Annotated in this window: 47 protein-coding genes and 2 riboswitches (2 of these 49 cut by a window edge); of the genes, 14 read left to right on the forward strand and 33 right to left on the reverse strand. The window is 55.7% G+C overall.

The window, feature by feature from the left end:
• Positions 1 to 61 carry the start of a hypothetical protein gene (locus PCH01S_RS24485; protein ID WP_042234099.1) on the reverse strand. It extends 137 nt beyond the left edge of the window, so the window shows 61 of its 198 coding nt (coding positions 1-61); its start codon is at positions 59 to 61; its stop codon lies off the left edge, out of view.
• Positions 62 to 251: 190 nt separating this feature from the next.
• On the opposite strand from PCH01S_RS24485, the gene ku reads away from it, so the two are divergent.
• The gene (gene ku, locus PCH01S_RS24490; protein ID WP_042234102.1) at positions 252 to 1,118 is read left to right on the forward strand and encodes a non-homologous end joining protein Ku; all 867 of its coding nucleotides are present in this window, start codon (positions 252 to 254) and stop codon (positions 1,116 to 1,118) included.
• A gap of 93 nt (positions 1,119 to 1,211) precedes the next feature.
• On the opposite strand, the gene PCH01S_RS24495 is transcribed toward ku, so the two are convergent.
• A complete protein-coding gene (locus tag PCH01S_RS24495; protein WP_042234104.1) occupies positions 1,212 to 2,159 on the reverse strand; it encodes an ATP-dependent DNA ligase in 948 nt (315 codons plus the stop codon).
• A 157-nt stretch (positions 2,160 to 2,316) separates the two neighbouring features.
• Between PCH01S_RS24495 and ligD the strand changes: the two genes are divergently transcribed.
• Together ligD and PCH01S_RS24505 are read left to right on the forward strand one after the other, a co-directional pair.
• Positions 2,317 to 3,210, forward strand: a complete 894-nt coding sequence (gene ligD / locus PCH01S_RS24500) for a non-homologous end-joining DNA ligase (protein ID WP_042234106.1) — start codon at positions 2,317 to 2,319, stop codon at positions 3,208 to 3,210.
• Between the two features lie 186 nt (positions 3,211 to 3,396).
• Positions 3,397 to 3,813: a hypothetical protein gene (locus PCH01S_RS24505; protein WP_255246867.1), complete on the forward strand. Its 417-nt coding sequence runs from the start codon at positions 3,397 to 3,399 to the stop codon at positions 3,811 to 3,813.
• Positions 3,814 to 3,891: 78 nt separating this feature from the next.
• On the opposite strand, the gene cls is transcribed toward PCH01S_RS24505, so the two are convergent.
• A complete protein-coding gene (gene cls / locus PCH01S_RS24510) occupies positions 3,892 to 5,322 on the reverse strand; it encodes a cardiolipin synthase (protein ID WP_042234107.1) in 1,431 nt (476 codons plus the stop codon).
• Between the two features lie 203 nt (positions 5,323 to 5,525).
• On the opposite strand from cls, the gene PCH01S_RS24515 reads away from it, so the two are divergent.
• Positions 5,526 to 6,272 carry an HAD family hydrolase gene (locus PCH01S_RS24515; protein WP_042234109.1) on the forward strand — a complete coding sequence of 249 codons (747 nt, stop codon included), beginning with the start codon at positions 5,526 to 5,528 and terminating at the stop codon, positions 6,270 to 6,272.
• 259 nt (positions 6,273 to 6,531) lie between these two features.
• On the opposite strand, the gene PCH01S_RS24520 is transcribed toward PCH01S_RS24515, so the two are convergent.
• The 3 genes from PCH01S_RS24520 to PCH01S_RS24530 all read right to left on the reverse strand — a co-directional run bounded on the left by PCH01S_RS24520 (position 6,532) and on the right by PCH01S_RS24530 (position 13,661).
• Complete coding sequence (locus tag PCH01S_RS24520) at positions 6,532 to 8,016, reverse strand: glutamate synthase subunit beta (RefSeq protein ID WP_042234111.1); 1,485 nt, start codon at positions 8,014 to 8,016, stop codon at positions 6,532 to 6,534.
• A 43-nt stretch (positions 8,017 to 8,059) separates the two neighbouring features.
• Positions 8,060 to 12,649, reverse strand: a complete 4,590-nt coding sequence (gltB, locus tag PCH01S_RS24525; protein WP_042234113.1) for a glutamate synthase large subunit — start codon at positions 12,647 to 12,649, stop codon at positions 8,060 to 8,062.
• Positions 12,650 to 13,031: 382 nt separating this feature from the next.
• Positions 13,032 to 13,661, reverse strand: a complete 630-nt coding sequence (locus PCH01S_RS24530) for a YdcF family protein (RefSeq protein ID WP_042234115.1) — start codon at positions 13,659 to 13,661, stop codon at positions 13,032 to 13,034.
• A 246-nt stretch (positions 13,662 to 13,907) separates the two neighbouring features.
• Here PCH01S_RS24530 and PCH01S_RS24535 point away from each other — a divergent pair, with 246 nt between their 5' ends.
• From PCH01S_RS24535 to PCH01S_RS24560, 6 genes are all read left to right on the forward strand, one after another.
• Positions 13,908 to 14,486 (forward strand): thymidine kinase, encoded by a 579-nt coding sequence (locus PCH01S_RS24535; protein ID WP_042234117.1) that lies wholly within the window; start codon positions 13,908 to 13,910, stop codon positions 14,484 to 14,486.
• Positions 14,487 to 14,592: 106 nt separating this feature from the next.
• Positions 14,593 to 15,699, forward strand: a complete 1,107-nt coding sequence (locus PCH01S_RS24540; protein WP_042234119.1) for an MGDG synthase family glycosyltransferase — start codon at positions 14,593 to 14,595, stop codon at positions 15,697 to 15,699.
• Between the two features lie 250 nt (positions 15,700 to 15,949).
• Positions 15,950 to 16,933, forward strand: a complete 984-nt coding sequence (locus PCH01S_RS24545; protein WP_042234121.1) for a M23 family metallopeptidase — start codon at positions 15,950 to 15,952, stop codon at positions 16,931 to 16,933.
• Between the two features lies 1 nt (position 16,934).
• The gene (locus tag PCH01S_RS24550) at positions 16,935 to 17,375 is read left to right on the forward strand and encodes a bactofilin family protein (protein ID WP_042234124.1); all 441 of its coding nucleotides are present in this window, start codon (positions 16,935 to 16,937) and stop codon (positions 17,373 to 17,375) included.
• A gap of 84 nt (positions 17,376 to 17,459) precedes the next feature.
• Positions 17,460 to 18,338, forward strand: coding sequence for a DUF2935 domain-containing protein (locus PCH01S_RS24555; RefSeq protein WP_042234126.1), 879 nt, complete (start codon positions 17,460 to 17,462; stop codon positions 18,336 to 18,338).
• An 84-nt stretch (positions 18,339 to 18,422) separates the two neighbouring features.
• Complete coding sequence (locus tag PCH01S_RS24560; RefSeq protein WP_042234218.1) at positions 18,423 to 19,772, forward strand: hydroxysqualene dehydroxylase; 1,350 nt, start codon at positions 18,423 to 18,425, stop codon at positions 19,770 to 19,772.
• A gap of 166 nt (positions 19,773 to 19,938) precedes the next feature.
• Here the strand turns inward: PCH01S_RS24560 and PCH01S_RS24565 are convergent, their stop codons facing one another.
• The 9 genes from PCH01S_RS24565 to PCH01S_RS24600 form a co-directional block, all read right to left on the reverse strand.
• A complete protein-coding gene (locus tag PCH01S_RS24565) occupies positions 19,939 to 20,988 on the reverse strand; it encodes an ABC transporter substrate-binding protein (RefSeq protein WP_042234128.1) in 1,050 nt (349 codons plus the stop codon).
• A 36-nt stretch (positions 20,989 to 21,024) separates the two neighbouring features.
• Positions 21,025 to 21,789, reverse strand: coding sequence for an ABC transporter permease (locus PCH01S_RS24570; RefSeq protein WP_042234130.1), 765 nt, complete (start codon positions 21,787 to 21,789; stop codon positions 21,025 to 21,027).
• Positions 21,722 to 22,561 carry an ABC transporter ATP-binding protein gene (locus PCH01S_RS24575; RefSeq protein ID WP_009674680.1) on the reverse strand — a complete coding sequence of 280 codons (840 nt, stop codon included), beginning with the start codon at positions 22,559 to 22,561 and terminating at the stop codon, positions 21,722 to 21,724. The genes PCH01S_RS24570 and PCH01S_RS24575 overlap by 68 nt, the downstream gene beginning before the upstream one ends.
• A gap of 364 nt (positions 22,562 to 22,925) precedes the next feature.
• Positions 22,926 to 25,280, reverse strand: a complete 2,355-nt coding sequence (locus PCH01S_RS24580) for a histidine kinase (protein WP_042234132.1) — start codon at positions 25,278 to 25,280, stop codon at positions 22,926 to 22,928.
• 328 nt (positions 25,281 to 25,608) lie between these two features.
• The gene (gene kdpC, locus PCH01S_RS24585; protein WP_042234134.1) at positions 25,609 to 26,226 is read right to left on the reverse strand and encodes a potassium-transporting ATPase subunit KdpC; all 618 of its coding nucleotides are present in this window, start codon (positions 26,224 to 26,226) and stop codon (positions 25,609 to 25,611) included.
• 135 nt (positions 26,227 to 26,361) lie between these two features.
• Positions 26,362 to 28,407: a potassium-transporting ATPase subunit KdpB gene (kdpB, locus tag PCH01S_RS24590; protein ID WP_042234136.1), complete on the reverse strand. Its 2,046-nt coding sequence runs from the start codon at positions 28,405 to 28,407 to the stop codon at positions 26,362 to 26,364.
• Between the two features lie 20 nt (positions 28,408 to 28,427).
• Positions 28,428 to 30,107, reverse strand: coding sequence for a potassium-transporting ATPase subunit KdpA (gene kdpA / locus PCH01S_RS24595; protein ID WP_042234139.1), 1,680 nt, complete (start codon positions 30,105 to 30,107; stop codon positions 28,428 to 28,430).
• A gap of 60 nt (positions 30,108 to 30,167) precedes the next feature.
• On the reverse strand, positions 30,168 to 30,245 hold the full coding sequence (gene kdpF / locus PCH01S_RS31775) for a K(+)-transporting ATPase subunit F (protein WP_103997486.1): 78 nt from the start codon (positions 30,243 to 30,245) through the stop codon (positions 30,168 to 30,170).
• Positions 30,246 to 30,432: 187 nt separating this feature from the next.
• On the reverse strand, positions 30,433 to 30,873 hold the full coding sequence (locus PCH01S_RS24600) for a hypothetical protein (RefSeq protein WP_042234141.1): 441 nt from the start codon (positions 30,871 to 30,873) through the stop codon (positions 30,433 to 30,435).
• A 117-nt stretch (positions 30,874 to 30,990) separates the two neighbouring features.
• Positions 30,991 to 31,171: riboswitch (cyclic di-AMP (ydaO/yuaA leader) on the reverse strand.
• Positions 31,172 to 31,279: 108 nt separating this feature from the next.
• Positions 31,280 to 31,473: riboswitch (cyclic di-AMP (ydaO/yuaA leader) on the reverse strand.
• Positions 31,474 to 31,735: 262 nt separating this feature from the next.
• Between PCH01S_RS24600 and PCH01S_RS24605 the strand changes: the two genes are divergently transcribed.
• Positions 31,736 to 33,826, forward strand: coding sequence for a carbon starvation CstA family protein (locus PCH01S_RS24605; protein ID WP_042234143.1), 2,091 nt, complete (start codon positions 31,736 to 31,738; stop codon positions 33,824 to 33,826).
• On the forward strand, positions 33,819 to 34,022 hold the full coding sequence (locus PCH01S_RS24610; protein ID WP_042234145.1) for a YbdD/YjiX family protein: 204 nt from the start codon (positions 33,819 to 33,821) through the stop codon (positions 34,020 to 34,022). The genes PCH01S_RS24605 and PCH01S_RS24610 overlap by 8 nt, the downstream gene beginning before the upstream one ends.
• A 106-nt stretch (positions 34,023 to 34,128) precedes the next feature.
• Here PCH01S_RS24610 and PCH01S_RS24615 read toward each other — a convergent pair whose 3' ends face one another.
• The 17 genes from PCH01S_RS24615 to PCH01S_RS24700 all read right to left on the reverse strand — a co-directional run bounded on the left by PCH01S_RS24615 (position 34,129) and on the right by PCH01S_RS24700 (position 54,230).
• A complete protein-coding gene (locus tag PCH01S_RS24615) occupies positions 34,129 to 34,956 on the reverse strand; it encodes a YitT family protein (RefSeq protein WP_231392149.1) in 828 nt (275 codons plus the stop codon).
• 412 nt (positions 34,957 to 35,368) lie between these two features.
• A complete protein-coding gene (locus PCH01S_RS24620; RefSeq protein WP_042234147.1) occupies positions 35,369 to 35,758 on the reverse strand; it encodes an MmcQ/YjbR family DNA-binding protein in 390 nt (129 codons plus the stop codon).
• 220 nt (positions 35,759 to 35,978) lie between these two features.
• Positions 35,979 to 37,697, reverse strand: coding sequence for a phosphoenolpyruvate--protein phosphotransferase (ptsP, locus tag PCH01S_RS24625; protein WP_042234149.1), 1,719 nt, complete (start codon positions 37,695 to 37,697; stop codon positions 35,979 to 35,981).
• Positions 37,690 to 37,962, reverse strand: coding sequence for a phosphocarrier protein HPr (locus PCH01S_RS24630; RefSeq protein WP_009674656.1), 273 nt, complete (start codon positions 37,960 to 37,962; stop codon positions 37,690 to 37,692). The genes ptsP and PCH01S_RS24630 overlap by 8 nt, the downstream gene beginning before the upstream one ends.
• A 96-nt stretch (positions 37,963 to 38,058) precedes the next feature.
• Positions 38,059 to 40,119: a glucose-specific PTS transporter subunit IIBC gene (gene ptsG / locus PCH01S_RS24635; protein WP_042234151.1), complete on the reverse strand. Its 2,061-nt coding sequence runs from the start codon at positions 40,117 to 40,119 to the stop codon at positions 38,059 to 38,061.
• Between the two features lie 621 nt (positions 40,120 to 40,740).
• Positions 40,741 to 41,142, reverse strand: coding sequence for a 4Fe-4S dicluster domain-containing protein (locus PCH01S_RS24640; RefSeq protein WP_042234153.1), 402 nt, complete (start codon positions 41,140 to 41,142; stop codon positions 40,741 to 40,743).
• Positions 41,139 to 42,836: an FAD-dependent oxidoreductase gene (locus PCH01S_RS24645; RefSeq protein WP_042234155.1), complete on the reverse strand. Its 1,698-nt coding sequence runs from the start codon at positions 42,834 to 42,836 to the stop codon at positions 41,139 to 41,141. Before PCH01S_RS24645 ends, PCH01S_RS24640 begins: the two co-directional genes overlap by 4 nt.
• Positions 42,837 to 42,912: 76 nt before the next feature.
• Positions 42,913 to 43,929: an ABC transporter substrate-binding protein gene (locus PCH01S_RS24650; protein ID WP_042234220.1), complete on the reverse strand. Its 1,017-nt coding sequence runs from the start codon at positions 43,927 to 43,929 to the stop codon at positions 42,913 to 42,915.
• An 81-nt stretch (positions 43,930 to 44,010) separates the two neighbouring features.
• The gene (locus PCH01S_RS24655) at positions 44,011 to 44,862 is read right to left on the reverse strand and encodes an ABC transporter permease (RefSeq protein WP_042234157.1); all 852 of its coding nucleotides are present in this window, start codon (positions 44,860 to 44,862) and stop codon (positions 44,011 to 44,013) included.
• A gap of 15 nt (positions 44,863 to 44,877) precedes the next feature.
• Complete coding sequence (locus PCH01S_RS24660) at positions 44,878 to 45,750, reverse strand: ABC transporter permease (RefSeq protein ID WP_042234158.1); 873 nt, start codon at positions 45,748 to 45,750, stop codon at positions 44,878 to 44,880.
• Between the two features lie 16 nt (positions 45,751 to 45,766).
• Complete coding sequence (locus tag PCH01S_RS24665; RefSeq protein ID WP_042234161.1) at positions 45,767 to 46,543, reverse strand: ABC transporter ATP-binding protein; 777 nt, start codon at positions 46,541 to 46,543, stop codon at positions 45,767 to 45,769.
• 306 nt (positions 46,544 to 46,849) lie between these two features.
• Positions 46,850 to 47,731: a glucose PTS transporter transcription antiterminator GlcT gene (gene glcT, locus PCH01S_RS24670; protein WP_174446849.1), complete on the reverse strand. Its 882-nt coding sequence runs from the start codon at positions 47,729 to 47,731 to the stop codon at positions 46,850 to 46,852.
• A gap of 107 nt (positions 47,732 to 47,838) precedes the next feature.
• Positions 47,839 to 49,485: a polysaccharide deacetylase family protein gene (locus PCH01S_RS30675; RefSeq protein ID WP_241688791.1), complete on the reverse strand. Its 1,647-nt coding sequence runs from the start codon at positions 49,483 to 49,485 to the stop codon at positions 47,839 to 47,841.
• Positions 49,478 to 50,692 carry an MFS transporter gene (locus tag PCH01S_RS24685; RefSeq protein ID WP_042234165.1) on the reverse strand — a complete coding sequence of 405 codons (1,215 nt, stop codon included), beginning with the start codon at positions 50,690 to 50,692 and terminating at the stop codon, positions 49,478 to 49,480. The genes PCH01S_RS30675 and PCH01S_RS24685 overlap by 8 nt, the downstream gene beginning before the upstream one ends.
• A gap of 5 nt (positions 50,693 to 50,697) precedes the next feature.
• Positions 50,698 to 51,846 (reverse strand): MGDG synthase family glycosyltransferase, encoded by a 1,149-nt coding sequence (locus PCH01S_RS24690; protein WP_053228782.1) that lies wholly within the window; start codon positions 51,844 to 51,846, stop codon positions 50,698 to 50,700.
• 64 nt (positions 51,847 to 51,910) lie between these two features.
• Positions 51,911 to 53,080 carry an MGDG synthase family glycosyltransferase gene (locus tag PCH01S_RS24695; RefSeq protein WP_042234166.1) on the reverse strand — a complete coding sequence of 390 codons (1,170 nt, stop codon included), beginning with the start codon at positions 53,078 to 53,080 and terminating at the stop codon, positions 51,911 to 51,913.
• 292 nt (positions 53,081 to 53,372) lie between these two features.
• Entirely contained in the window at positions 53,373 to 54,230 is an 858-nt protein-coding gene (locus PCH01S_RS24700) for a glycosyltransferase family 2 protein (protein WP_042234168.1), read from the reverse strand.
• Between the two features lie 338 nt (positions 54,231 to 54,568).
• On the opposite strand from PCH01S_RS24700, the gene PCH01S_RS24705 reads away from it, so the two are divergent.
• Positions 54,569 to 55,267 (forward strand): response regulator transcription factor, encoded by a 699-nt coding sequence (locus PCH01S_RS24705; protein ID WP_042234170.1) that lies wholly within the window; start codon positions 54,569 to 54,571, stop codon positions 55,265 to 55,267.
• 112 nt (positions 55,268 to 55,379) lie between these two features.
• Here PCH01S_RS24705 and PCH01S_RS24710 read toward each other — a convergent pair whose 3' ends face one another.
• Positions 55,380 to 57,230: an ATP-binding protein gene (locus PCH01S_RS24710; protein ID WP_042234172.1), complete on the reverse strand. Its 1,851-nt coding sequence runs from the start codon at positions 57,228 to 57,230 to the stop codon at positions 55,380 to 55,382.
• A 235-nt stretch (positions 57,231 to 57,465) separates the two neighbouring features.
• Between PCH01S_RS24710 and PCH01S_RS24715 the strand changes: the two genes are divergently transcribed.
• Positions 57,466 to 57,671, forward strand: partial view of a hypothetical protein gene (locus PCH01S_RS24715; protein ID WP_042234174.1) — the 5' portion only. It continues 34 nt past the right edge of the window; 206 of the gene's 240 nt are visible here — the first part of the coding sequence; it begins with the start codon at positions 57,466 to 57,468; its stop codon lies off the right edge, out of view.

The following is a 57,671-nucleotide window of genomic DNA, read 5'->3' on the forward strand; positions in this document are numbered from 1 at the left end:
AGTCGTCCCGGCCTTGATGGGTCCCGTCTTTGAGTTCTTTGTGCTGCTTGTCGTCTCCCATTTCATTCACCTCCACTCCCCGAGTAAACCTGGCTCCGGTTAGCGTGGCACAAATCCGCCAAAAGCATTCATATCAGGCGAATTTTTTGGACATACTGTAGCTAAAAAGAAGTTTGGTCACAGAGCGGCCGGTCCCGTGGGGATTCAATAAAATAAGCCCGTTACGCGGGCTACCTAGGAGGTTTTCCCTCATGCATACGGTCTGGAAAGGCGCCATCAGCTTCGGTCTGGTGCACGTTCCCGTCAAAATGTTCTCGGCTACGGAAGAGAAAGACATCTCCATGCGTTACATTCACAAACGCTGCACCACCCCGCTTTCTTACGTAAGAAAATGCACCACCTGCGACACGGAAGTGGAGTGGGGAGAAATTACGAAGGGCTATGAATACGAGCCCGGCCGCTTCGTTCTTTTCGAGAAAGAAGAACTGGAGAAAATCTCCGGCGAAGCGACTAAAGAGATTAAAATCTTGGATTTTGTCAACTTGACCGACATCGATCCCATTTATTTTCAGAAGACGTACTACCTATCCCCCGGAGATACGGGTGCCAACGCCTATAACCTGCTGCTCGAATCCATCAAGCAGACCGGCAAAATCGGGATCGCCACCATTTCCATCCGTTCCAAAAGCAGTCTGGCAGCCGTCCGGGTTATCGATAACTGCATCGCTTTGGAGACGATTTTCTATCCGGACGAGATTCGCGCGATCAGTCAGGTTCCCAATCTCCCGGAAGCCTCGAACGTCAATGACAAAGAGCTGACGATGGCCAAAATGCTGATCGAACAGTTGTCTACCCCATTCGAACCGGAGAAATACCAGGACGAGTACCGCACAGCGCTTATGGAAGCGATCCAGCAGAAAGTGGCCGGCGAAGAGGTCCAGGTCGCTCCGGAGCAGAAACGCACCAACGTGATCGACCTGATGTCCGCACTGCAAGCGAGCCTCGAAGCCGTCAAGCCCGTCGCTGCGGACAAGTCGGACGCCAAAGCCAAAGCGAAGCCCAAAGCCGCGGCCAAACCGCGCAAGCCAAAGGAAACGGCCAAGGAAACGGTATCCTGAGTAGGCCTTCCTCAAGAACGACAGCAGAAACGAGCCGCCGTCATCGGAGGCTCGTTTTTTTTGGGCTGTTTTCAGAGGGGGAGGGGACTGTCTTCACTTTTCCCGCAAAAAGGTACATTCCTCAGGCGCGACGGATAGAAAAGCTTGGATACTCGGCTGCCTCAGGGTCAAATACCGGGTCCATTCCATGAACCGGATCTTCACGGTAAGCCGCGGCTGCAGCCAGGCAGCCTCCCTGCTCCGCTCCGGTTCGTTGACAAACGGCTTCTCCGGCACGATAAGAGGCCTTGTTAAAGCCGTCAGGTCGATCCAATCCTGGCGGCTCAGCTTGCCCGTCCCCGCGTGTCCGATGTACACAAGCCGCCCCTCTTCGTTGTACAACCCGAGCAGAATCGCGTTCACAACTCCCGAGCGGTAAGTCACGCCCCCGACCACCGCGTTCACATCCTGGTAGTTTTTATGCTTGCGCCAGCGTTGATCTTTGCCTTTGAGCGCGTAGGTGCTCCCCAAGTCTTTGTACACGACTCCTTCCAGACCGTGCGCCTGGGCAATGCCGAACAGTTCTTCCGTCTGCGTAAAGCTTTGGACGATTTGGACCCGGTCATCCGGGATGACCAGTTCTTCAAGAAGCGCCTGTCTTTCCGACAGCGGCTTGTCGATGACCCATTCGTCATTGCAATACAAAATGTCAAACAGCATGTAGACGACCGGAACTTTCCGCACCGAGCCCGCCAAGGATTTCCCGCTGCGTAGGCCGTCCCTTTTCATGACTTGATGAAAGGAAGGTTTCCCGTTTTCCAGCGCGATGATTTCCCCGTCCAGGATGACGTTCCTCGCTTGGCAATAATCCGTGACGGCCTGATATTCCGGGTATTGGAGCGTTCTTTCGTTGAGCTTCCGGTTAAACAACTGCACGTCCGTTCCGTCATAGTAAGTGAGCACGCGGACCCCGTCCCATTTGAACTGGGCAATCCATTCCTCGCCCGAAGGCGCCCGATCCGTGGAAACCGGCTCGAACGGAACAACCGGTGGTAGATTCATGTAAGGTGCCTCGCTTCCGGTACTTTTTACCTTCCATTATTGCCAAAAGCTCCACGCGGAATCCCGCTTAGGGTCTTGTTCCGCCGTAAAGAATAGTCCGCCTCTTTTTCGTCCACAATGGGGATAAATGCTTGTACGTCCGGAAGGAGTGCGCAGGATGCCCACAGGGTACAAAAAAACGCAAGGCACGATCATGGTCGAAGGGCAGGAGCTGACCATTACCAACCCCGGGAAGCCTCTCTGGCCTGAGGCGGGAATTACGAAGCTTGATTTCCTCCAAAAGCTGATTGAGCTGTCCCCTTATTTGCTGCGCTACTGCAGAGACCGGCATTTGACGACGATCCGTTTCCCTCACGGCATTCACGACAAATCGTTTTACCAGAAAAATACCCCCGAGCCCGTTCCGGATTTCGTGAATCTTGCTCCGCTGGACGGCATCCGGTATGTGAATCTGGATTCGCTTCCGACGCTGATCTGGCTCGGCAACCTGGCCTGCCTGGAATTTCATCCCTCGTTCCACCGCATCGGGGAGACACTGCCGGCCGAGTGGCTCATAGATATCGACCCCAGCCTGGAAGTCGAACCGCGGATCATGGAAGCGGCTCACCTGATCGGAGAGGTGCTGGATTCGCTTCGTATCCAGTCCGTGCCCAAAACGTCCGGAGCGACCGGCATACAAATTTACGTGCCCATCCAACACGGATACACCTTCGAGCAGCTTCGCAAAATCGGCTATTTCATCGGCTCCTTCGTCGTCAAAAAATATCCGAAGCTATTTACGATCGAGCGCCTGAAAAAGAATCGCGGCGATCTCATTTACTTCGATTACCTGCAGCACTGGTACGGCAAAACGCTCTCCGCTCCCTATACGCCGCGGGCCAAAATCCACGGAACCGTCTCCACCCCGCTGCTTTGGGAGGAAGTCGAGCGGCGTTGTGATCCGAGAGATTTTACCCTACACGTCATCGTGGAGCGGATCAAGAAGATGGGCGATCTGATCGAGAAGGTGCCTCCCCAGAACCTTGATGCCGTTTTGTCTCACTTGGAGTAGCATGCGGGCCGCTCGGCCCCAGTAAGATCTTTCACTTTCCAGTGGGAGATCTTTTTGGCATGGATTCTGCACCATTCTAAATTTTCTTTTCCAATACCTGCATAGATGAGGTAAACTAATAACAACCATTAAATAACAATTATGGATGTAAAATTGAACGGTTTATTGAACCTTTATAGAGAGGCGATGGCTGCCGTGAACTTTAAAGAGGCTTTGAAGGGCAGAACGTTTATGCTGCTCGGTTTGCTGTTACTGCTGTTTATTTTGTTTAAAATGGTTCCGCTGCTGGATGCCGGTCAGCCTACCTTTTGGCCTACCATAATCTTCGTTGTATGCATTCTGATGAACATGTCATGCGACATTTATTTATCCCCATTCCTTAAAAAACCGGATGAACGGATGAAGGCGATCCGGTCTAAAGCTTATGTCTATTCCTATTTTGCCGCCCTGATTTATATGGCTGCGGCTGCGGTTCTTGTTCTAATGGAAATGACTCCAATTCCCGTTCCTCTGATTTTCTTGGATCTGGTCGCTTTTGCGGGCCTGACCCCCAACCTCCTCCTGATTCTGTTTTTCAAACGGTCCGCCAAGCTCTCATCGTGATGCTTCCGGATCTGTGCGCCAAAAAGCCCCGTATCACTTTTTTAAGTGAACAGGGCTTTTTTACATTTGCCTTGCCTCTTAGAACAAAGGCGACAGCAATCTTCCCAGCACTTCTTTGCCGCGCTGGAAGCGGGAGCGTTTTTCGAACTCCGACAGGATGATCCGCTTGCTGTTTTTCAGATCCTCCAGGAAATCATGCTCCAGCCGCTCGATCGATTCTTTGTCGTACAGGATAGCGTTCAGCTCAAAGTTGCTGTAAAAGCTGCGCATGTCCATATTGGCCGTCCCCACGGTAGCGAACAAATCGTCAATGATGGTCACCTTCGCATGCACGAATCCGGGCTGGTACTGATAAAATCTCACCCCCGTCTGCATGAGTTCATGAATATAGGACAGCGAAGCGTAGTGGACGATCCAGGAATCGGGAATTTGCGGAAAAATGATTTTCACATCGACGCCGCTTATAGCCGCCGTTTTGAGCCCCATGATCAGACTCGCGTCGGGGATAAAGTACGGAGTCGTAATATAGATCCGCTTTTTGGCCGTCGTAATGCCCCCGAAATAGGATTCTAAAATCGAGTCCCAATGGGCATCGGGTCCGCTCGCCACGATTTGAACGGGTTTCTGGCCTTCACACGCATGCTCGGGGAAAAAGTTCGTGTCCACCAGCTTCTGGCGGCAAACAAATTCCCAGTCGGACAGGAACGTACTCTGCAAATAGTACACGGAATCCCCTACAAGCTTCAGGTGGGTATCCCTCCAAAACCCGAGGACCGGATGCTTCCCAAGGTATTCGTCTCCTATGTTAATGCCGCCTACGAAACCGACCGTCCCGTCCACCACGATAATTTTGCGGTGATTGCGGTAGTTCATCCGTTTATCGAAAAAGGCAATGAAGGCCGGAAGAAAACAGTAGGTATCTATTCCCGCTTCGACAAATTCGCGTATGTAAGAGGAGGCCAGCTTGTAACTGCCGATTCCGTCATAAATGACGCGGACTTTAACGCCCTCGCGCGCTTTCCGGATAAGCAGTTCCTGAAATTTTTTGCCGGTGTCGTCGTGCCGTACGATATAAAACTCAAAATGAATATGATGCTTCGCATTCTCCATCGCCTCGAACATAGCCTCGTAAGCCGCCTCGGCGTTGGTCAGTACCTCCACCTCGTTGTTACGGGTGATCGGCGAGCTGGGAATGTTGCTCAGCAGCCCGAACAGACGCGGTTCTTTGACAATGCTGGGGACGGGATAATCCCGGCCTTTCTTCGTGTTCTCCAGCTCCCGGCGCATCTCCCGCTGCATTTCCCCGAGCACCCTCCGGTTTTTGCGTTTCACGTGGCGGCGCTGGGAGTACTCTTTGGCCAGAAAATAGTACATAATAAATCCGATAACCGGTAGGATAAACAATATCATAAGCCAGGCAACCGTTTTGGTCGGATTTCGGAATTCCACCACAACGATCGTGACGATTTGAAAAATAAATAACAGCAGCGCAATGACAAGCCACAGCATCGGCCGGTTCTCCCCCTTCTCTGTTCCATGGCCGGCCCTTGCCGGCCGGGATTGCCGTATCGTTAGGTTTTACGTACTCTTAATCCACTATTCGGACCCTATAAACATAAGCCGATCACATTGTCTTGTAAAGCTGGGTTATCTAAACCGGACATGGTATAATAATCGTTAAACCTATCTACAGAGACCAGGAGAGAAAGCACATGAGACAAACCATTTTGTTCGATCTGGATGATACCCTCATTCACTGCAACAAATATTTTAATGTCGTGATTCAGCAGTTCGTGGATACGATGCTGACCTGGTTCGCGGGCCATCGCCTTTCGGATGAAGACATTAAACACAAACAGCTTGAAATAGATTTGGCGGGTGTGGAAATCCACGGTTTCAAAGCGGAGCGTTTTCCGCAGTCGTTTATCGAAACGTATCATTTTTATTCCGATTTTTATGACAGAACTCCTCGGAAAGAAGAGGAAGAGTGGCTTTATCAGCTCGGCAACAGCGTCTACGAACATTCGATCGAACCGTATCCGATGATGGACACGACTCTTCAATCCCTGACGGACCAGGGGCATGAGCTGTACCTGTATACAGGCGGCGACGCAACGATCCAGATGCGTAAAATCCAGGAAGCCGGACTTCACCATTACTTCGGCGAACGGATTTTCGTCGCGCTGCACAAAACCCGTGAATTTATGGAAACTCTTATCCATACCCAGCAGTTCGAGCGCGCTCGCACCTGGATGATCGGCAACTCGGTACGGACTGACGTCCTTCCGGCCATCGAGGCGGGGATCAATGCCATTCACATTCCGGCTCAGCTGGAGTGGAAATACAACATCGTCGATATTACCGCCACGCCAAAGGGCGCCTTCTTCACGCTGCCTTCCCTGACGGAAGTTCCGAAGGTTATATCCGACTACAGCGGCAAACAGGCCGTTAATCTGTAAAAAAGCTCAAACGCCTTTAAAGCAACCTGCCCAGGCTGCTTTAAAGGCGTTTTTGCCGTTTAGGGGACGGGGCTTTGGGGTTGACCACCGTCATGTGACGTCGAGTACCGCGCGTTGGGAGCTTCGCGCAGAGACGTAAGGAACTTTCCGTCAGGTAAGATAACGGAAACGGGCATTGCCGGTTGGCGGACCGTTTCATGTCTATTCCCTTTTCTTGCACGCAAAAAAGGAGCCATTCGGCTCCTTTTGTTAGTTTTCCTTACGGAAGGTTCGAACTGCCCATCAGGAAACGGTCCACTTCGCGTGCCGCTTCCCGTCCTTCGTTGATGGCCCAGACGACAAGGCTCTGTCCGCGGCGAACGTCACCGGCGGCAAAGATGCCTTCCACGTTCGTCTTGTACTTGCCGTACTGCGCTTTCGCATTCGAACGCACATCTCTTTCAATGCCAAGCTGGTCGAGCAGACTCTGCTCGGGACCCGCAAAGCCCATAGCCAGGAAAACCAGTTGAGCCGGATAAACCTTCTCGCTGCCTTCCACTTCCTCAGGCACAAGACGGCCTTGGTCATCGCTTCTCCAGCGGACTTTGACGGTTTTGAGCCCCGTCAGGTTGCCGTTCTCGTCGCCGACAAAGTTCTCACTCAGCGTCAGGTACTCGCGCGGATCTTTGCCGTGGACGGCCTTCGCTTCCTCGTGGCCGTACTCCAGCTTGTAAACCTTCGGCCATTCCGGCCAAGGATTGCTCACCGCACGGGTTTCCGGCGGCTTCTCGCGATATTGGAACTGCACGACGCTTTTCGCTTTGTGGCGAACGGAGGTCGCCACGCAGTCGGTACCGGTATCGCCGCCGCCGATGACGATCACGTCTTTGCCTTCGGCGTTAATGTACTCGCCGTCGGCCAGGTTGGAATCGAGCAGACTCTTGGTGTTCTTATGCAGGAACTCCATCGCCGGGTAGATGCCTTTAAGCTCGCGTCCTTTAATATCCAGTTCACGGGGACGTGTAGCGCCGATAGCCAGAATAACGGCATCGAACTCTTCCTTCAACTGATCGACCGGCACATTTTTGCCGATTTCCGCATTGGTAACGAAGTTAACGCCTTCCTCCGCCAGCAGGTCAACCCGGCGCTGCACGAGATGCTTCTCGAGCTTCATGTTCGGGATGCCGTAGGTCAGCAGTCCGCCGATCCGGTCGTCACGCTCGTAAACGGTCACGGTGTGACCCGCTTTGTTGAGCTGTGCCGCCGCCGCGAGTCCGGTCGGGCCGGAGCCGATGACGGCGACTTTCTTGCCCGTACGCGTTTTCGGCGGTTCCGGTACGATCCAGCCTTCTTCGAAACCGCGGTCAACGATCGTTTTTTCGATGTCCTTGATCGTAACCGGGGAATCGATCAGCCCCACCGTACAAGAGCCTTCGCATGGAGCGGGACAGACCCGGCCGGTGAATTCCGGGAAGTTGTTCGTCTTGTGGAGCCGGTCAAGGGCTTCGCGCCATTGACCGCGGTAGACGAGGTCATTCCATTCCGGAATGAGGTTGTTTACCGGACAACCAGTCGTTGATCCGGCAATAATTTTGCCTGTATGACAATACGGAATGCCGCAGTCCATACAGCGTGCTCCCTGAACCTGCAGTTTCTCTTCGGAATTTTTATTGTAAAATTCCTTCCAGTCCTGAATCCGCTGCAGAGGGGCGCGCTCGGCGGGCAGCTCGCGTTGAAACTCGATAAATCCGGTAGGTTTTCCCATTGCGCTTCCTCCATCGTATAGAATCTGTCCTGCTCGTTATGAATTAGTTGCCGCCGACACGGGCCAGATCGCGCGTGTTTTCTTCGAACGCCTTCATAACGGCATCCTGCTGGCTCAGTCCGGATCTCTTCATCCGTTCGATAGCATCGAACATCCGTTTATAGTCCTTCGGAATGACTTTCACGAATTTCCAGATATATTCATCCCAACGGCCCAGCACGCGGTGCGCGATCGAGCTGTCGGTAAAGGTTGCGTGATACTGAATCATCAGCTTCAGTTCGTTGATTTCGTAGCTTTCTTCCACCTGCTCCAGCGACACCATCTCGGTGTTGCAGCGGCTGGCCATCGTGCCGTCCTCGTCGAGGACGTAAGCTACGCCGCCGGACATCCCCGCCGCGAAGTTGCGGCCGGTCTTGCCGAGGATGACGACGCGTCCGCCCGTCATGTACTCGCAGCCGTGGTCGCCCACGCCTTCGACAACGACGCGCACGCCGGAGTTGCGGACAGCGAAGCGTTCGCCCGCGATACCGCGGATATACGCTTCCCCGTCGGTAGCGCCGTAGAAGCCCACGTTGCCGATGACGATGTTCTCCTCCGGCACGAATGTCGATTCGCTCGGCGGGAAGATGATGACTTTACCGCCGGACAATCCCTTGCCGACGTAATCGTTGGCGTCGCCTTCCAGCGACAAGGTCACGCCCTTCGGCACGAATGCGCCGAAGCTTTGACCGGCGGAGCCGGTGAAATGCAGGCGGATCGTGTCGTGCGGGAGCCCTTTCGCGCCGTAACGGCGGGTCACTTCGCTGCCGAGAATCGTGCCGACAACCCGGTTCGTGTTGTTGATCGGCAGTTCAATGCGGACGTGATCCTGGTACTCCAGCGCAGGTTGGCAGAGCGGAAGAATCTCGCGCATGTCGAGCGATTTCTCCAAGCCGTGATCCTGCTGCATCTGGTTGTAGCGGCCGACCTCTTCCGGCATCTCCGGCTGGTGAAGCAGCGGGCTCAGATCGAGGCCTTCGAGCTTCCAGTGGCCCGCTTCTTCTTCCTGGGCCAGGAATTCGGTACGGCCGATCATCTCTTCCAGCGTGCGGAAGCCGAGCTCCGCCATCGTTTCGCGGACATCCTGCGCGATGAAGTGCATGAAGTTCACGACATGCTCCGGCTCGCCCATGAAATGCTTGCGAAGCTCCGGATTTTGTGTCGCTACGCCGACCGGACACGTGTCGAGGTGACACACGCGCATCATGATGCAGCCCAGCGAGATGAGCGGAGCCGTGGAGAAGCCGTATTCCTCGGCTCCCAGCAGCGCTGCGACGATCACGTCGCGGCCGGTCATCATTTTGCCGTCAGATTCCAGCACGACGCGGCTTCTCAGGTTGTTCAGGATGAGCGTCTGGTGAGCTTCGGCCAGGCCCAGCTCCCAAGGAAGTCCCGCGTGGCGGATGCTCGTCTGCGGCGAAGCGCCCGTACCGCCGTCGTAGCCGCTGATCAGGATAACGTCCGCCTTGCCCTTGGCCACGCCGGCCGCGATCGTGCCGACACCGACTTCGGAGACGAGCTTCACGCTGATGCGTGCCTGAGGGTTCGCATTCTTGAGATCGTGGATCAGTTCCGCCAGATCCTCGATGGAATAGATGTCGTGGTGCGGAGGCGGGGAAATAAGGCCGACGCCGGCCGTCGTACCGCGCACTTCCGCTACCCAAGGATATACTTTCTTGCCCGGCAGTTGCCCGCCTTCTCCCGGCTTGGCGCCTTGGGCCATCTTGATCTGAATCTCGTCGGCATTGACGAGGTAATTGCTCGTTACGCCGAACCGGCCGGAAGCTACCTGCTTGATGGAGCTTCTGCGCAGATCGCCGTTCTCATCCGGCGTGAAGCGGTTCGGATGCTCCCCGCCCTCGCCGGTGTTGCTGCGGCCGCCGATACGGTTCATGGCGATGGCAAGCGCTTCGTGCGCTTCCTTGCTGATGGAACCGAAAGACATGGCGCCGGTCTTGAAGCGCTTGAAGATCGCTTCGATCGGCTCGACTTCCGACACCGGAACCGGCGAGCGGTCCGATTTCAGCTTAAGCAGGCCGCGCAGCGAAGCCGCTTTCTTGGACTCGCGGTTGATGAGCTCGGCGAATTTTTTGTACATGGAATAGTCATTGTTCCGCACCGCGGTCTGCAGCGAGTGGATCGTCTCCGGCGTGAACACGTGATCCTCGCCGTCCTGACGCCATTGCAGTTCTCCTCCGGCATCCAGAACGCGGTCGCGTCCGTCGCGCGGAGAGTAAGCCCGCTGATGGCGCTGCAGCGTCTCCTGCGCCACCCCGTCGAGGCCGATGCCTTCGACAGGCGTGTAGGTCCAGGTGAAGTAACGGTCCACGAATTCCTGGCTGAGGCCGACCGCTTCGAAAATCTGCGCGCCCCGGTAACTCTGGATGGTCGAAATCCCCATTTTCGCAAGGACTTTGACAACCCCTTTGGTTGATGCCTTGATGTAGTTATAGGAAGCTTTCTCTTCCGTGATGTCTCTAATTTGACCGTTGCCGATCATATCTTTAAGCGTCTCGAAAGCGAGATACGGGTTGATCGCGCCCGCTCCATAGCCAAGCAGCAGAGCGAAATGATGCACTTCGCGCGGTTCGCCGGACTCGACGATCAGGCTCGCTTTGGTTCTTGTTCCCTGACGGATCAGATGATGGTGCAGGCCCGCAACGGCCAGCAGGGCCGGAATAGCCGCCTGTTCCCCGTCCATGCCTCTATCGGAGAGGATCAGGAAAGTTGCTCCGTCTGCAATCGCTTCATCGGCAGCCGTGTACAGCTCCTCCATCGCCTGCTCAAGCCCTTGGCTTCCCGACGATGCCCGGAAGAGAGTCTTGAGCGTAACGGTTTTAAAGCCTTCACGTTTGATGTAGCGCAGCTTCGCCAGTTCCTCGTTGGAGATAACCGGAGTCGGAATACGGATCTGACGACAGCTTTCCGCTTCCGGACGGATCAGGTTGCGCTCCGGTCCGATCGTCGTTTCCTGCGCCGTGACGATCTCTTCGAAGTTGGAGTCGATCGGCGGGTTCGTTACTTGAGCGAACAGCTGCTTGAAATAGCTGTAAAGCAGCTGCGGACGTTCCGACAGAACGGCCAAAGGCGCGTCATAGCCCATGGAACCGATCGGGTCGACGCCGGTTTTGGCCATCGGCTCAAGAAATTTACGGAGATACTCGAATGTGTATCCGAATGCCTGCTGGCGCTGAACGAGCAGATCGTGTTCCGGCTGCGGCTCGGAAGCGGCTTCCGGCAGTTCTCCGATTGAAACGAGATGCTTCTTGACCCATTCCTGGTAAGGCTGCTCGTTAATGATCTGTCCTTTGATCTCCTCATCGGTCAGAATGCGTCCCGCCACCGTATCGACGACAAGCATGCGTCCCGGCTGCAGACGTTCTTTGCGCGCAATGCGCTCCGGTTCGATGCTGAGCACGCCGACTTCGGATGAAAGGACGATAAGATCGTCATGCGTGACATAATAACGGGCCGGGCGAAGACCGTTGCGGTCAAGCAGGGCGCCGATAATGCGGCCGTCCGTGAACGAAATCGCGGCAGGACCGTCCCAAGGCTCCATCAAGGTGCTGTGGTATTCGTAAAAAGCGCGTTTGGCCGGATCCATCGTTTCGTGCTTGGACCACGGCTCCGGAACCATCATCATGGCCGCGTGCGGCAAAGAACGTCCGGATAGCGTAAGGAATTCGAGCGTGTTATCGAGAATTTGAGAATCCGATCCGTCGTTATCGACAATCGGGAGCAGACTTTGGAAATTTTCACCGAACAAATCCGTTTGGATCATAGCTTGACGGGCGTGCATCCAGTTAACGTTGCCCCGTAGGGTATTGATTTCACCGTTGTGGATGACGTAGCGGTAAGGGTGGGCGCGTTCCCAGCTTGGAAAAGTGTTGGTACTGAAACGGGAGTGAACGAGGGCCATTGCTGTCTCGAAGGACGGGTCTTGCAGTTCCGTGTAATAAGCGTCTACCTGCTCGGGAGTGAGCATGCCTTTATATACGATGGTACGGCTGGATAAGCTGGGGAAGTAAAGCGGCGTGTTATCCAGGGCGCGGGTTTCATTCTCGATCCGCTTGCGGATGACATACAGTTTGCGTTCGAAGTTCAGTTCGTCCTGAATATCTCCGCTGCGGGCGATGAACAACTGACGCACGAAAGGTTCGGAAGCTTTGGCCGATTCGCCGAGAGTGGCATTCTCGGTAGGAACCGTTCGCCAGCCCAGGAACTGCTGGCCTTCCTCCTTGATAATCCGCTCCGCGATGCGCTCGCACTGCTGTCTGGCTTCCAGCTCCTGCGGGAGGAAAGCCATGCCGACGCCGTAAGTACCGGCTTCCGGCAGAGATATGTTTTCTTCGGTGCAAACCTTGCTGAGAAAACCATGCGGAATCTGCAGCAGGATACCGGCGCCGTCACCCGTATTGGCTTCGCTGCCCTGGCCACCCCGGTGGTCCAAATTGCAAAGCACATTCAACGCCTGCCCGACGATTTCGTGGGAAGGCCTGCCTTTCATATTCGCAACAAAACCAATCCCGCAGGCATCATGCTCGAACCGCGGATCGTACAAACCTTGTTTGGAAGGGGAAGCGTTTCTGTTCATGATTGTGCAACCTTTCCTTTTGTTTATTTGGGTACATCAACGTTTCATGCCTGCATTAAAGGGGTGAAGTCCGGAAATACGCGCGTAACTTGCCAAATTCGCCCGTATTTGTCCAAAAACCGAATCTTTTAGCGATTCGCCTCGATATTTTTCTATTATATTAACATTAGACTTTCTAGAGTGCAATTTAAAAAAAGGTTATGGGTTGAAAAAAAATTTTAATGGGAAACCCTGGACAGGGCTTGAAACTCAGAGATTCCGGGGGAAAATATCGTTTTTTTTGAATCTACAAATCTACCATTTAATGTTAGTTTACAAAATTTTCAAATCCGAAAGTTAACATGGACTTACCCTCGAAATGTTTGTGTTTGGACAAGAAGCATTATCCGATTCCGATCGTCTTTAAAAGGCGTTCGCCCATAAAATAAGTAATTCCGGCACATTCTCGCAGCGTATAATAGTAAATTTTCACGGGTTTGATCCGGACCGGCTTAGCCGTTACGTTCATGTTTAGGCTCCTTGCCATAAGCAGGGAACGGTACGTATGAAAGCCATGCGTTACGATAACCGCCGTGTCCCACTTCTCCCTCTCCATGATCTTACGGCTGTTGTCCAAATTCTCTATCGTGGATGTAGATTCATCCTCCAGAAAGACCGCCGACTCGGGAATGCCTTTGCCGACGAGATAGCTCCGCATCACACTGGCTTCCGTCGGTTCGCTTGTCGTCGTTCCGCCCGTTGCGATGATATGTTTGGCCAGTCCGCCGCGGTAAGCCTCAACAGCGGTATCCAGCCGCTCTTTCATCGCGTTGCTGGGCTTTCCGTTCCAGACGGCCGCGCCCAGAATAATGATCGTATCGCTCTCGGTACCGCGGGAATTCTCTCCCACATAATAAATCCATCCGCTCATTCCTACTATATATAATAGGAGAGCTCCCATGCAGGACAAGACGCCGTACAACCATCGTTTCCACTGTTTGTTCTTCCCTCTGCCTTCCCGTACGGCCTTCATTCCGCCTTCATCCTGCCTCTCTTCTCCGGTACCGCTCCGCCGGACGGAGGCCCGTCCCGAACGGCCGTGTCTGTATTCTTCTATCATAACTTGGCGTGGTAAAGTTATCTACACAAAAAGGCAGCTTTTACCACTTTCCTCCAGCGCTCGGATTCCGCTTCCATCCATGCCCTTTTTTCCGACGCATAAAACATGCTATGATAGCATATACCTGATGGTTTATTGGTAACAGAGAGGACGACACCTGTGGCTAAATTATATTTCCGATACGGAACCATGAACAGCGGCAAATCCATTGAAGTGCTGCGCACTGTTCACAACTACGAAGAACAGGGTAAGAAAGTATTACTCTTCACCCCCTCGGTGGATGACCGGAGCGGAGTCGGTATCGTTGCCTCCCGCATCGGCATGCAGAAGAGCGCCATCGTCATTCAAGACGGGGTAAATATGAAAGAACTGGCGGCCAAAGAACGGCCGAACTGCATTTTGATCGACGAAGCTCAATTTCTTAATGCCGGACAGATCGAGCAGCTTGCCGAAATCGCGGACGACCTTAATATACCGGTTATCGCCTACGGGCTGCGGGCGGATTTTATGGGACAGCTTTTCGAAGGAAGCGCCAGTTTGTTCGCCATCGCCGATAAAATCGAGGAAATCAAAACCGTGTGCTGGTATTGCGATAAAAAAGCTACGATGAACATGCGCTGCAAGGACGGCGTTCCTATTTTTCACGGGGAGCAAATCCAGATCGGCGGCAACGAGAGCTACATTCCCGTCTGCCGGAAATGCTACACAGATAAGAAAAGAGAGGCGGGTCAGCACTGACCGCCGAACACAGAATGCCCGATCCGGCGCCAGACCTCCATTCAGAATTCAGAGCCTGCACGCGCGCTTCCCGGCTATTTTGTCGATTAAGGAAAGGTGAGGTTTCTTGAGAAAAAAACGAATTCTGCTCCTTTCGGAGGGATTCGGATCCGGACATACCCAGGCGGCTCACGCATTAGCGTCCGCTCTGCGCAGGACGAATCCGGGGCTGATCATCCGTGTGCTGGAACTCGGTGCGTTTCTTCATCCGACGATAGCACCCTGGATCTTTACGGCTTATCGCAAAACAGTCGTTTCCCAACCGAAGCTGTACGGGAAGCTTTACCGCTCCCAGTCGAAAAAGCCGCTGAACGGTTTTTTGCAGCATGCCCTGCACCGCATTTTCTACCGCAAGGCGGAAGCCGTGATCGAGCAGCTGCGGCCGGACATTATCATCTGTACCCATCCTTTTCCTAACTTGATCGTATCGCGATTGAAGAAACAGCATGGGCTCCCTATCCCGCTCTGCACGCTGCTGACGGACTATGACGCCCACGGGTCGTGGATCAACGATGAAGTGGACAGGTATTTCGTCTCGGCCCCCGACGTCAAACGCAGACTTGTGGCGAAAGGCGTTTCTTCCCGCAGAATCAAAGTGACGGGCCTGCCCGTTCACCCGAGTATCAGCGAACAGTATTCGGTCGATGAGATTTACCTGGAGTTCGGGCTCCGGGATATGCCGACCGTGATGCTGATGGGCGGCGGCTGGGGCCTGCTCGACGAGAAGCTGCTGAAGCGCATCGTCCAGTGGCGCGACCGCGTCCAACTGCTCTTCTGCCTCGGCACGAACGAGAAGGCGCGCCAGCAGCTTCAGTCGAATGAGCTGTACCGGCATCCGAACATTCATCTGTTCGGGTATACCCGGGAGATCGGCAAGCTCATGGAGGTGTCCGACCTCCTGATCACCAAGCCGGGCGGCATGACCTGTACGGAGGCCATGATCAAAGGCGTGCCGATGCTCTTCTATAATCCGATTCCGGGCCAGGAGGAAGAGAACTGCCAATACTTCACGGAGCACGGCTACGGGGAGGAATTGACTTCCCTGAGTGAGCTGGACGGTTATTTTACCCGCTTTATGGAAAATAGGCGCGATAAAAATAAAATCGCCCGTAAAGGCAGCAGCCGGCGCTTGTCCAGCCTGTTCGCCAAAAGCGTCATGCAGATGCTGCGCTGACGTACTTGTGTCTTGGAATTCACACTACACTCACATCATATGGAAGAGCTATGACCACTCCTTCAAAAAGGGGGAAGTCAGGGCTCTTTTTTCGTGTGCCTTCCTTTTTTTCAAGTTCTGTTTTTAGCGTAAGAACAGGCATTTCAGCCTCTTTGCCCGTTATTTGTCCGAATTTATGCGGCATGTACGCCAAAAGTCCTGAATACAATTCGATAGGGGTTCGGTTTCGCGCGAAAGGAAGGTTCATCGCATGAAGACCAAAGAGGACAAGAAAGAACTGACGCTTATGTTCATTCCCGGCGCCGACAAGCGGGTCATTCGTTTCAAGATTCCCCGCATCAGCCTGTATGCCGTTCCATCCGCCGCCGCCCTTGTCATCCTCGGCTTCTCCCTGACCATCTACGTCCAGAACACCAGCCACCGGAGCACAACGGAGCAGCTTACCGAAACGTTTACCGGTCAGGAAAAGCAGCTTACCGAACAGTTGATGCTGAAAGATTCGGAGCTTGAAAAGCTGCAGATCGAACTGATCGATTTATCCAAGCAGGCCGAGCAGTTCAAAAGCAAGCTGGAGGAAATCCGCAAGCTGGAGAATAAGATCAGTCCGGGTACTGCGGTTTCTTCCGGAAAAAGCACCGCTCCCCCGCCTTCGTCCCTTCCCGATGTCGGCGGCACGGAAATGCCGGTCGGCACCCGCGAAATGAACGAACTGGCGGCGCAAACAAAGTCCAACCTCTCCGGGATGATCGGCGACATCGACGGTCTCCTTGTCCAGCTGACGGAGAGCGAGCGGAAGCTGGAGGAAGCCCGCCGGCTGAAACGAATCACCCCCACCATCTGGCCGTCGGATTCCCGAACGGTCACCTCGGGTTTCGGGGTGAGGCAGGATCCTTTCAACGGGAGGCCCAATGTGCACACCGGCCTCGACATTGACGGCGAGCTGAACGATCCCGTCTATGCCGCTGCCGACGGCACGGTCACTGCGGCCGGTTACGATTCCCAGCACGGGAATCATATCCGCATCGACCATACGAGAGGCATAGAAACCGAATACCTCCATCTGAACAAAATGGAGGTACAGACAGGCAGCACCGTCCGCAAGGGCCAAATTATCGGACGCGTCGGAACGACCGGACGAAGCACCGGGACACATTTGCATTACGAAGTCCACAAAAACGGCACGAAAATCAACCCCTCTCCTTACCTTATTTCCGATCGAAAGGATGATAACTGACATGGTATTCGATAAAAAACGGAATACGGACAACAAAACGACCGACACGATCATCGGAGAAAGCACGGTCTGCGAAGGAAAGATTATTTCGGAAGCCAGTCTTCGTATCGAAGGACAGGTGCTGGGAGACATCGAATGTTCAGGCGATATTGTCATCGGGGAAAAGGCGGTCGTTCATTCGTCCATCCAGGCAAGGGACGTCACGATAGCGGGCAAAGTCAAAGGCGATGTGGCGACAAAAGGCAAGCTGACCGTAATGAGCACCGGAGAGCTGATCGGGAACATTCAGGTCCGGGCTTTCATTATGCAGGAAGGCGGCGTGTTCCAGGGAACGAGCACAATGACGGCTTCCGGACAGGACGACAAAGCGCCGAGTCCGATCTCAAGCGCCCCTTCGGCCAAGAACCGCAAAGAAGAGCAGTCCCTCGCCAGCGCCAACTAACAGAAGGACTGCATCTAAGGTGCACCGTCGCGCACGCACCCTGCAGCACCGATCAGGCATACCAAAGAACGGGAGGTTTTTACGGTGGTCCCAACACCCAAGCTCAGCGTATGGACGGAGCACCGTTTCTGGCTAGGCATTCTTTATGATCATGCGACCTTCGTATGGCAGGCCCTCGCACCGAGCGAGCAGCCCTTTATTCAGACGGCAAACGGATTCCGCCAAGCTTTCGCCGCCCTTATCAAGCAGGTCGAGCTGACTCCGCAGGAGCTGCCGGTATCTTCACCGGTGATGATCAAGCTGGCCCAGGATATCCTTCCGGCCGCAAGCGGCTACTACCAGTTCGAAGGACATATCCAAAGCCTGCGGATAAGCAACAAAATCGTACTGGAGCTGACTCCCTCTTACTTTAACGGAACGTTAATCGAGAACGAGGAATATCTCCGGCTGCTGTCATTCTGGACCCGGGGCGTCGAGGCGGAAGAATTGACGCTCTACGGACTGCTGGACATGTGGCTGGAGGATCAGCTCGGCCATGCCGTTCTGCTCTGGGACCATCTGGACCCCGTAGAAATCGAATTGTCGGAGCAAGCACGCCGGTATTCCAATACCTTTCAGGCTTACATGGTCAAAAATCGCGCCATGGGCGGCTATCTCCGCTTCACCCCTCCGGGTTTCCCGGCCCAGCGCCGTTTTGCGGCGGATGTGGCGGTAGCCATCATCAAGTTCTATGACTTTGTCGTGCAAGTCATCGACATGTATGTCGATGAAGAACTTCTCAGCCGCTTGACACTCCGGTTCCTGGACCATCATCTGCCGGAAAGCTGCTATTTCCTCAATAAACTGGCCGTCTATGAACCGAACCTGAAGATTCCGGGCAACTGTTTTCTCTACAAGCCGATAGCACCCAATGAAAATATCCCGTACCCGCAGCTTACGCCTCCGCAGCCCCGGGAGGATTAATCCGCACTTCCCCGGGGTAAAGGGGTATAGATGCGGGTAAGGCAGTGTCCCCCGCTTACTTACAGAAAAGAGGCGGTGGAGATCGTGAACGATTCGCAATTCGATACGCTAATTGTCGGTTCGGGCCTGGCGGGCCTTAGCTGCGCGTTTGAGCTAGCCGAACAAGGACAGCGCGTACATATTATAGAAGCGGCGCCTTTCGCCGGAGGCCGAACATCGAACTGGTCGGATGCGGGCATGGAAGTCGAATCGGGCTTTCATAAATTTATCGGATTTTATGAAGCGCTCCCGAATCTGCTGAGAAGAGCAAGGATTAAACCGAACAGCATGCTGACTTGGGAAAAAACGTTCGAAATCCGGCTCCCCGACGGGGAAACGGCCGGAGAATTCGGAATCGCTCCTTTGAAGTCCCCCATTAAAACGATTACGGGAGCTTTCACCAACAACGATATTATTTCTCCGGCCGACAAAGCTTCCCTGATGCCCTTTGTGGCCGAGGGCCTCAAACTTCTGTCGGAGAACCCGATGGAGCTGGATGCGTACAGCGTAGCCGAATTCGCCCGCAAGCACGGCGTCAAGGACGAGGCGCTGCGCCATGTGCTGGGGCCGCTTACGTCCGGCGTGCTGTTCCTCCCGCCGGAGGACTACTCCGCGCTCGTCTTCTTCGGGCTTTTTGCGCCAGGGGTGCCGAAGTTTTACAAGATGCAGATCGGCGGGTTCAACGGCGGCATGACCGACGTCATGATCACCCCTCTGCTCGCGGCGCTGGAAAAAAGGGGCTGCCGGATCAGCCTCAACACTCCGGCCGAGGGACTCAGCCTTGAAGACGACCGGGTCACGGGCGTCTCCCTGCAGGAAGGCGGAACACTGCGCGCCGCTAACGTCGTCATCGCCACGGAAATCTCGGCGGCCAAGCGGTTGCTCCAGCCGCCTTTCGGAGGAGAGGCGTGGTATCAGCCTCTCGGGGAACTGCCGACGATGCCCGACGTGACGATTCAGCTCGAGCTCAGCGAACCGCTCCTTCCGCAGGACCGCGTCACTTTCGGTCCCGGCACGTGCATCGGCAGCTTCAGCGAGCAGTCGCGCACGACGTTCCCACACGTACCCGGCCGCGTCTCCATGATCCTCTCACCCCCGGACGAATTCATCGACATGCCCGATGATCTCGTCTTCGAGCGGGTGTGCGCGGATGCGGACAAGCTCGGCCTCGACCTGCGCGCAAAGGCCAAGGATTACCGGGTGATTCGCAGACCGGATCACTTCTATTCCGTCCGGCCCGGAAGCGAGAAGTTCCGCCCCGAGCAGCGCACGCCGGTGCCCGGCCTCGCCCTTGCCGGCGACTATACGCGCCAGCCGATGTTCGCGACGATGGAAGGGGCGGTCCTCTCGGGCCGCAAGGCGGCCGAAGCCGTGCTTGGCCGGGAGCTGAGCTAAGCCGGGCTTTAGCAGTTCGGCATCGCGCTTCGCGGTTCCGCACTCCGTGATGCTGCGCTTGGCCGATCCGAGGAGCAGGCCCGGCGTCACGGAGCGGACTCCGCCTTCTAACCAAAAAGGACAGCCGAATAACCGGCTGTCCTTTTTTTCAACTCTTTTATAAAATTTATTTCTTCTCTTTCTTCACTTCGTCCAGAAGCGACAGATCCAGGAACTTGCTCAGATCCAGCTCTTCTTTCTTCACGTTCTTGATGAAGCCGGCATCGATCGAGACTTTTGCCATTTCTTCAATCGCTTCCTTGCTCACATCCGGCGTCAGATTGAGACGAGAAAGCGCCGCTTTGATCAGTTCGTTATCGAGTCCTTTACCGCTCAGTTTTTTAAGCTGATTGTTAATCAGGTCGTAGGACTTATCGGGGTTGCTTTTGATGAAGTTAATGGCATCGATATTCGCCTGGATCGCGCCTTTGGCCATATCGCGGTGGTCCTTCAGGAACTTGTCGCCCGCGACCAGGATCGTAAGCGGGTAGTTGCCGTTGTTCGGCGGGATTTTGTCCCAATCCACGAGGATCTGACCGATGCCTTCTTTCTCCATCTGCGTTCCCCACGGTTCCGGGATAAGCGTAGCGTCGACTTCTTTCTGGCGCATCGCAACCAGCGTATCCGCCGGAGCGCGGGCGATAATCTCCACGCCGGATTTATCCGTCGTCACTTTCAGTCCTTCCTGCTGGAGAAGCAGGCGCAGCGAAATTTCGTTCGTGCTGCCGCGCGTCGGGATAGCGACGGTTTTGCCTACAAGATCTTTTACGCTCGAAATTCCCGCGTCTTTACGGACAGCCAGTACGGCACCGCCGTTATTGGAACCGGAAATGACTTTGAAGTTTTTGCTTTTCAGATATTGGTTCGTGGATGGTCCGGGACCGACGAAGCCCAGGTCAATCTGATCCGTAGCCAGAGCGATCGAAAAGTCCGAGCCGTTATCGAAAGCCGTGACTTCCACTTTGACGCCCTCGCCCCAATATTTCTCGAAATATTTATTTTCGAGCGCCACATAACCGGCGGCATGCGTAACGTTTTTGAAAATACCGACGCGGACTGTTTCCGGCTTCTTGCCGTCGCCGTTTCCGCCGGAGTTTTTGGAATCCCCGCCGCCGCATGCGGTGAGCACCGTACCGACCAGCAGAATGAGTGCAAGCAGCCAAGCTGTTTTTTTCATTGTAAACTCCCCTTTATCTGTTCTTCTATTTCTTGCTTATTTGCCGCTTATGGCAAGACCATAGCGGAGCAGAATTTTATCTTCGAGCTTCTTGAAGCAGAGATGGTCGGAAATCGTGCCGAGCACCGCAATGATAATGACGATGCAAAGCATAAGCGCCGTATCCGCAATATCGCGGCCCTGCTGAAGCAACTGGCCCAAACCGACGCCTTTGGCGATGAGTTCTCCGGCTACCAGCGCCCGCCAGGCGAACGCCCAGGCTACCCGCACCCCGTTGATGAGATGAGGGAAGGCCGCCGGAACCATGATCTGCCAGAACATCCGCAGCCCGTTGCCCGTGCCCATCGTCTGGGCCGCTTTCAAATAAATCGGCGGAATGTTCATAATGCCCGTGCGGCTCGACATGGCCATCGTCCAGGTGGCTCCAAGCGCCGTGATGAAAATAACGGAGGTGTCCGTGAGTCCGAACCAGATGATCGCGAACGGCAGCCAGGCGATACTCGGAACCGTCTGCAAGGCAACGACGACAAACCCGAGCGTATCGTCCAGAAACCGGAAGCGTGCGAAAAGAAAACCGAGCAAAGTCCCTACAACGAGGGAGATGCAGAAGCCGGTCAGCAGCCGTCCGAGCGATCTCAGTGTCGCTTCCACAAGCTGTCCGTCCGTAAAACCGAGGCGGAAAGCATCCAGGGTCTGGAACAGAGACGGGAATTTCCATCCCCAGTCGAAAATTCTATATCCCGCCTCCCACGCTATCAGCAGAATCACGAGAAAAATCGTTCTTCTTAAGGCTGTACTCATCGCCCATCTCCTCCTTTACCACTTTCTCGAGTTCCTCGGCAAGCACGTCCATGATCGCACTCTCGACATGATGGATAACGGAGTCGGCATTATCGCGTGGGCGCGCGGCTTGAACGGCGAATTCCTTCTTGATCGTTCCCGGACGGGTCGACATCACGACGACGCGGTCGGACAGGATAACGGCTTCACGGATGTTGTGGGTAATAAACAAGATCGTTTTGCCGGTTTTCATCCAGATTTCTTCGAGTTCTTTATGCAAAATGAGACGAGTCTGCTCATCAAGTGCCGCGAAAGGCTCGTCCATGAGAAGAATTTCCGGGTCCATGGCAAGCGCACGTGCAATAGCGGCACGCTGTTTCATGCCTCCGGACAGCTCGTGCGGATAACGGTCCGCAAATTTGCTGAGGTGGACCGTCTTGATCTGCTCCATCGCTTTCTCGTACCGTTCCTTCTTCGGAATGCCCTTCTGTTTAAGGCCGAAGGCGACATTGTCGAGCACGGTCAGCCAAGGAAACAGCGCATGCTCCTGAAAAACGACGACGCGGTCGGAGCCCGGTCCGGTCACTTTCGTCCCGTTCACTTCAATCGTACCTTCATCATAGCCTTCCAACCCGGCCACCATGTTGAGCACCGTCGACTTGCCGCAGCCCGAAGGGCCGAGCAGAGATACGAACTCGCCTTTTCTGATGGTCAGCGAAACATCGTCAATAGCGGTAAATGATCCGCTGCTGCGCTGCTTGAAGGTTTTGCGAACATGCTTGATTTGTATCATCGCTTGATCTCTCCTTCAGGCTCGGACGAAAGCAGAAGCTTCGTATATTCCGTTCCTATTCTTATACCAACTTATTTTATCGGAATTATGTAATTTGTCAACCTTTAATTGCATAAAATTCTAATAAAAAAAGCCCCTGCGAAGGGCTTAAAGGGCTGTTGTTAAAAGGTATAGGCCGGTTCCGGCATGACGTGTGCGGCGCCCCGAAACTGGTCCGTGTCAGTTCGGCGGAATTTCGACGGAGCAGCCGTGACGACGTCAGGCATCCTGAGCGCCGGGCGCGCAAAGTTGCACGCGGCCCCGGATGCGGGCCCGGCAGATGCATTTACCTGCGTGCTTGCCGCCCCCGCCGTCGGGACTGCGCTCACCCGCGGGTCCGGAGGCCCCGCCGGGCTTTGGCGGACTCGGACTCCGCCACGACGAGCACGTCCATGCTGCGCGCCCCGCGCATGATCCGTTTCACGATGGACCCGTGAAACAGCCGCTCCCACAGCGACTCGCGCGCCTGGCCGATGATGAGCTGCGTAGCGCTCAGCTCCAAGGCCCGCGCGAGCAGCCCGTCCGCGGTGCGCCTCCGCCCCGCGGCGCCCAGCACTTCGAAGCGGCCGCCGAGCCGCTCCGTCAAGGTCTGGAGCGCGGCGATCCGCGCTTCCTCATCGCCGGCGGCCGAGCCGCAGCGGATGTAAGCGACGTGCCAGCGCGCTTTCAGCCGGTATGCGATGCGGAAGCCGCGGCGGATGATGCGCTCCGCGTGCTGGTTCAGCTTCACGCAGACGAAGATCACTTCCTCGCGCCGCCAGGGGCCGCGCAGGGAGCCGACGCGTTCCCACGCCTCCAGGCGTTCGTCCACGTCGTCGGCGATTTCGCGCAGCGCGAGTTCCCGCAGGGCAATCAGATTGACGGTTTTGAAAAAGTGGCCGAGCGCCTGGTCCACTTTGTCCATCCCGTAAATCTTGCCCTCCTTCATGCGCTGCCGCAGCGTTTGCGGCGTGACGTCGATGAGCTCGACCTCATCGGCCAGCCGCAGGATGCTGTCCGGGACCGTTTCCCGGACCCGCACGCCCGTCAGCTGCTCGACGGCATCGTTCAAGCTCTCGAGGTGCTGGACGTTCACGGTTGAGATGACCGAAATGCCCGCATTGAGGATCTCCAGTATATCTTCGTATCTCTTCTTATTGACACTCTGCGGCACATTCGTGTGAGCCAGCTCATCCACAAGAACCAGATCCGGCATCCGGCGGATCACCGCCTCGGTATCCATTTCCTGCAGTTCGGTTCCCCGGTAAGTCCTGATTTTCCGTGGAATCTGCTCCAGATCGCCGACCTGATCCGCCGTTTCTTTACGGCCATGCAGCTCGAGAAGTCCGATGACCACATCAATATTTTTACGCAGCAGATCGTTGCCTTCCCGCAGCATGCTGTAGGTTTTGCCCACGCCCGGCGCGGCCCCGATATAAACCTTGAAGCGTCCGCGCCGCGCTTTACGGATTTGACGTTCCATCTCCTGGGGGCTGGGGCGGCGGTAAAGCTCGACCGGCTGCCGGGCATCGCTCTTTCGTTTGACGGGAAGAATCCGCTCTCCGTCCCTCTCCGCCCGGTCGGCAACCACGAACAGATCAATCCCTTGCAGACGGCTCACCGCATCGTTAAGCACCGAGCCCTGCCAAAACTCCTGCCAGCGGCTGTGCTTGGAGTGGCCCAGCACGATCCGGGTCACTTTGCGGTCGATCCCGTAACGGATGAGCGCCTGGGCAAGCTTCCGCCTCCCCGGGAAAGGAAGCTCATCGAAAGTGCCCCCCACTTTCTCGGACAGCTTGATGATCGAACGGCGGAACGTAGCCGCATCCTTGGATAGAGCTTTCCCCGGGACGGTAAAAGAAACGACGAACAAATCGCCGCTCAGCCGGTCCGCTATCTGCTGCCCCCGCCGGACATAGATCGACCCGTTCCAATGGTACTGGGTGGAGACCAAAATCCGCTCGTCGGCCCCCGAAGGTCCGGTCATCCCCATTTCTCCCCGGTGCTTCTCCAGAGATTCGTTGACTCCTTCCGCCACGAGCCGAAGGGCCAGCTCACGCAGCACGCCGATGTTCCCCCGTTCCAGCACCTTGCGCTCGTGCCATTGGCAGCCCTTCATCCCGCCTTCCTCAAGCCGGTTGAGGATCGTTTCGGGCGTGGCGTCGATAAGCCTCACTTCATCGGCCAGCTCCAGGGTATCCGTCGGCACCGTATGTTCCGCTACGATACCCGTCATTTTGCGGGCTAGCTCACGCACTCCTTCCAATTCATACACGTTCACGGTTGCCAGCACGCTGATCCCTTTGTTCAGCAGAAATTTGATATCCTCCAGCCTCGTCGGGTAAAGAGCTCCCGGCCGGTTGCGATGAGCAAGTCCATCGGTCAGCACGACTTCCGGATTGCGGGCAACAAGGTCATCGAGCGGCAAATCCTGCTGCCTCAGCCCGTCCTTCCTCCATTCGATGCTTTCAACCCGTTCCAGCCCGCCGGCCTGTTCCATCGTCTCGGGACGCCCCTCCATGGAAATCGCGCACAGCACGACATCGATTCCCTGTTCCCGGAGTGTCTGCCCTTCCCGCAGCATGTGATACGTTTTCCCCGAACCGCTGACGGCCCCGATATAGATTTTCAGCCGGCCCCGGTGAATGTCCGAAATCGACAGCAAAATTTCTTCGGGCGTTTTTCTCCGGAAATTATCCATCCCCCGCCTCCCTTCCCGTTTCTTCTCCCTTATACCTCACATTATTCTCCCACGAAATTCCCGTTGTTTTGTAAGCATCATGCGATCTTTTAGCGAGACAGAAACTTGATCCGAATCCTCTGCCCCAAAGGAGGTATATATAATAGTAGAAACACAATTTTGCCTACGAGTAAAATCCGCTTTTCCGCACTCCGAAAACTTGTAAAACGCATGCCCTCCTTACCGGAACGAGCATGCGTTTATAAGTGGCTGCCGGCCTCTGGAATTCTGCCGGGTCAGGCGTTTTTATCGTTACCGTATAAATGGCTCCCGATCTGGCGGTTACCGGTTATTTCCCGGCTAATTTCTTCACATCGAGGTTTAATTCCAGCACATTCACACGAGGTTCGCCGAATATGCCCAGGTCACGGCCGTCCGTGTTCTTTTTAACCAATTCCTGAAGCTGGGCGGTCGATATTCCCGTCACTTTGGCAATACGGGGAATCTGGACTTGAGCCGATTCCGGCGTAATATGAGGATCGAGGCCCGAAGCGGAGTTTGTGAGCAAGGAAATCGGCACCTGATTGACGGGCACGTCCGGATTTTCCTTTTTCCATGTATCCATGGATTCCTGCGTGCGTTTTACCAGTTCAGGGTTGGAAGGCGCATAGTTGTTGGAGCCCGAAGCTTCCGCTTTATACTCGATGGAGGAAACGCGGCCGTGGAAATACTTCGGATCCGCAAACAATTGCCCGATCAGCTCCGAGCCGACGATTTCCCCCTGTTCGTTCTTAATGACGCTGCCGTTGGCCTGTTTGGGGAAAATGACCTGCGCCAGCCCTGTCGATACGAGCGGGTATATGATTCCGCACAGGACGATTAACAATATGCTGATACGGACAGCGACAGACAAGACGGACCCGTTCCACTCGCCGTTTTCTTTAGGTACCGAAGCGCCTGGATTCATCCTTTTTCAATCCTCTCTCTTATACCGGGAGAAGCCTCGAAAGGCATTCCCGGCATGTTGGTGTTCTTTGTTACAGGGTACTTTCATTCCATTTACTTGCGCGTTTATGTGCTTCCGTTTTCACGGAACAGGCTCCTAGATCCAGACATGGACGACAAGGTCAATGATCTTGATTCCGATAAAAGGAACGACGACCCCGCCCAGTCCGTAAACAAAAAGGTTGCGGCTGAGCAGCTTTGTCGAGCTCATCGGACGGTATTTGACACCCTTCATCGCAAGTGGAATGAGCAGCGGAATGATAACCGCGTTGAAGATAAGAGCGGACAGCACCGCCGACAGGGGCGACCCCAGCTTCATGATATTGAGGGCTTCCATCTGCGGGATCGCCAGCATGAACATCGCCGGTATGATCGCGAAATATTTGGCGATATCGTTGGCGATCGAGAAGGTGGTGAGCGCCCCGCGTGTCATCAGCAGCTGCTTGCCGATGCCGACCACTTCGATGATCTTGGACGGATCGGAGTCCAGATCGACCATGTTGGCCGCTTCCTTGGCGGCGATGGTGCCGCTGTTCATCGCGAGACCCACGTCAGCCTGGGCCAGAGCCGGGGCATCGTTCGTGCCGTCGCCGGTCATCGCGACCAGCTTGCCCTCCGCCTGCTCTTTGCGGATCACGGCGATCTTATCCTCCGGCTTGCTTTCGGCGATAAAGCCGTCCACACCGGCTTCTTTGGCGATGGTAGCGGCCGTAAGCGGGTTATCGCCGGTACACATGATCGTTTTGATCCCCATTTGACGCAAGGTATCGAACCGTTCCTTCATGCCGGGCTTCACGGTATCTTTCAAGTAAATCAGGCCGTATATTTTTCCGTCCACGGCTACGGCAAGCGGAGTCCCGCCTTCCGTCGCGATCGCGTCTCCGTTGGCCTTAAGATCGGCGGGAACCGTTCCGCCCTGCTCCTGTACCCAACGGACGACGGCGTCCACGGCGCCTTTGCGTACTTTTCTGCCGTCTTTCAGATCGATGCCGCTCATCCGGGTTTCCGCTTTGAAGTCGATGAACTCTCCGCCTTCCGCGAGAGAAGCCTCGTAAACCAGGTTCTGTTTCTTCATCAGCTCCAGCACGGAGCGTCCTTCCGGCGTTTCGTCTTTGACCGAGCTGACGGCCGCCCAGGTAGCCGCTTCACCCGTGGAGGCGCCGCCTACCGGGATAAATTCGCTGGCCATCCGGTTTCCGAACGTGATGGTTCCCGTTTTGTCCAGAATGATCGTATTTATGTCTCCGGCCGCTTCGACCGCTTTCCCCGACATCGCCAGGACGTTGAACTGGGTGACCCGGTCCATCCCCGCGATCCCGATCGCGGACAGCAGAGCGCCGATCGTCGTCGGAATGAGGCAGACGAGCAGGGCGATCAGTACGGCCGTATCCAGCTCGACATTCACGAACCCCGCGATGGGCTTCAGCGTAACGACCACGATCAGAAAAATAAGCGTCAGCGTGATCAGCAGCGTGTTCAGCGCGATTTCGTTCGGCGTCTTCTGGCGGGACGCTCCCTCGACGAGGGAAATCATCCGGTCGATGAAAGATTCGCCGGGATCGCTCGTAATCCGTACCCGGATCGCGTCGCTCACGACTCGCGTCCCGCCCGTAACGGAGCTGAAATCGCCGCCCGCTTCTTTAATGACCGGCGCGGATTCCCCCGTGATCGCCGATTCATCGACGGAAGCCAGCCCTTCTATCACTTCCCCGTCGCCGGGGATCATCTCTCCTTGGGCGACGGTAACGATATCGCCCTTGCGGAGTTCCGTGGACGGAACGACTTTAATGCCGCTGCCGACCACTTTGTTGGCCTGAATTTCCTGCTTGGACTTTTTAAGCGAATCCGCCTGGGCTTTCCCCCTGCCTTCCGCCAGTGCCTCGGCAAAGTTGGCGAACAGCACCGTGAAAAGCAAGATCAGAAACACGGTCAGGTTAAAACCGATCCGGTCCTGCGTTCCGAAGTAGCCCGGCAGTACCGTCATCAGAAGGACAATAAAGGTTCCGATTTCTACCACGAACATAACGGGATTTTTCATCATCGTAACCGGATTTAATTTAAGAAAGCTTTGCACGATCGCCTGTTTGACGATATCCCCGCTCAGCATCGATTTACGTTTCGTTTGAGAAGCAGTTGAGCTCATCCGTTTTCACCCCATCGTTATTAACGCAATGTCAAATATTCGGCCACCGGACCGAGCGCGATTACCGGTAGGAAGGTGAGCGCCCCAATGATGACGACCGTACCTACCACGATTCCGGTAAACAAGGCATTGTCCGTGCGGAACGTTCCGATTGTTTCCGGAACCCACTGCTTGCGGCCCAGCGAGCCGGCCACACCCAGCAGGGCGATGATCGACACATAACGGCCAAGCAGCATCACAATTCCCGTGGAAATGTTCCAGAACGGCGTATTGTCTGCCAGCCCCTCGAAGCCGGAGCCGTTATTGGCCGCCGACGACGTGAACTCGTACAGCACCTGGGAGATTCCGTGGAATCCCGGGTTGGTAACGGCTCCTTTGCCAAGCTCCGTCATGAAGGCTATCGCTGTCGGAGCCAGGATGATAAGCGGATGCGCCAGAATCGCGACGGCGATCAGTTTCATCTCGCGGGACTCGATTTTGCGTCCCAGAAACTCCGGCGTCCGGCCGACCATGAGGCCCGACAGAAAGACCGCCAAAATCGCGTACATGAGCATATTGACCAACCCGACTCCGTCGCCGCCGAATACGCAGTTCAGCATCATTTGGGCGAGCGGAACCATTCCGCCCAGCGGGGTGAGCGTGTCGTGCATATTGTTGACGGTTCCCGTCGTCGCCGCCGTCGTTACCGTGGTGAACAGCGCGGACTGGGCAATGCCGAACCGCACCTCTTTGCCTTCCATACTGCCGATGGACGAATCCGCGCCAAGGGCGTTCAAGGCAGGGTTACCGGCCTTTTCGGAGAAGAAAGCGACCGATAGAAATACCAGGAACAAGGTCATCATCGCTCTGAAAATGACCCATCCCTGCTTCCGGTTCTTCGCAAACCGCCCGAAGGTATAGGTCAATGAGGCCGGGATGCACCACATCGACAGCATTTCGATCACGTTAGTCAACGGAGACGGATTTTCAAACGGATGGGAAGAGTTCACCCCGAAGAAACCGCCGCCGTTCGTGCCCAGATGCTTGATGGACACAAGCGACGCCACCGGACCGATGGCGATTTGCTGCTCCCCGCCTTCAAGCGTCTTCGCGGCCACGGTCGGATCCAGCGTTTGCGGCACCTTCAGGCCGACAAGCACCAGCGTGACCACAATAGCCAGCGGCAGCAGCAGGCGCGTGTGTCCTTTTACGAAATCCGCAAAAAAGTTGCCGATGGTGCTGCCTTTGGACGTCAGTCCGCGGATAAACGCAATCGCGACCACGATTCCCGTTACGGCGGACGTGAACATCATCATCATGATGACCGCCATCTGCGAGAAATAGGACAGGCCCGTTTCCCCGCTGTAGTGCTGCAGGTTGGTGTTCGTCATAAAGCTGATAATCGTATTGAACGACAGCGTCGCCTCCATATTGTCGATCCCGTTCGGGTTCAAAGGAAGAGCACGCTGCAGACGCAGGATCAAATACCCGACCGCCACAAGCACAATGTTGGTCAGTACAAGACTGCCCGCATACTTCTTCCACGTCATGCCGTTCTCGCTGCGGATGCCCGCAAGCTTGTAGATGGGTCTTTCCAGCCAGCCGAACCATTTGTCCGTCCGGTTTTTTTCATTCGAAAAAACATGATACATATAAGTTCCAAGCGGTTTCACCAGCAGGCAAAGCGCCGCGATTACGATTACTATTTGCATAATCTCCATGGATTCCTATCCTCCTCAAGCAACTCCGCGCTAACAGTTCACCGGCTGCCCGAAGGCGCCCTAAAATTTTTCGGGATGTATGAGCGCGTATATCAGATACAGGAAAAGCCCTGCCGTAAAAAGCGCGATAATCATCATGTACGGCCGCCTTCCGAGCCTTCCACAACATGGTCGCACCAAGTCAGAAAACCGTAAAAGATGAGATAAATGACTGCCAACAGCAGAACCATATAAAGGTCCGTCATGTGTGTCGGCTCCTTTCTTTCCTATCTATAGGTTCATTTTATAGGTTCATTCATTATCGTTCGGACCGTGAATTGAATCGTTATCGCAAAACTTCCTCGGGCACTTGGCCCGGTGCTGCTCCAAGCAGGAAAGAGACCTGACGGGTATTCGTATGCACCACATGGTCGGCGCCGAGCGCTTTATAAATCAACCGCGGCGAGGCATTCGTTTTGACCACGAAAATCGTTCCGGTTGTCCAGCTGCGGACCATCTGAAGATACCGGCAGCAGAGCGGCAGGCTGTCTTCGAAAAGATAGACGTCACCGATCGGAAGTCCGGGGACTTCCCAGGCTTCGTGGTGCACGGTATCCACTTCCACGATGTGCCGGACTCCCAGCTTCTTCATCCGCTGTCCTTCTGCGGGGTTGTTCACAAGCACCACGAAGGGCCTGCGGTAAATATTCAGCAGTTTAATAAAGTTCTCGCCGGTGACATTCGGTGCGGAAACCAACGTATAGGTTTGGATCTTTCTCTCGTCCACTTTTTATCCCTCTTTCATGTTTTGGGCAGCAAAAAAAGAAGCCTGCGGAAGAGGAACTCTTCACGCGGCTTCTTGACGGTCACAGCCTAAAAAGACTATAGCCGAAGCGCGATAGCAGTCGCCTCTCTCGGTACGCTTACGAGGTTAGCTGTCGGATTCGGGCGTGAGAGTCGCCCTACCATAACGGCACGGAAGCCGCTTCTGGATTCACCCCATGAGGACCGGGCCGTCAGGCCTGCAAGTCCTCGTTTGGTTCCCCCGTTTTCCGCTTTACACGGAAACTCAGCGATAAAAACGCATGTTCATTTGTTTGGCACATTTTTCATTTTCGGATGTTTTTGAACATAACAAAACCACAGCGAAACGAAGTCCCTGTGGTCGATGCCGATCACAAGCTTCTTCAACCCCTCCCGAACTCATGCGCTTACGAGGTTAGCTGTCGGATTCGGGCGGTGAGAGTCGCCCTACCTGATTACCGGGTCCATGGATTCCGGCGCTTCAGGATTCACCCCTGCAGACACGGCTCCGGCTCTCACACCGGATCAATGCTGCGATGGTTCCCCCGCTTCCCCGATTGGGGAAATTCAGCGAAAGCAAGAAACTGTTTTTTTTCAATTGATGGAATGAATGTTACACCTCCGCACGTGCTTTGTAAAGATATGGGGAGATTGGTTTTAAACCGATTTAAGCCAAAGAAATCCCCTAATGCGCTTACATTTCTGCTTTTTACTCGCTAGCTTGTTAATACGTCGAAAATCTCGTGTTTTGAAATTGGTTTGGACATCCAGCCTCTTCCCACACCGGAAAAACCTGCTATACTACTTGTAAACGTTCCCATATTAACCAGTAAGGAGGCATATTTATGAAAATCGGATGGAAATCAATCTTGCTCTGGGGGGTGATTTCCATTGTCGGCGCGTTCGCTTTCGGGCTTGTCGCACTTAATCGCGGGGAAACGATCAATGCCGCCTGGCTCGTCATCACAGCCGTGAGCTGCTATGCGGTCGCCTACCGGTTCTACAGCCGTTTTCTCGCCCGCAAAGTCTTCGTACTCGACGACAACCGGAAAACACCCGCAGAGCTGAACAACGACGGCAAGGACTATGTGCCGACGAACAAATGGGTGCTGTTCGGGCACCATTTCGCGGCCATTGCCGGTGCGGGCCCTCTCGTAGGCCCCGTACTTGCCGCCCAGATGGGCTATTTGCCCGGTACGCTGTGGATTATTCTCGGCGTTATTCTGGGAGGCGCCGTCCAGGATTTCGTCATTCTTTTCGCTTCAACACGCAGAAACGGCAAATCGCTGGGCGATATGATCAAGGACGAGATCGGCAAAGTAACCGGTACGATCGCCATGCTCGGCATTCTGGGCATTATGATCATTCTTCTCGCCGTGCTCGGGCTCGTCGTCGTCAAAGCGCTGATCGGCAGCCCGTGGGGCATGTTCACGATTGCCGCCACCATTCCGATCGCCCTCCTCATGGGCGTGTATATGCGCTACATACGGCCCGGCCGAGTCGGGGAAGCTTCCCTTATCGGCGTCGTTCTGCTGATTCTGTCCCTCATCGGGGGCAAATTCGTCGCCGAGAGCGCCGCTCTGGCCCCGCTTTTCTCCTTCAGCGGGGAAACCATCGCACTGATGATGATCGCCTACGGCTTTTTCGCTTCAGTCATGCCGGTCTGGCTGCTTCTGGCGCCCCGCGACTATCTCAGCACGTTCCTCAAAGTAGGAACGATCATCGGCCTCGCGCTCGGCATTATTTTCGTTCTGCCGGATCTGTCCATGCCGGCCACGACCCGGTTCATCGACGGAACCGGTCCCGTCTTCGCCGGGAACTTGTTCCCGTTCCTGTTCATCACTATCGCCTGCGGCTCCGTATCGGGCTTCCATGCGCTGATCTCCTCCGGGACGACGCCCAAAATGCTGGAGCGCGAATCCCACGCGCGTCCGATCGGCTACGGCGCGATGCTGGTCGAATCGTTCGTCGCCATCATGGCGCTGATCGCCGCCTGCATCATCACGCCCGGCACCTACTTCGCGATTAACTCGTCGGCGGCGGCCCTGGGGGGTACCGATGTGGCGACCGCGGCGGCAACCATCACGAACTGGGGCTTCACCATCACGCCCGAGCAGCTGACTACGCTGTCCAAGGATATCGGCGAGAGTACCATCCTCTCGCGGACGGGCGGCGCGCCGACCTTCGCCATCGGCATGGCGCAAATCTTGTCCGGCGTGATCGGCGGCAAAACGATGATGGCGTTCTGGTACCACTTCGCCATCCTGTTCGAAGCGTTGTTCATCTTGACGACGATCGACGCCGGTACCCGCGTGGGCCGTTTCCTCATCCAGGATCTGCTGGGTTATGCCAGCAAGTCACTGGGGGATACCCGGTCCACGGTCGGCAATCTGATCGCTACGGCCCTCTGCGTGGCGGGCTGGGGGTATTTCCTCTACCAAGGCGTTGTGGACCCTCTGGGGGGCATCAACTCCTTGTGGGCGCTCTTCGGCATCGCCAACCAGATGCTGGCCGGCATCGCGCTTGTGCTGGGGACGACCATTTTGTTTAAAATGGGCAAAAAGGCGTACGCCTGGGTCACGCTTCTGCCCACAACGTGGCTGCTTATCGTGACCATGTCCGCCGGCTGGCAGAAGCTGTTCCACGAGAAAGCGAACATCGGCTTTCTTTCTCACGCCAAGCAGTTCCAGAGCGCGCTGGACAGCGGCAAAATCGTGGCCCCGGCCAAAACGGCCGCACAGATGAAGCAGATCGTGATGAACGATTACATCGATGCGGCCTTGTGCGGATTTTTCATGATCGTGGTGCTGATCGTGTTTATCTCGGCCATCCGCGTCTGGCTGAAGGCGATTTCGAACAAACCGCTGGATCTATACGAAGCCCCGTATATCCCGCGCAGCGGGCAGGGCAGATCCGAGGCGACGAAATATGTTTAAGCGCCTGAAACTCATCTGGAGCTACCGCAACCAGTTTATCCATCTGATGGTGGGCGTCCCCCACTACGAGACCTATGTGGCTCATATGAAAAGCGCCCACAAAGACCAGCCTGTCCTGAGCCGGGCGGAGTTTTTCCGGCAAGCCCAGGACAACCGCTACGACGCCAAGGACGGGAAAATCTCCCGCTGCTGCTAGGTGTTTGCGGTGGCACACCACGGTGGCACAAAAAAAACCAGCAGGCCTTTACGGCCGCTGGTTTTTTCATATTCCCGCGTTTGCAGGGAGAAGCTTTTGGCAAGGATCAGTGGATATCCTTCTTCTTGAATTGTCCGCCCTTCACATCGTGAATGTTGCCGACGGCAATAAACGCGTTTTCGTCCCATTCTTCGACGATTGATTTCAGCTTCGCTTCTTCCAGACGCGTGATGACGGTGAAAATCACCTTCTTATCATCGCCGGTATAAGCGCCTTCCCCATGAAGGTAAGTCACGCCACGGCCCAGACGCTGAGTCAGCGCATCGCCGATTTCTTTATATTTTTCACTGATGATCCATACGGATTTCGACTGATCGAGACCTTCGATCGTCACATCAATCATTTTCATCGCAATGTAATACGCAATCAGGGAATACATCGCATGATCCCAACCGAACACGAACCCGGCGCTGCCGAGAATGAACAGGTTGATGAACAAAACGATTTCACCGACGGAAAACGGTGATTTTTTATTGATCAGAATAGCTACGATCTCCGTACCGTCAAGGGAACCGCCCGAACGGATAACGAGTCCGATCCCGACGCCGAGAATGACCCCGCCGAAAACCGCCGCCAGCAGCGGATCGATTGTGACAGCCGGTACCGGATGAAGAAGGGAAGTGCCGACTGACATTGCGATAACACCGAACAACGTCGAAATGGCGAAAGTTTTACCGATTTGTTTGTAACCCAGAAACAGAAAAGGAAGATTCAAAAGGGTTAAGAAAATACCGAGAGGGAGATGGAAGAAGTGGGACAGCATAATCGAAATACCGGTAATACCACCGTCGATAATATTGTTGGGAACGAGGAACACTTCCAAACCGATCGAAAATAAAGCTGCACCTAACGAAATAAATACGATTCGTTGCAGAAGCTTTGCCGCAGTAGCCGTACGTTTACCTGGTTTTTCGCCTTGAAAAGTCGATTTTTCTACACTCAATGGCCGACACCCCTTTTATTTGTATGTATCTAAAGTCTGCCTTAATCCGAAAAAGGAGCCTGTTTGCAACAGACTCCATAACAGCCACCGGCAAACAAACATCGAATACATGTATTATACCATATTATTCGCCTAGGATCACTGAATTTACCGAAATACGGTCAAAAACGGCGATCGGCATTCTTGACAAGCCTTGCGGGAGTCTAATCGAAGCCCCTCCTTAGAAGGAAAACACGGCACAGGACGCCTCTCTTTGAATCTGCCTCCGGCTGCAAACTCTCGCCACAAGCGGCTTCTATCAGCCGTCAAGCCAGTTCAAGCTTCGCTTAGTTTTCCCGCGGTTTCAGCTTTCATTCCAGTCCGAACCACCGTGCTGCAGGATGTGCTGCTGCATTTTTTTGCTTAAACTGCCGCGGACCAGCATATAGGAAACGTCCACCATATCCATGATTTCCTGTGGGTCCAGGCTTCCGTCCAGCCGGACGGTATTCCAGTGGCGTTTGTTCATGTGATAACCGGGCTTTACGGCCTCCGGGTACTGCATACGCAGCAGCTCCGCTTCCTCCGGCGGACATTTTAGCGTTACACTTCCCTCACCCGGAGCCGCTCCCGAAGGCAGCAGAGCGAACATTTTGCCTCCTACGCGGAGCACATCGGTCTCATTGTCGAAGGGACGGTCCGCGGCAGCCCCCGGTTTGGATAAAGCGTATTCCATAATCTCAGTTGTATTCATGGCAGAAATGCCCCTTTCACGATAAAAGTTTTGTCTAACACCGGATTCGCTTCGTAAAGCGGAATTCCTTTTCGGCCAAAAAAAGAACACCCCTCGTCCGCCTCAGGCCTATGCCTTTCGACTTGTCAGGGGTGTTCTTGCCGTTGACTTTCAACCTATCCTTACGGAGATAGTTCAAAAGCAGGCGTTTTTATAAGTTATCCAACTGCCAATCTATGTTTTACGCTCTCGGCTGGTGCCCGTTTACGAGCGCCACGACTTCTTCCGCCGTCGACAGCTCGATCGCGCGGGCGGCGAGCTGCCGCATCTCCGACAGGGAGAGCTTCACAATCTGGCTGCGCGCAGGCAGAATGGAAGTGGCGCTCATGCTGAACTCGTCGAGACCGAGTCCGAGCAGCAGCGGAATCGCGGTCGTATCTCCCGCCATCTCGCCGCACATACCGGCCCATTTGCCTTCGCGGTGTGCCGCGTCGATCACCATCTTAACCAGGCGCAGAATGGCCGGATTGTAGGGCTGATACAGATAAGAGACGCGCTCGTTCATCCGGTCGGCCGCCATCGTATATTGAATGAGGTCATTAGTACCGATACTGAAGAAGTCCACTTCTTTGGCAAACTGGTCGGCCATAACAGCCGTCGACGGGATTTCCACCATGATACCGAGCTGAATCTCGTCGGATGCCGGCGTTCCTTCCGCCGCAAGTTTCGCCTTCTCTTCGAGAAGAAGCGCCTTTGCCTGACGGAACTCGTCCAGCGTAGCGATCATCGGGAACATGATCCGAAGCGAGCCGTGCACGCTGGCACGCAGCAGGGCGCGCAGCTGGGTGCGGAAGATATCCTCGCGCTCCAGACACAGGCGGATCGCCCGGAAGCCGAGGAACGGGTTCATCTCCTTCGGAAGCTGCAGGTAAGGCAGCTCCTTGTCGCCGCCGATGTCGAGCGTACGGACCACGACCGGCTTGCCCTCCATTTTCTCGAGGACCGCCTTGTAGGCCTTGTACTGCTCCTCCTCGGTCGGCAGCTGATCGCGCCCCATGTACAGGAATTCGGTCCGGTACAGGCCGACAGCCTCGCCGCCGTTCTCCAGCACGCCTGCCACGTCGGCAGGTGTGCCGATGTTCGCCGCAAGTTCGACATGGTGACCGTCCGGAGTCACCGTCGGCTCGTTGCGCAGCTTGGCCCATTCGGCACGCTGCTCCGCGTAGCGCTGCTGCTTCGCGCGGTATTCTTCGACCACCGCGGGCTCCGGATTGATCAGAACGTCGCCGTCCAATCCGTCCACAATCAGCAGGTCTCCGTCCTTGACAAGATCCAGCACGTTCTTCGTCCCGACGACGGCCGGGATTTCAAGCGAGCGCGCCATGATCGCGGAATGGGACGTGCGCCCGCCGATGTTGGTCGTAAAGCCTTTCACGTACGTGCGGTTAAGCTGGGCCGTATCGGACGGAGTCAAATCCTCCGCCACGACAACCGTCTCCTCCGAGATTGAAGACGGGCTCACGAATTTGACGCCGAGCAGATGAGCGAGCACCCGCTTCGTCACATCGCGCATATCCGCCGCACGTTCCTTAAGATAGTCGCTGTTCATGTTCTCGAACATTTCGACAAACGTCATCGCAACTTCGTTCATCGCAAATTCCGCGTTAACCTTCTCGTCGCGGATTTTCGTTTTCACCGGATCGACCAGCTCGGGATCACCGAGCACAAGCAGGTGAGATTCGAATATCTCCGCTTTCTCTTCTCCCATCTCCCGGAGCGTCTGTTCCTTGATAGCCTCGAGCTCGGCGCTGGATTTCTCCAGAGCCTGCTCGAATTTGGCAACCTCGGCTTCCGTATCCTCCACGGTTTTGCGGACGACGGTCAAGTCGGGGTGTTCCAGACGGAACGCCCGGGCGATGGCAATTCCCGCCGAAGCGGCAATGCCACGTATATTAGCCATGAAGCTCGCCCAGCCCTTCTTTAGTCATAATTGCTTCCAAAGCCGCGATCGCTTCCGCCGCATCTTCACCTTCTGCGGAGAAAGTAATTACATCGTTTTCTTCCAGCCCAAGGGAAAGCACGCCCAGAATCGATTTCATCGTCACTTTCTTGCCTTTGCTCTCGGCGAATACGTCCGCTTTAAATTTATTGGATGTGTTGACAAGTGCTGTAGCCGGACGTGCGTGAATTCCTGTATCACTGGTCACTTTAAATGTTTTTTGCATAATTGGTCATCTCCACTCAATAATTTAGTTGCTTCCTCTATCTTAACCGAAAAAGAGGGGGTTAGAAAAACACGGCCCTTCCTCCCCCGCACCTCTTTACTTAATCGTAATAATGTTTTTGTCGCCCGATTTAACGTCGCCCTGTTTATTCAAACGAATTTCAGTGCCTTCCGGCAGGTTCGTAAAAATAACCGGTGAGATGATGGAAGGAGCATGCTCTTTCACATAATCCAGGTCGACTTTCATGATCGGCTGGCCGGCTTCCACGATATCCCCTTCGGAAACGAGCACTTCAAAGCCTTGTCCTTTCAGTTTTACCGTGTTGACGCCGATATGAACCAGCAGTTCTTTACCCGCGTCGGACTGGATGCCGATGGCATGCTTACTCGGAAATACGTTGAAAATTTTGCCGTTCACCGGAGATACGATCGTCCCGTTTTTCGGCAGGATAGCAAACCCGTCGCCCGTCATTTTCTGGGAAAAGACTTCGTCCGGAACGAGCGTGATATCCATCAGTTCGCCGTCAGCCGGAGCTACGATCGCTTCTTCTTTCATCAGCTCGCTGCCGCCCGTATCGGGAGATTCCACAACCGGCACGCTCGCCGTGGAAGGAATGCGCCCCGCCATAACGTCTTGAATCTGATTTTTCAAGGAATCGGAACGGGTACCGAAAATAGCTTGTACATTGTTGCCGACTTCAAGAACGCCCGAAGCGCCCAGTTTTTTGAGACGCTCTTTATCCACGACGCCCTTGTCTTTCACCTGAACACGCAGCCGCGTGATACAAGCGTCAAGGTTCGAAATGTTCGGCGCGCCGCCCAGTGCCGCGAGAATGCTGCTCGGCAGGTCGCCCGTACCGGCGGCATTGCTTGCGCCGCTGACGGGAGCATCGTCCGTATCGGCTTCCGTTTGCACTTCTTCGCGTCCAGGCGTTCTCAGATTGAACTTGGTAATCGCGAAGCGGAACACCACATAGTAGATGACCGCGAAAACAAGGCCGACCAGAATCGCGAGCCACCATGGCGTACGGTTCGGCAGGACACCGAGCAGCAGGAAGTCGATCGAGCCGCCGGAGAACGTAAAGCCGAGCTTAACATCGAGCAGAGTCATAATCGCGAAGGACAGACCTGCGAGCAGGGCATGGAAAACGTAGAGAACAGGTGCCACGAACAAGAAGGAGAACTCGATCGGCTCCGTAATCCCCGTAAGGAAAGCCGTCAAAGCCGCGGAGCCCATAATACCGGCAACCAGCTTTTTGTTCTCGGGACGTGCCGTATGGTAAATGGCCAGACACGCGGCCGGCAGACCGAACATCATGAACGGGAAGTTACCGCTCATAAACGTACCGGCCGTAAGCGGTACTCCGTCTTTCAACTGAGCGAAGAAAATTTTCATATCTCCGCGCACCAGAACGCCCGATTTATCAATATATTCACCGAACTCGTACCAGAACGGCGCATTCCAGATGTGATGCAGACCGAACGGAATGAGAGAGCGGACACCGACCCCGAACAAGAAGGAAGCCAGAACCGGATTCGCATCGAGCACGGAACGGGAGAATGTGCTCAGTCCTTGCTGTACCGGAGGCCAGATAAAGATCAGGATAAGCCCGGTCAGCAGCGCGGCAAGGGAGGTAATGATCGGAACGAACCGCTTGCCCGCAAAAAAGCCGAGGTACGACGGAAGTTCGATTTTATGATACCTCTTGTAAAGGAGCGCCGCTATGACACCCATGATAATCCCGCCGAAAACGCCCGTTTGCAGGGTCGGTATACCCAGCACGCTCGCGTAAGAAGGATCTTTCAGCGTCAGCGAGAAAGGGGTTACACCCGCCAGAACGCCCATAGTCACGTTCATAATCAAGTAACCGATCGTGGCTGCGATACCGGCAACGCCGTCTCCGCCCGCCAGACCGATCGCTACCCCGATTGCGAAAAGCAATGCCAGGTTCGCGAAAATAATGTCGCCTGCGCTCGACATGAGGTGAGCCGCAACCTGAAACCCGTTTCCGCTGAGGAAAGGCATAAGCTCAATCGTATCCGGGTTTTGCATGGCCGAACCGAACGCCAGCAGAAGGCCCGCGGCAGGAAGAATGGAAACCGGAAGCATGAGCGCCTTACCTACTTGCTGGAGCGCGCCGAAAACGCCTTTTAACATGTGCTTCACTTCCTTTATCTGGTCATAGTGTCTATGGATTATTCAACCCCACAGGCAAGGCCGAAACAGCAAAAAAGGCATAAGCAATCAAGGAATGCCGGAAATAGCTGCCGGATAAGGGTTAATATAACCCAACTCGGAGCGTTTCCATTCATTCTCTTTCTTGCTCATGCCTGATCGTATCAGTCACACGCGCATATCGCCTGTTCAGTTGTATAATACCTAAGCTCCGTCATTATAGCATGACCAATCTCAACAGACAATACCATTTTTCACACTTTCATCCCGTCAAAAAGGAGACCTCCCGAACGGGAAATCTCCGGTTATAAAACGGAAGTGGGTGCGTTCCGGGAAAGGAACGTCGCCCCTTCCAAAGGGGATATCGGTCTATAAGATGCCTGCAAGATACTTGCAAGATACTTGCAAGATATCTGCAAAATATCTGAAAGGCAGCTGCTAAATTCGTCTGTGGAAGATAACTGCCGCAATAGCAGAAGCGGGGGGCTTTTCGGATCGGTCGGATCGGTCGGATCGGTCAGGTCGGTAAGATCGGTAAGATCGGTAAGATCGTCTGTCCGAGAACTGCCCTAAGACGGCTCGGCGGATTCGGGCGGCACACGCCTACCCGGCCGGTTTCCGAGGATAGTCCGGAGTCAGAATAAACGCCGTCTCCTCCTCATCCAGAGGTGGCTGCAGGGGAAGCACCCGGTCGATAAACGGGGTCGTATCCAGCTTGGCAAGCTTGACGCGCCCCGGTCCCCAGCCGATCTTCTCTCTCCAGCTCCCGAGCACGCCGGATTCCGCAAGCTCCCGCTCATCGACGATTTCTGCCTCGTCGCCATATGGGGACACGTAAAGCGCGTCGACCGGGCAGTAAACCTCGCAGATAAAGCAGGTCTGACAGTCGTTCTGCCGGGCGATAACCGGTATCCGGTCCGGTCCTTCGTCGAACACGTTCGTGGGGCACACCTTGACGCACATGCTGCAGCCTACGCAGCGGGCGGTACTGACCAGCTCGATCATACCGGCGTCACCTCCTTCCGCACGGCATCTCCGCCGGTCGGCTGAAGCGGTTCATGTCCCCGCTGCCGCGGCAGCCCGAGATGCGCCGCCGCGGCAGGGTCCGGACGGGGCGGGACTTCCCCGCCTCCCTCGAACTTGACGTGGATGTCGTCCAGCCCCGATACGAGCAGACGGCGCCCGTAGGCCGGATCGGTATGCGGGTATTCCGCGAGCGTGTGCATGCCGCGGGTTTCCCGCCTCGCCAGTCCGGCGGTATGGATCCAGCGGGCCGCCGCCACCATGGCGGCCGCTTCTCGGGCACGGACGCGCTCCCTCGCATCGCCGCCGGGGATACCGCCCTGAACGAGGGGCCACAGTCCGTGCAGCCTTTGAAGAGACTCCCGGAGCACGGGCTCGCTCCGGAAGTAGTTGATCTCCAGCGGAAACACTTCCCGCTGGACGGCCCCGATAATCCCGGGGACATCCGTCATTGCGGATGTCCCCCGCGCCCCTGCGAGCCCGGCGCCGCCTGCCGGGCGGAGACTGCGCTGCCCGGCCCGGCCGCCCAGGGCCAGCGCATACCTCGCCGCGGCTCTGCCGGACCAGGTGCCGGACGAGATCGCCCACGAGGCGTTGAAAGCGCCGCCTCCAGATTGAGCGCCCGTGACTCTCTCACGGGTGGCCGCATCGCCGGCGGCATAGAGCCCGGCCACGGTCGTCGAGCAGTCTTCGCCGACGAGCCGGATGCCGCCCGTTCCCCGCACGGTTCCCTCGTACCGGAGGGTCAGCGGGAACGGCTGCGTGAACGGGTCGATGCCGGCCCGGTCGAGCGGCAGGAAGAAGATTGCGTGCGAGCTGCGCAGGATCGCCCGCTTCTCCGGGGTGTCCGCCTTGTCCATGACGGCGTACACGGGCCCTTTGCTCAGCATCTTCGGCAGGAAATCGTGCGGTCGTGGCCCCTCCGAATGCAGCGCTGTGCCGTCCTCGGCATAGAAGGTCGCCCAGTTCAGCAGACGCCCCCGCGTGTTCGTGGCGAAGGCCGCGCTCGGCGCGTACTGGCGGCTGAACTCCATGCCGGAGAGCTCCACGCCGAGCTCGGCGGCCATCAGCAGGCCGTCGCCGGTCAGGACGTTGCAGCCGAGGCCCTTGCTCAGGAAGGCGCAGCCTCCCGTGGCGATCACGACGGCGCCCGCCCGCACTTCCCATTCCCGGTCATCCAGCCGGGATACGCCTCTGGCTCCGCCGACGCCATGCTCGTCGACGAGAAGCTCCAAGGCCGGAGACTGGTCCAGGATGCGGGCCCCCGCCTTGATCACGGCCCGGCGCATAAGCTTCATGTACTCCGGCCCCTGGAGGTGGTCCCTCATGGGCACTCCGTTCTCGTCCCGACGGAACGGGTAGCCCCAGGATTCCACGAGTTCCAGGCTTTCGTACACCTGATCGAGCACGCCGTGAATCCAGGAAGGCTCGGACAGGAAGCCGCCTCCCTTCATCCTCTTCCTAACTGCTTCTTCCCTCAAAGCGGGATCGGGCGGCAAGTAAAGCAGATTGGTTCCTCCGGGCGCCGTCGCCCCGCTGGAACCGAGAAAGCCCTTGTCGGCCACGACTACCCTGGCACCGCGGGAAGCCGCGCTCCATGCCGCCCAGGCGCCTGCGGGTCCGCCGCCGATCACCAGGACATCGGCCGTTAATTGAAGCGGCTGTTTCTGACTCATGGTTCTCCCTCCCTGTTCTGCCGCTTATTTTATCGCCGCCGGTTTTTGCGCCGGTCGGCTTACCGGGTTTACCGGCTTATTTCACCAGCCAGTCATCGACGTTAAAATCCGTATCGGCCAATTTATCCTGGACCAGAAAATCTTTGGTCGCCTTTAAAGCTTGAATGCCGCTGTCCGTGAACGACTCTCTCTGAATCCGGGAGACGGCGCTCGTTTTTTTAACCAAATCCAGCGGAGTTCCCGTATTCTCGACGACAAAAGCATAATAAGCGTCTTCCTGCGTTTTCAGATCGTCCAGCGCTTTAATCCTCAGGTCATTCCACACTTTTGCGATATCCGGAACTTTCTTCAAATAGCTCTCCGATACCACCGTTACCCCCGCGCCTACGAGAGCAGGATGATCTTTGGCCGCTTCGTCAAGAACGGGAAAGCCTTGGGGGATCATTTTGAGCCCGCGTACTTCCGTCGTGGCGATAGCGTCCACCTCTCCTCTGACCAGAGCGGCATCCGCGTCTTCATCCAACAGATGGATCAGCTGTACGTCTTTAATGCCCTGCTCTTTGAGCAGACCCGCCAGATAGCGGTGCATATAGGAGCCTTTTTTCACGGAAATTTTCTTGCCCTTCAGATCGGCCAGCGTCGTCGGTCCGTTCTTCTTCCCGAGAATAAACGCATTGCTCCCGGAGGAATTCAGGGTGATGACTTTGGACGGCGCTCCTGCGGAACGGGCCAATATGGCCGGCGTATCGCCCAGCGAGCCGATGTCGATCCGTCCGCTGATCAGCGATTCGCTCAAATCCGGGCCGTTGGGAAAACCGACAAACTGCACGTCCGTGATTCCCAGTTTTTTCAGTTCCTCCTTCGCCCCGCCTTTGTAGAACCCCCAGCCTTCGGCGCCGCTCGGAAGGTTCAGTTTGTTCGCGCCGATATAGCCCACGCGCAGCACGGAAGGCGCCTTGCCTCCCGGGCCCGCTCCCCCGGACGAATCAGCCTCCGCCCGGCCGCAGGCCGAGGCCAGCAGGACCAGCGCTGCCAGAAGCAGAACAAAACCGATGAGATGCGTGTATTTTTTCGTGTATGCCGTATGTGTCATGCTTATCCCCCCTCTGTTTATGTAGAAATCCTCTCCGTCATGCTTTTCGCCCCGCCCGGCTTTAAGCGCGAACGGCACTTATCAGCCTTCAAAACTGTCTCTCCACCGCAGCAGCTTCGCCTCCAGCAGCCGGACGAACGTATCCACAAGCTTGCCGACGACCGCAAACAGGATGACCCCGACGAAAATAATTTCCGTCGCCGAGTTCTGCTTCGCGAAGTTGATCAGGAAGCCGATGCCCGACTGGGAGCCGATCAGCTCCGCCACGACGAGCCCCAGCCACGAGACGGCCAGCGAAAGCCGCAGCCCGAGCAGGATGTTCGGCAGAGAAGCGGGAATGATCAGCCGAAGCAGCTGTTTGTACGGACTGAACCGCAGCACCTTGGCTACGTCGAACAATTTGTTCTCCACACTCCGTATGCCGAGGTAGGTGTGAACATAGAGCGGGAAGAAAGCACCGTTCGCGATAATGAGCGTTTTGGACGTTTCTCCGAATCCGAACCAGAGGATAATCAGCGGAGCCGCCGCCAAGTGCGGAACGAGACGGATCATCTGCAGCGTCGGATCGAGCAGTTGCTCGGCTTTGCGGAAGTACCCGGTCAACAGACCGAACAGCAGGCCGAGACTGCCCCCGAGCAGGAAGCCCGTTAATGCCCGCCACAGCGAAATTCCCACATGCTCCGTCAGCTCGCCGCTTATGGCCAGCTCTCTGAGTGCTGCGCCGATCATCAGCGGAGTCGGCAGAAAAAACGTCGAAATCCAGCCGAAGTCGCCTGCCGCCTGCCACACAATGAGCACAAGCACCGGAAGAACGGCACCCAAGGCAAAATCGCCCGTCTTGGCTTTCAACAGCGTTTGCCCGTATTTGCGCAGGCTTCCCGGCTGTTCATGTGTTCCGGTGAGACGTCGAAGCGCTTCCCCGCCACCGTTCATAGTCGCTCCCTCCTTTTACTTGCCTCCATAGCTGTCCTGCCATTGCAGAAGACGCCTTTCCAGCAGCCGGACCCCCGAATCCGCCGCCTTGCCGATCACGGCAAACAAGATAATGCCCACATACACCACGGCGGTTTTGTTAAACTGCCGGGCTTCCGACATCAGATAACCGAGCCCGGACGATGCCCCCATCAATTCGGCGACGACCAGTCCGAGCCAGGCGATGCCGAGCGAAACCCTTAGGCCGAGAAAAATATTCGGGAGCGCCGACGGCACAATAAGACGCGCCAGTTGTTGGTACGTGCTGAATCCCAGCACCCTCGTCACTTCAAACAATTTTTTGTCCGCGCCCCTGATCCCCAGAAAGGTATTGATATAAAGCGGGAAAAAGGCCCCTTTGGCAATCAGCAGCACTTTCGAGGGCTCGCCGAATCCGAACCAGAGAATAAACAAGGGCGCGATCGCCAAATGGGGAACCATCCGGATCATCTGCACGGAGGGATCGAGCACTTTTTCCGTTCTGCGGAAAAATCCGACCAGCATGCCCAGCAGAAGACCGAGTCCTCCTCCAAGCGCAAAACCTGCGGCCGCCCTCAACATGCTGATGCCCACATTCTCCGCAAGCGCCCCGGATTCCAGCAGGCTGCGAAACGATTTGGCGATGGTCCATGGTGTCGGAAAAAGCAGCCGGGAGATATAGCCCGCGTCACCCAGCACCTGCCACAAAATGAGCGCGGCCGCAGGCACGATCGCTCCCAGCAGGAACGATTCCAGCCGCCGCCTCCGCTTGGAAGAGCCGGCGGGAGCCGGTTCTGCCGGGACAGAGTCAGGAGAAGCACCCAATAAAGTCGCGCCTGTACCTTGCAGCAGATTTGAAGGTTTGCTCACGATATCCCCTCCTTCGTCAAATTCCTGCGCTCTCAACGAGCTCGAGTTCATCCAGCTTCTCGAATTCGTTTAAAATTTTGTAGCGGATTTCCTGAAACGACGTGCTCGATTTCTTCCTCGGAAAAGGCAGATCCACCGGAACGATATTCCGGATCGCGCCGGGGCGCGGTTTGAGAATCACGACGCGGTTCGCAAGGAAAACCGCCTCATCAATGTCGTGCGTGACGAACACCATAGTCGTCCGGTTGGCCTGCCAGATATCGAGCAGCACCTCCTGCATATGCGCTCTTGTAAAAGCATCCAGCGCCCCGAAGGGCTCATCCAGCAGCAAAATTTTCGGATTCCGGAGCAGGGCGCGGGCAATGGAAACGCGCTGGGCCATCCCGCCCGAAAGCTCCCTCGGATAAGACTTCTCGAAGCCCTGCAGCTTAACTAGCTCAATAAGGTTATCCACCTTGGCGCGTACTTGCGGGTCTTTGAGCGAGAGATCGGCCGCGATATTCTTCTCGACCGTCAGCCACGGGAACAGGCGCGGTTCCTGAAAAATAAACCCTTTATCAATGCCCGGCCCCGTCACTTCCTCGCCTCCGAGCCGGACGTTCCCGTTGTGATCGGTATCCAGACCCGCCACGATTTTCAGCAATGTGCTTTTTCCGCATCCGCTCGGGCCGATGACGGTTATAAACTCGCCCTCTTTTATATCCAGATTGATATCGTGCAAGGCATGGACAAGCCCCTTCTTCGTCTCAAAAGCCTTGTTCAGCCTTCCGACTTCGAGCAGCAGATTTCCCATCGTGCATCCCCTTTCGTTTTAGGACAAAAATAAAAAAAAGCGCATGCCGTACGGACGATATCTCGCATCCGGATCGCAGGCGCTTCTAGTTGACTAGTCAGCAGGTTTCAATTGGAGTTTTTATTTCATACTATTCTTATAGGATTAGACAAATATTATCACTATAGCCCAGATCGGTCAAGACTGTTTCACAAATAAAATGGACCGCAAAAAAAACAGGCCGCACGCAGCCGCGCCAACCCGTTTTAATAACTCCGGTATTTTAGGAAGAACGATTTTGCCCGAAAAATGCAGGCACTCCGGGAATCAACTGTCCCCTGCAGGCTTTTCCTTCTCCAGGGAATCGTCTTTCTGCATCAGGCGGATCAAGTGCATGGTCAGGTACACCGCCTCCGCTTCGTAAACCGGCTGCCGCAGCCGGCGCTGCATGACTTTCATCAAAGTCCAGGCGATAGAGTAAATCTCCGGATACTGCTGCTTAAGCAGCTCGCCCAGCTTGTCCGGCTCGTGAACCGTTTCTTTGCGCTTCGTCCGTTCTATGGCAAAACGGAGATGGCGCAGAAGCCGGGAATAAGCGATGGTGCTGCGATCGATCGTAATATGCATCTGCCGCTCGATCAGGCCAATGAGCTCGCCGATCAGGCGGGAGTATTCATTGACCTCCGATACCGGCCGGTTCGTGATCGCGCCATGAATATGAAGCGTTACGAAACCGACCTCCGCCGGCGGCAGATGAACGTTCATTTTATCGTTAATCGTACGGATGACATAGCTCGCTATGGCGTATTCCTTGGGATAGAGCTCGCGGGTTTCGAGCAGGAACGGATTCTGCAGCACAATACCCTGCTCCAGCCGTTTAATCGCAAACGCGATATGGTCCGTCAAGGCAATATGAATATGTTCATTCAGCGGCGCCCCGGCATGCTCCGAGATATACAAAATCACCTCGTTCATGACCTCGATCAGCTTTTCGTCGATTTGGGGAATCAGCTGCTGGTATTGTTCTTTTTCTTTTTCATTGGTCAAAATGAAGAGCTTCTCGACCGCTTCCGAAGGAATGCGATCTTTGGCCTTCCGGTTAAACCCGATGCCTTTGCCGATCACCACAACTTCCCGATAGTCGGGATGCGCCGCAATGATCACATTGTTATTCAGCACCTTGACCACTTCTATGCCGCTGTTCTTCACTTCCGCACCTCTTCCGTGCCCTGTTGATTCCTCCAGATTACTAGAAAAAGGCGCTTACATCAAGCTGCCGGAACAAAAGCAGGCAGGCAATCCCCGGACTCCCGGAATTACCCGCCTTTTCCCGCCACTCCGTCCGGAAGCTCTTGAAGAACGGCACCGTAAGCTTCCTCCGGGTAATAAGCGCCGGAGGAAGGCTCTGCCGCGCTCAATCCGGGAGCATAACGTTTTTTCATCTGGCTGGTCGACATCGCGATAATGCGCGGATTCAGCCGGGCCGTGTTCTCCTGCAGGCGTCCGAATCCACCGGGATGAAGCATCCCGAGCAGAACACGCAGGTACAGTGTCGAGGACCAGCGCCACAGGCGGTTATGCAGCGGCAGAACGGTAAATCCGAACTGCTTGGTGCCGCGGTGGATCATGGAAATGCCGTACACGCCCTTAAGATCGGCAAGGGTCGGGTCCGTCAGCAGGCGGTGGGCCAGTCTGGGCATGGATTTGTCCATGGCCCGGATCATCTGCACGGCCAGCTTCATCATGGAGGAGTTTTGCGATCCGGCCTGGCGCAGCCATTCGTTGTCGAGATGAAGCTCCGCCACCTTGTCGCCCGGGCGGATGATCTCCCCGTCCTCGAGAACCAGCTCCTGCCCGTGGTACGCCCGGATGCGGTAGTGGAGGAAGCGGTGCTCGGAATCTCCGGGCTGAATCCGGTACAGCCGGTGAAACAGCCGCTCCCACAGCATCCAAGCGCGCAGGGCCAAACCCCGGTGCTTCCCCGGGGGCTGTGGCTCGCTTTGCGGCGCTTCACGGGCGGGCGCCGCTTCCATCACGGGCTGCGGGAGCTGCGCGCTCACGGCCTCACCCGTGGTCCGCGGGCCGGGCACGGCAGCCTGCGGGTCCCGTGCGGTCGCAGCCGCTCGGTCTGCGGACCGGGGGCCATGCGCGGCAGCCGCCGCTCCGCCAGCAGCCTGCGATGCCCGATCGCGCGGCGAGGACGCTGCCGGCAGGGCGGTCCGCTTCTCGGCGCTGCGGCGGACGAGCCGCTCGGGAAGCCTCCGGCCCGGAAGATGCTCGTCAATACGCGCAAAACGGATGCCCCGCCGGCGGGCATCCTCCAGCACATCCGCGAGTGCCTCGATCATATAGCCCGGCGCATCGGGGTTCGCGCCCAGTGTGTCGCCGCTGTCGTGCAGGAGAATGACGGCGCCGTCTTTCACTTTGCCGATCAGCTTCCGTTTGATCTTGTCGGTCCCCCCTCTGCTGCGCCAGTCAAAAGCGGCCATGGACCACAAGACGATACGGAATTTGCGGATCAGCAGAAAATCGAACACGTTGAAAACGCCCCACGGGGGACGGTAATGAACCGGCCGTATCCCGGTAATGCGTTCGATCACGTCTGCCGAATGTTCCAAGGTGCGGCGCACCTTCCAGGGGGTCATGAGAGCATTGGAATGGTGCATATAGTTGTGCAGCCCGACCAGATGCCCTTCCTCGTGCATACGCCGGATCAGATCCGGGTAGTGCTCCGCCTTGGCGCCCAGCACGAAAAAAGTGGCTCTCGTGCCTTTTCGGGCAAGCAGATCCAGCAGCTGCGGCGTATACTGCGGATCGGGGCCGTCGTCAAAAGTCAATGCGGCGCACGGGCTGTCGCTTCTGCTTTTAAACACGCCGTATCCGAGGCGCCGGATCAGGAAGGTAGGCACAAGCGTGTAGATCAGATAGAAAATAAAGACTACCCAGATAATTCCTTCAACCACGGTACGTCACCCCCTTTACGGCGGCTTTGCCGTCTGTCTTATCTGAAGGTTGAAGCGGCACCAGTATGTACCACAGAGCGATGGCTCCCAGCAGGACCCCGCTTGATGCAATCACGAAAACCTCGCTGTACCGGTCCGCCAGCCAGCCCCCGAGAACCGGCCCTATAAAAGCACCCAGTCCTTCGACACTGGAAAGCGTCCCCCAGCCCATCTCCTGGTGCCCTTTGGGAACGTAGAGAGCCATCAGGGCATTCCAGGCCGGCAGCACGCAGGCGTAGGAAACGCCAAGCAGCGCAGCCGTCAGCAGCGCAAACTCCAGTTCTTTTATAAACGTCATGACATACAAGGCCGCCGCCAGAAACGCAAACCCGAGGATCAGAAATCCGCGGAGCCCAAAGCGGTCGGAGAGCTTTCCCATCGGCATTAAACAAATGACCGTGCACAACCCTCCGGCCAGCAGAACCATGGAATATTCCGCATACTGCAGGCCCATGACTCCAGAGGCGAACCCCGGAAGAACAGGGACGAGCAGACCGGCCGCAAGAGTTTGCAGCATCATCGGAGGCAGGAGCGGTTTCGCTGCGCCGAGCTGTTTTTTGAGTACGCCGGCCTGCACTTTCCACGTGACGGTTTTCCTCCGCGTCCCTTCGGCCCTGCCCCCCATTCCCATAGAAAGCAGGCAGCCCAGCCCCCACAGTCCGAGCAGGATAAAATACGTGACCGACAGACTGTAATCCAGCACAAAATTGATAACGACGGGGCCGGCACCGAGTCCGGTGAGCCAGACGGTATACAGGACCCCCATTTGAAAAGCGCGCTGTTCGGCCGTTATGCGGCTCAGACAAACGAGCCAGATCGGGGAAATTCCGACTCCGAATAGAGCCGCCGACAGGAGAAAAATAAACACGTTGTGCGGTCCCTGCAGCAGAAGCAGCCCCATCAGAGAGAAGAACATCCCTCCGCCGACGATAACCCGGGCGGGAAACCGGTCGAGAAGAAGCCCCGCCAGCCCTTTTACAATCATATCGACTACATAGTGAATGGAAATCGCCAGACCGACAACCGTCACGGGATAATGAAGTACATTCGCCGCATATACGGGCAAATAGGAGAGCAGGTAAGCGCCCCGGACGAATTCCACGACAAATAGAATGAACGCGTACCCGATTAATCGGGCGGAAAGCCGGCGCTGTTTGCTCTCATCCATCGTTCTCACCTCGCTTGTTCGCTGCTGCGGGCAGGATGATGCCCGATCTCTTCTAGAATATGCGAGACAATCGTCTGGCCCGCATTTTTTTTGTGCAGATTGCGGGCAGACGTGCGGGCAGACTCCGGCGGCCATTCTCCGCGGATAACACGTCCGACCTGCCGGACAAGCTCATCCGGGTTAAAAGCGGCCAGCGCCGCGCCCTTTTTCACGAAATAATCGGCGTTTTCTTTCTCCTGGCCCAGAAACGGGCGGTAAACGATAACGGGTACATCCAGCGCAAGCGCCTCAGATAAAGTAACGCCGCCTGCTTTCGTAATCATGCAGGCGGAAGCCGCCATCAGCCGGTGGATGTCCTCCACAAAACCGTGCACGCACACGCGCTCCTGTCCGGCGAAAGCCGTTTCAAAATACCGCTTCAAGCGCTCATTGCGGCCGCATACGAGAACAATTCTCACGTCCGGAACGTCCCGGAGGAGCTTGGCGCAGAGCCCGCGCAGACCCCTCAGCACGCCGTACGCACCCGCCATCATAAGCACAAAGGGAGCCGCCTGCTCGGCCTCTCCGCTTGTTAACGCGGCGTTCCCGTCTCCTGCAGCCTGAAAGGAAGGACGCAGCGGGATGCCGCTGACTTTGATGTTATCCGCCGGTACGCCCTTTGCGACCAGCAGGGTTTTCAGTTCCTCCGAAGGAACGAAATAATGCTGTACGTCCGGGTGAATCCACCGGGAGTGAAGATCGTAATCCGTCACGATCGAGAAAGTCGGAATCGTCTCCCCGCTGTGCGGTCCCGAATCCGGCATCCCCTTGAGGGGGAACGTGTTTACCACAGCCGCAGGCTGATGTTCGCGGATCATTTGGCGGAGCTTGCGGTCTCCCAGGGAGTGAAGCCATCTGGAAAGCAGGGCGTCCGCCCGCATTTCTTGCGTCAGGTAGTAGCTGAGGCCGTAAAGGCCAATGGAAGATGTTTTCAGATACACGAAGCGGGTGAAGGAATTGAACCAGGGATGCGCCTGTGCGAACAAGTCCACAAGCTCTACGTTGCTGACGCCTTGGGTTTCAAAGCTCTGCCGCAGGGCCCGGGATACTTGCAGATGGCCGTCTCCGTAACTGGCATAGAGGATGAGTATTTTCGCATCGGGGTTCATGGGCATAACCACGCTTCCTGCTATGGAATAGGGTTATTATACGAAGTTTGCGTAAACATTATTGTCGCTTTTACCAAATTTCTTGTAAAGCCGCCGCATAACGCCGTTCGCTGCGGGTTTCCAGCACGATTCGCACCGCTTCAGCCGACGCGTTGGACCGTCGCGTTCTGCCCAGGTTCTCCCGCATGGTATACAGCAGCGACGGACTTCTCAGCAGAATGCCCAACTGTCCGATCAAATCGTTCATGTTCTTCGCTTTCACGGCGATTCCCGCCTGCAGAAGGAAACGGGCATTGTCCTCTTCCTGTCCCGGAAGGGACTTGTAGATCACGATCGGCAGCTTCATGGCCATCGCTTCCGAGATGGTGAGGCCCCCCGGCTTCGTGACGAGTAGATCCGCCGCGGCCATCCATTCGTGTACGTTGTTCACGTAACCGGTAGCGAGAATCCGATGGCGGGAATGAGACGCCAGCTCCGTAATCTGCGCGCGGAGCTTCTCGTTATTCCCGCAGACGACGACCAGCTGCGTCCGGACCGGCAGCGCTTCGAAAGCTTCAAGCTTGCTCGCCAGCTCGCCGCCCATCATCCCGCAGCCTCCTCCCATGAACAGGATCGTCGGCAGCTCGGGGTCGAGTCCGAGCAGGCGGCGTGTCTGGGCACTCTCGTAGGTGCCCTGGAATTCCGGACGGATAGGGATGCCCGTTACCTCGATGCGTCCTGCGGGCACACCCGCCTGGATCAGCCCATCCCTGACGGTGTCGGAACCGACCAGGTACTTGTCGGTCTCCGGGTACACCCAGTAGCTGTGGTCCGTATGGTCCGTTATGACCGTTGCCGTAGGCACGTCGTACAGGCCGTAAGCCCGGACGGCGGACATCGCTCCCGCAGCCGGAGGGAAGGTGGACACGACCACCGTCGGCTCCACTTCACGGAGCAGCTTCATCATGCGGCCTAAACCGAACCGGTTGAACTGCTTCAAAATGTACGAGAAAAGGTTGGCTTCTCTCGTTTTGTTATATACATATCCGTACGCCGACGGGAACGTCTGTAGTCCTTTCAAAAACATGTACCGCCCGATGGAATTCATGAAGGGATGCGTCCACTCCATAAAATCGAGCAGGACCGTCTCCGCTCCCGGATACCTCTGAGCGATCTCGCGGCGAATCGCTTCCGCCGCCTGTTTATGCCCGTCTCCATAGCTTCCCGAGAGAATCAATACTTTATGTCCGTTCTTTTTCATGGTCCGCAACCCTTTCCGTTAACCTTGTTCTTGTCACTATTCTACTCGGTCGGGAGGGGGAATCAGAACCGACTCACGACGGTTTTTGTACCTGGTCTTAGGTCCAGGTAGCCCAGGCAGCCCGATTCCCTCCCGTCTCTTCGTATATCCGGCAAGAGCAGACAACAAAAAGCCTTCCGGGCAGCAGCGGCTGCAGAAGGCTTCTGTTCTAAGAGGTTGCGCTTGGTTGAGTAAGCTTCTGTGCCGTCCATCCGTTATCCGCACCTTACGGGGATAACACGGATGCTTCCAGTTAAACAGACTCGGCTTGTTCCGCCAGACGCGAGACCACCGGCTCGCCGTCCCATATAATCGTGGACGAGGCTTCTCTTTGACGCATGTGCGGTTTGTCCAGCAGGGTGAAAAAGTTTTCCGAAGGCAGCTCACCCAGACCGTGTTTGGCACACAGCCTGCCGAGGTACGGGTTCCCTTCCTGCCGGTTTCCCGAAACGTTATCCCCTTTCAGCGAAAAAGCGTAGAGTACGCTCGCGACGGGAACTCTGACGATTTTATAAGAACCGGCGGTACGGAGAAAAAAGTCCCAGTCCCAATAATGATGCACCTCGGGGTCGTACTCGCCCAGGGTGTCGTGGATGCACCTCCGGTACAAGGTGCCTGACGGGACATACGTCGAGAATTTCCTCATCTCCGCGAGATCGAACTCGTAAGCGAACAGCCGGCGGCTGACCGGAATACGCGTGCGGCCTTCCACCCGGTAATCAAACAGCTCCACATCGGAATAGGCGAAGTCCGCTCCGGTCTCTTCGAGAGCGGCAAGCATGCGCCTGATATGCCCCGGCGTCAAGAGATCGTCGTCGTCGCAAAGCAGAATCAGCTCTCCGCGAGCGCGGCGGAGCGCCTCATTGCGGGCATGCACATGCTTTAAATTGACCGGCTGGTTAATGACCGTGACGGCTAGCTCCGGGAAGGCTTCCGCCACAAAATCCACGGACACGCCGGCATCGTTCACCACCAGCACTTCCAGGTTCGGGTAGTTCTGCGCCGCCAGCGTCTCCAGCAGCTCGCCCAATACGTAAGGGCGGTTATATGTAGGGACAACAGCCGATATAAGCGGTTCTTTGGGTGTTTTCGGTGATTGCGATTCTCTCACTTGGGAATCCGTTCCTTTCCGTTGCAGCAGGAGTCATCATTTCGTTTCCTCTTTACTATACATGATGGAACCCGTCCGCGTCTGTATGTTCATAAGCCTGTTGATAAGTATGCCATTCTATGTCATTATGAATAAAGATTTTTGAAAATAGGGCTTAGTGCCTATATATAGTACCTAGTCATTTACGAAACCAAGGATTTTTCCTTTCATTTTAGGCAAAAAAAGGATAGAATGTAGGGTATAAACCTTTTTTGTTAGGAAAAAAGTAACGGCTTGTCAAGTTACACTTGGAGTTTTTTTCCTTTTTTAAGCACCGGCAGCAGCTAGGAGGTTTCTTCATGCAGGCAAGTAAAATTCTTGTTGTCGACGATGATCACCATATTTTGGAGATTGTTTCCTTGTATTTACGGCGCGACGGCTTCGAAGTCATTACCGCCGATCACGGGGATCATGTGCTTCAACTGATCACGGAACAACGTCCCGACCTTATTCTTTTGGACATTCTGCTTCCCGGCATGGACGGTATCGAACTGTGCCGCCAACTGCGGAAAACAAGCGACATCCCGGTTATTTTCCTGTCGGCGAAGAGCGAAGACATCGACATCATTCTCGGGCTGAGCATAGGAGGAGACGACTACGTCACGAAGCCGTTCAGCCCCGCACAACTTGTCGCCCGCGTGAAAGCGCTGCTTCGGAGATGCTCTTCATCCCGCAATCTTGCGGACCAGCACGTGCTGAAATTTCCCGATCTGGAGATTGATCTGCACAGTCATATCGTGAAGGTTCAGGAGCGGCCTATCGCCTTGTCCGCCAAAGAATTCGATCTGCTCAGCCTGCTGGCGCAAAATCCGAACCGCGTCTACCGGATTGAGCAGCTTTTCGAGCAGGTCTGGAGCCTGGAGAGCTTCGGCGATCCCCGGACTCTCATCGTTCACATCAGCAACCTCCGCAAAAAAATCGAACCGAACCCGTCGGACCCCCGGTATATCATTACCGTGCGCGGAGTCGGTTACAAATTCAACGGAAGTCCCGTCTGATCGGACGCCGGTACGTTAACTCAGGGCACGGCACGACGGAAAGGTGCTCACGGCGGTACGCCAAAGCGGTGCGGCCTGCACCACGGCACCAAAAAACGGCGTAACCCGAAGGTTACGCCGTTTTGATATGGACAGGCAGTATGATATCAATGGTCGTCCCGAGACCCAATCGGCTGGAAACCCGCAGGATGCCCGCATGGTTCTCGATAATTTTATTGCTGACCATGAGACCCAGCCCCGTCCCGTTTTCTTTCGTCGTAAAGAACGGTTCGCCGATCCGCGTAAGGTGGCCGGGCTCGATTCCTTTTCCCTGATCGGCGAAACGGATTCCCACCTTGTTCTTGGGCAGCGCGGACACCGTAATGTGCAGCAGACCGCCTTCCGGCATCGCTTCGATCGCATTTTTCACCATATTAATGAAGACCTGCTTAAGCTGGTTCGGATCGCAGTCTATCTTCGGAATCGCGCCTTCCTCCTCAAGAATGGCGCTCACCCCCGCCTCTTTGCGCTGGTTATCGAAAAGCTGGAGCGTTTCCCTGAGCAGAGGTAGCACTTCGTGCCGGTCGAAACGGCTGTTTACAGGCTTGGACAGCAGCAGAAAATCGTCGATGATCTCGTTCATCCGGTTTACTTCGGAACTCATCATGGCCAGATAAGGCGCATCCGGCGCCTGCTTCCGCGAAAGCTGCAGAAAACCGGAGATAATCGTCAACGGATTGCGGAGTTCGTGAGCCATTCCCGCGGACATCTGACCGACGAGCGAAAGTTTCTCCGAGCGTTTGAGCTGGAGCATAATATCCGCAAACTGGCGGATGAGCAGCACGACCAGCAGCAGGATAAAGACCGAGACCCCCAGATACGTCATAGGCGAAAACTGGATGATAATGTTCAGCCGGTTCTGGAAAATATCGATCAGGCCGGTCAGGCAGATGACCCCGATCCCGACCAGAAGCAGTTTCGCCCCCCGGTTTCCCTTCATCGCGCAGACCGCCGCCCGGACGATCACAAGCGGCATGCTTAGAACCAGCAGCAGCTGGTACCAATCGACGATTTCCACGACGGAGACGACGCGGCATGCGTGCAAAAGCAGGGTCCCCGTGCTGTATGCAAGATGCAGCTGCCAGGCTCTTCTTATGTATGCGCCCCTGCCGGAGCCGAGTAAATGCTCCACAAACATCAGGATGCCGATTACGCCTCCGAACAGGGCGATCAGCTCCGCATAGGTCAATATGGCCGGGTGGTCGAAAACGAGATAAACGACCGACGAGCGGCAGATGCTGTAAATGCCGAAACAAATGGAAAATAAGCTGAAATCGAGAAAAACTTTGTGGCTGCGCAAACCGAGAAAAACACAAAAGGCCATGATTCCGGCCAGTATGTAGCTAACCCCCAGCACGGCCCGGAAAAACTCCTGCCGGACCATCCGCTTGATAAAACCGCTTTCGGAGCCGTACATGGCCCCGTCCTCTATCCCGATATTCCGCGACTCCGACTGAAGATGAACATACAGCATCCCCTGCGTATTTTCCGGCAGCGGGACAATTCTTCTGGGCGTTCCGTAGTAGCGGTATTTCCGCCCTTCCTGCCAATCCCCGAAGCGGTAGGCAAGCCCTTGTTCCGTATACACTTCGACGTTGTCGAAAGCGCGGATAAGCAGGCCCGGATCAGCCGCTTTATTAGGAGGGAGCGGTACCCGCAGCCACAAATGGCTCCGGCCCATCCGGTCCTGCGGATTCAGCAGTTGATCGGCCGCTTTCCAATCTCCGCTGCTGTGCGGCGGCCCTTCCGTTCGTCCGGCCCCCTCTTCCTCCGACCAGCAGTACTCCCAGTTCTCCAGCAGGACAGGCGGGGCATTCACACGCATAGGCAGGGAAGTTTCGGCCCGGACGTCTTTCACTCCGATGAATAAGAAAAGAGCCGTAAATACGAGCCCTAATGCAATAGCTTGAATGAACTTAGTCATGTTCTACCCTCTTGCCAACCTCAATTGCCTAGTTTTCGACAATTCTTGGTTTTTCTGTAAGTAGATATGGTTCTTTTACCTACTTTTCGATTCGGAAGGACAGTTTCCTGTCCCCCTATCAAATTTTTATGATTTTCAACAATTATCGACATTTTATGCGCAAAAGATTAGGATTCTCCCGAATTTTTTTGTCGAAATAAGGACCATATTATATGAAGAGAAAGGAGGGTGAGTCATGTCCAACGACAAAACCATGGACCCTATGAGCCACGAAACGGTTGAAACGGACGGCATATATGCGGATGAAGCCGGCCGGGAAGTCACGCTGAAACGGGGCGATAAGTTCCCCGCCGATCTTGTATTGGGCGAAACGACCTGGGAGATGAAAGGCTTCTCCCTGAACGAAGCGGAAATCGATCACCAGCAGACAGAAAATACGCC

The sequence above is a fragment of the Paenibacillus chitinolyticus NBRC 15660 genome, assembly GCF_000739915.1.
Taxonomy (GTDB): domain Bacteria; phylum Bacillota; class Bacilli; order Paenibacillales; family NBRC-103111; genus Paenibacillus_F; species Paenibacillus_F chitinolyticus.

Excerpts from the sequence above, each read along its gene's own strand:
- PCH01S_RS24620 (WP_042234147.1), bottom strand. The coding sequence starts at position 35,758 with ATGAATACAACTGAGATTATGGAATACGCTTTATCCAAACCGGGGGCT.
- ptsG (WP_042234151.1), bottom strand. The coding sequence starts at position 40,119 with ATGTTAAAAGGCGTTTTCGGCGCGCTCCAGCAAGTAGGTAAGGCGCTC.
- kdpF (WP_103997486.1), bottom strand. The coding sequence starts at position 30,245 with ATGATGATTATCGCGCTTTTTACGGCAGGGCTTTTCCTGTATCTGATA.
- PCH01S_RS24545 (WP_042234121.1), top strand. The coding sequence starts at position 15,950 with ATGAAGACCAAAGAGGACAAGAAAGAACTGACGCTTATGTTCATTCCC.
- gltB (WP_042234113.1), bottom strand. The coding sequence starts at position 12,649 with ATGAACAGAAACGCTTCCCCTTCCAAACAAGGTTTGTACGATCCGCGG.
- PCH01S_RS24710 (WP_042234172.1), bottom strand. The coding sequence starts at position 57,230 with ATGACTAAGTTCATTCAAGCTATTGCATTAGGGCTCGTATTTACGGCT.
- ptsP (WP_042234149.1), bottom strand. The coding sequence starts at position 37,697 with ATGGCTAATATACGTGGCATTGCCGCTTCGGCGGGAATTGCCATCGCC.
- kdpA (WP_042234139.1), bottom strand. The coding sequence starts at position 30,107 with ATGGAGATTATGCAAATAGTAATCGTAATCGCGGCGCTTTGCCTGCTG.
- PCH01S_RS24495 (WP_042234104.1), bottom strand. The coding sequence starts at position 2,159 with ATGAATCTACCACCGGTTGTTCCGTTCGAGCCGGTTTCCACGGATCGG.
- PCH01S_RS24630 (WP_009674656.1), bottom strand. The coding sequence starts at position 37,962 with ATGCAAAAAACATTTAAAGTGACCAGTGATACAGGAATTCACGCACGT.
- PCH01S_RS24610 (WP_042234145.1), top strand. The coding sequence starts at position 33,819 with ATGTTTAAGCGCCTGAAACTCATCTGGAGCTACCGCAACCAGTTTATC.
- PCH01S_RS24690 (WP_053228782.1), bottom strand. The coding sequence starts at position 51,846 with ATGCCCATGAACCCCGATGCGAAAATACTCATCCTCTATGCCAGTTAC.
- kdpC (WP_042234134.1), bottom strand. The coding sequence starts at position 26,226 with ATGAATCCAGGCGCTTCGGTACCTAAAGAAAACGGCGAGTGGAACGGG.
- kdpB (WP_042234136.1), bottom strand. The coding sequence starts at position 28,407 with ATGAGCTCAACTGCTTCTCAAACGAAACGTAAATCGATGCTGAGCGGG.
- PCH01S_RS24530 (WP_042234115.1), bottom strand. The coding sequence starts at position 13,661 with ATGAAGGCCGTACGGGAAGGCAGAGGGAAGAACAAACAGTGGAAACGA.
- PCH01S_RS24665 (WP_042234161.1), bottom strand. The coding sequence starts at position 46,543 with ATGGGAAATCTGCTGCTCGAAGTCGGAAGGCTGAACAAGGCTTTTGAG.
- PCH01S_RS24685 (WP_042234165.1), bottom strand. The coding sequence starts at position 50,692 with ATGGATGAGAGCAAACAGCGCCGGCTTTCCGCCCGATTAATCGGGTAC.
- PCH01S_RS24515 (WP_042234109.1), top strand. The coding sequence starts at position 5,526 with ATGAGACAAACCATTTTGTTCGATCTGGATGATACCCTCATTCACTGC.
- PCH01S_RS24565 (WP_042234128.1), bottom strand. The coding sequence starts at position 20,988 with ATGAAAAAAACAGCTTGGCTGCTTGCACTCATTCTGCTGGTCGGTACG.
- PCH01S_RS24645 (WP_042234155.1), bottom strand. The coding sequence starts at position 42,836 with ATGAGTCAGAAACAGCCGCTTCAATTAACGGCCGATGTCCTGGTGATC.
- PCH01S_RS24520 (WP_042234111.1), bottom strand. The coding sequence starts at position 8,016 with ATGGGAAAACCTACCGGATTTATCGAGTTTCAACGCGAGCTGCCCGCC.
- PCH01S_RS24550 (WP_042234124.1), top strand. The coding sequence starts at position 16,935 with ATGGTATTCGATAAAAAACGGAATACGGACAACAAAACGACCGACACG.
- PCH01S_RS24705 (WP_042234170.1), top strand. The coding sequence starts at position 54,569 with ATGCAGGCAAGTAAAATTCTTGTTGTCGACGATGATCACCATATTTTG.
- PCH01S_RS24570 (WP_042234130.1), bottom strand. The coding sequence starts at position 21,789 with ATGAGTACAGCCTTAAGAAGAACGATTTTTCTCGTGATTCTGCTGATA.
- PCH01S_RS24505 (WP_255246867.1), top strand. The coding sequence starts at position 3,397 with ATGGCTGCCGTGAACTTTAAAGAGGCTTTGAAGGGCAGAACGTTTATG.
- ku (WP_042234102.1), top strand. The coding sequence starts at position 252 with ATGCATACGGTCTGGAAAGGCGCCATCAGCTTCGGTCTGGTGCACGTT.
- PCH01S_RS24655 (WP_042234157.1), bottom strand. The coding sequence starts at position 44,862 with ATGAACGGTGGCGGGGAAGCGCTTCGACGTCTCACCGGAACACATGAA.
- PCH01S_RS24640 (WP_042234153.1), bottom strand. The coding sequence starts at position 41,142 with ATGATCGAGCTGGTCAGTACCGCCCGCTGCGTAGGCTGCAGCATGTGC.
- PCH01S_RS24695 (WP_042234166.1), bottom strand. The coding sequence starts at position 53,080 with ATGAAAAAGAACGGACATAAAGTATTGATTCTCTCGGGAAGCTATGGA.
- cls (WP_042234107.1), bottom strand. The coding sequence starts at position 5,322 with ATGCTGTGGCTTGTCATTGCGCTGCTGTTATTTATTTTTCAAATCGTC.
- ligD (WP_042234106.1), top strand. The coding sequence starts at position 2,317 with ATGCCCACAGGGTACAAAAAAACGCAAGGCACGATCATGGTCGAAGGG.
- PCH01S_RS24575 (WP_009674680.1), bottom strand. The coding sequence starts at position 22,561 with ATGATACAAATCAAGCATGTTCGCAAAACCTTCAAGCAGCGCAGCAGC.
- PCH01S_RS24605 (WP_042234143.1), top strand. The coding sequence starts at position 31,736 with ATGAAAATCGGATGGAAATCAATCTTGCTCTGGGGGGTGATTTCCATT.
- PCH01S_RS24580 (WP_042234132.1), bottom strand. The coding sequence starts at position 25,280 with ATGGATAATTTCCGGAGAAAAACGCCCGAAGAAATTTTGCTGTCGATT.
- PCH01S_RS24650 (WP_042234220.1), bottom strand. The coding sequence starts at position 43,929 with ATGACACATACGGCATACACGAAAAAATACACGCATCTCATCGGTTTT.